The 56,205-nt window shown below is 68.8% G+C and carries 51 protein-coding genes; 32 read left to right on the top strand and 19 right to left on the bottom strand.

Annotated elements, in window-relative coordinates:
- The 6 genes from nosZ to WMK75_RS05590 form a co-directional block, all read left to right on the top strand.
- Window positions 1-1,807 (top strand): TAT-dependent nitrous-oxide reductase (gene nosZ / locus WMK75_RS05565; RefSeq protein WP_347266671.1); only part of this gene is annotated, 1,807 nt, incomplete at its 5' end.
- Between the two features lie 2 nt (window positions 1,808-1,809).
- A complete protein-coding gene (locus tag WMK75_RS05570) occupies window positions 1,810-3,138 on the top strand; it encodes a nitrous oxide reductase family maturation protein NosD (RefSeq protein ID WP_347266672.1) in 1,329 nt (442 codons plus the stop codon).
- Entirely contained in the window at window positions 3,104-4,003 is a 900-nt protein-coding gene (locus WMK75_RS05575; protein WP_347266673.1) for an ABC transporter ATP-binding protein, read from the top strand. The genes WMK75_RS05570 and WMK75_RS05575 overlap by 35 nt, the downstream gene beginning before the upstream one ends.
- The gene (locus WMK75_RS05580) at window positions 4,000-4,821 is read left to right on the top strand and encodes an ABC transporter permease subunit (protein WP_347266674.1); all 822 of its coding nucleotides are present in this window, start codon (window positions 4,000-4,002) and stop codon (window positions 4,819-4,821) included. The genes WMK75_RS05575 and WMK75_RS05580 overlap by 4 nt, the downstream gene beginning before the upstream one ends.
- The gene (locus WMK75_RS05585) at window positions 4,818-5,405 is read left to right on the top strand and encodes a nitrous oxide reductase accessory protein NosL (protein WP_347266675.1); all 588 of its coding nucleotides are present in this window, start codon (window positions 4,818-4,820) and stop codon (window positions 5,403-5,405) included. Before WMK75_RS05580 ends, WMK75_RS05585 begins: the two co-directional genes overlap by 4 nt.
- A gap of 3 nt (window positions 5,406-5,408) precedes the next feature.
- Window positions 5,409-6,326 carry an FAD:protein FMN transferase gene (locus WMK75_RS05590; RefSeq protein ID WP_347266676.1) on the top strand — a complete coding sequence of 306 codons (918 nt, stop codon included), beginning with the start codon at window positions 5,409-5,411 and terminating at the stop codon, window positions 6,324-6,326.
- 7 nt (window positions 6,327-6,333) lie between these two features.
- On the opposite strand, the gene WMK75_RS05595 is transcribed toward WMK75_RS05590, so the two are convergent.
- Entirely contained in the window at window positions 6,334-7,026 is a 693-nt protein-coding gene (locus WMK75_RS05595; RefSeq protein ID WP_347266677.1) for a Crp/Fnr family transcriptional regulator, read from the bottom strand.
- Window positions 7,027-7,306: 280 nt separating this feature from the next.
- On the opposite strand from WMK75_RS05595, the gene pnp reads away from it, so the two are divergent.
- Entirely contained in the window at window positions 7,307-9,454 is a 2,148-nt protein-coding gene (pnp, locus tag WMK75_RS05600) for a polyribonucleotide nucleotidyltransferase (RefSeq protein WP_347266678.1), read from the top strand.
- 106 nt (window positions 9,455-9,560) lie between these two features.
- Here the strand turns inward: pnp and WMK75_RS05605 are convergent, their stop codons facing one another.
- Window positions 9,561-10,223 (bottom strand): peroxiredoxin, encoded by a 663-nt coding sequence (locus WMK75_RS05605; RefSeq protein ID WP_347266679.1) that lies wholly within the window; start codon window positions 10,221-10,223, stop codon window positions 9,561-9,563.
- A 150-nt stretch (window positions 10,224-10,373) separates the two neighbouring features.
- On the opposite strand from WMK75_RS05605, the gene WMK75_RS05610 reads away from it, so the two are divergent.
- Complete coding sequence (locus tag WMK75_RS05610; RefSeq protein ID WP_347266741.1) at window positions 10,374-11,816, top strand: aldehyde dehydrogenase family protein; 1,443 nt, start codon at window positions 10,374-10,376, stop codon at window positions 11,814-11,816.
- Window positions 11,816-12,550, top strand: a complete 735-nt coding sequence (locus tag WMK75_RS05615; RefSeq protein WP_347266680.1) for an SDR family oxidoreductase — start codon at window positions 11,816-11,818, stop codon at window positions 12,548-12,550. The genes WMK75_RS05610 and WMK75_RS05615 overlap by 1 nt, the downstream gene beginning before the upstream one ends.
- 10 nt (window positions 12,551-12,560) lie before the next feature.
- Here the strand turns inward: WMK75_RS05615 and WMK75_RS05620 are convergent, their stop codons facing one another.
- Together WMK75_RS05620 and efp are read right to left on the bottom strand one after the other, a co-directional pair.
- Entirely contained in the window at window positions 12,561-12,866 is a 306-nt protein-coding gene (locus tag WMK75_RS05620) for a GNAT family N-acetyltransferase (protein ID WP_347266681.1), read from the bottom strand.
- Window positions 12,867-12,972: 106 nt separating this feature from the next.
- A complete protein-coding gene (gene efp, locus WMK75_RS05625) occupies window positions 12,973-13,536 on the bottom strand; it encodes an elongation factor P (RefSeq protein ID WP_347266682.1) in 564 nt (187 codons plus the stop codon).
- A gap of 353 nt (window positions 13,537-13,889) precedes the next feature.
- Here efp and WMK75_RS05630 point away from each other — a divergent pair, with 353 nt between their 5' ends.
- On the top strand, window positions 13,890-14,210 hold the full coding sequence (locus WMK75_RS05630) for a DUF6280 family protein (protein ID WP_347266683.1): 321 nt from the start codon (window positions 13,890-13,892) through the stop codon (window positions 14,208-14,210).
- Window positions 14,211-14,262: 52 nt separating this feature from the next.
- On the opposite strand, the gene WMK75_RS05635 is transcribed toward WMK75_RS05630, so the two are convergent.
- Together WMK75_RS05635 and WMK75_RS05640 are read right to left on the bottom strand one after the other, a co-directional pair.
- The gene (locus tag WMK75_RS05635; RefSeq protein WP_347266684.1) at window positions 14,263-14,979 is read right to left on the bottom strand and encodes an LrgB family protein; all 717 of its coding nucleotides are present in this window, start codon (window positions 14,977-14,979) and stop codon (window positions 14,263-14,265) included.
- Window positions 14,976-15,329, bottom strand: a complete 354-nt coding sequence (locus tag WMK75_RS05640; RefSeq protein ID WP_347266685.1) for a CidA/LrgA family protein — start codon at window positions 15,327-15,329, stop codon at window positions 14,976-14,978. Before WMK75_RS05640 ends, WMK75_RS05635 begins: the two co-directional genes overlap by 4 nt.
- Before the next feature lie 154 nt (window positions 15,330-15,483).
- Between WMK75_RS05640 and WMK75_RS05645 the strand changes: the two genes are divergently transcribed.
- The 6 genes from WMK75_RS05645 (at window position 15,484) to WMK75_RS05670 (ending at window position 23,022) form a co-directional block, all read left to right on the top strand.
- A complete protein-coding gene (locus WMK75_RS05645) occupies window positions 15,484-18,933 on the top strand; it encodes an AAA family ATPase (protein ID WP_347266686.1) in 3,450 nt (1,149 codons plus the stop codon).
- 42 nt (window positions 18,934-18,975) lie between these two features.
- A complete protein-coding gene (locus WMK75_RS05650; protein WP_347266687.1) occupies window positions 18,976-19,428 on the top strand; it encodes a YbjN domain-containing protein in 453 nt (150 codons plus the stop codon).
- Window positions 19,429-19,438: 10 nt separating this feature from the next.
- Window positions 19,439-19,879: a RidA family protein gene (locus WMK75_RS05655; RefSeq protein ID WP_347266688.1), complete on the top strand. Its 441-nt coding sequence runs from the start codon at window positions 19,439-19,441 to the stop codon at window positions 19,877-19,879.
- Window positions 19,876-20,634 carry a glycerophosphodiester phosphodiesterase family protein gene (locus tag WMK75_RS05660; RefSeq protein WP_347266689.1) on the top strand — a complete coding sequence of 253 codons (759 nt, stop codon included), beginning with the start codon at window positions 19,876-19,878 and terminating at the stop codon, window positions 20,632-20,634. Before WMK75_RS05655 ends, WMK75_RS05660 begins: the two co-directional genes overlap by 4 nt.
- A gap of 51 nt (window positions 20,635-20,685) precedes the next feature.
- The gene (locus WMK75_RS05665) at window positions 20,686-21,816 is read left to right on the top strand and encodes a GNAT family N-acetyltransferase (protein WP_347266690.1); all 1,131 of its coding nucleotides are present in this window, start codon (window positions 20,686-20,688) and stop codon (window positions 21,814-21,816) included.
- A 93-nt stretch (window positions 21,817-21,909) separates the two neighbouring features.
- Window positions 21,910-23,022 (top strand): hypothetical protein, encoded by a 1,113-nt coding sequence (locus WMK75_RS05670; RefSeq protein WP_347266691.1) that lies wholly within the window; start codon window positions 21,910-21,912, stop codon window positions 23,020-23,022.
- Between the two features lie 22 nt (window positions 23,023-23,044).
- Here WMK75_RS05670 and WMK75_RS05675 read toward each other — a convergent pair whose 3' ends face one another.
- From WMK75_RS05675 to gpmI, 4 genes are read right to left on the bottom strand one after another with little or no spacing between them, the layout of a single operon-like run.
- A complete protein-coding gene (locus WMK75_RS05675; protein WP_347266692.1) occupies window positions 23,045-23,536 on the bottom strand; it encodes an RNA pyrophosphohydrolase in 492 nt (163 codons plus the stop codon).
- The gene (locus tag WMK75_RS05680) at window positions 23,533-24,924 is read right to left on the bottom strand and encodes a S41 family peptidase (RefSeq protein WP_347266693.1); all 1,392 of its coding nucleotides are present in this window, start codon (window positions 24,922-24,924) and stop codon (window positions 23,533-23,535) included. The genes WMK75_RS05675 and WMK75_RS05680 overlap by 4 nt, the downstream gene beginning before the upstream one ends.
- 20 nt (window positions 24,925-24,944) lie before the next feature.
- On the bottom strand, window positions 24,945-26,174 hold the full coding sequence (locus tag WMK75_RS05685; protein ID WP_347266694.1) for a peptidase M23: 1,230 nt from the start codon (window positions 26,172-26,174) through the stop codon (window positions 24,945-24,947).
- Window positions 26,171-27,694: a 2,3-bisphosphoglycerate-independent phosphoglycerate mutase gene (gene gpmI, locus WMK75_RS05690; protein WP_347266695.1), complete on the bottom strand. Its 1,524-nt coding sequence runs from the start codon at window positions 27,692-27,694 to the stop codon at window positions 26,171-26,173. Before gpmI ends, WMK75_RS05685 begins: the two co-directional genes overlap by 4 nt.
- Before the next feature lie 207 nt (window positions 27,695-27,901).
- Between gpmI and WMK75_RS05695 the strand changes: the two genes are divergently transcribed.
- The 7 genes from WMK75_RS05695 to WMK75_RS05725 all read left to right on the top strand — a co-directional run bounded on the left by WMK75_RS05695 (window position 27,902) and on the right by WMK75_RS05725 (window position 37,248).
- On the top strand, window positions 27,902-28,324 hold the full coding sequence (locus WMK75_RS05695) for a hypothetical protein (RefSeq protein ID WP_347266696.1): 423 nt from the start codon (window positions 27,902-27,904) through the stop codon (window positions 28,322-28,324).
- A gap of 2 nt (window positions 28,325-28,326) precedes the next feature.
- A complete protein-coding gene (locus WMK75_RS05700; RefSeq protein ID WP_347266697.1) occupies window positions 28,327-29,238 on the top strand; it encodes a TerB family tellurite resistance protein in 912 nt (303 codons plus the stop codon).
- Window positions 29,239-29,543: 305 nt separating this feature from the next.
- On the top strand, window positions 29,544-31,229 hold the full coding sequence (gene kdpA / locus WMK75_RS05705) for a potassium-transporting ATPase subunit KdpA (RefSeq protein WP_347266698.1): 1,686 nt from the start codon (window positions 29,544-29,546) through the stop codon (window positions 31,227-31,229).
- A gap of 7 nt (window positions 31,230-31,236) precedes the next feature.
- On the top strand, window positions 31,237-33,273 hold the full coding sequence (kdpB, locus tag WMK75_RS05710) for a potassium-transporting ATPase subunit KdpB (protein ID WP_347266699.1): 2,037 nt from the start codon (window positions 31,237-31,239) through the stop codon (window positions 33,271-33,273).
- An 8-nt stretch (window positions 33,274-33,281) separates the two neighbouring features.
- Entirely contained in the window at window positions 33,282-33,836 is a 555-nt protein-coding gene (kdpC, locus tag WMK75_RS05715) for a potassium-transporting ATPase subunit KdpC (protein WP_347266700.1), read from the top strand.
- 9 nt (window positions 33,837-33,845) lie between these two features.
- Complete coding sequence (locus WMK75_RS05720) at window positions 33,846-36,557, top strand: sensor histidine kinase KdpD (RefSeq protein ID WP_347266701.1); 2,712 nt, start codon at window positions 33,846-33,848, stop codon at window positions 36,555-36,557.
- A complete protein-coding gene (locus tag WMK75_RS05725; RefSeq protein ID WP_347266702.1) occupies window positions 36,550-37,248 on the top strand; it encodes a response regulator transcription factor in 699 nt (232 codons plus the stop codon). Before WMK75_RS05720 ends, WMK75_RS05725 begins: the two co-directional genes overlap by 8 nt.
- Window positions 37,249-37,348: 100 nt before the next feature.
- Here the strand turns inward: WMK75_RS05725 and WMK75_RS05730 are convergent, their stop codons facing one another.
- Window positions 37,349-38,923: a trimethylamine methyltransferase family protein gene (locus tag WMK75_RS05730; RefSeq protein WP_347266703.1), complete on the bottom strand. Its 1,575-nt coding sequence runs from the start codon at window positions 38,921-38,923 to the stop codon at window positions 37,349-37,351.
- A 255-nt stretch (window positions 38,924-39,178) separates the two neighbouring features.
- Here WMK75_RS05730 and WMK75_RS05735 point away from each other — a divergent pair, with 255 nt between their 5' ends.
- The 8 genes from WMK75_RS05735 (at window position 39,179) to WMK75_RS05770 (ending at window position 46,545) form a co-directional block, all read left to right on the top strand.
- Window positions 39,179-39,877, top strand: a complete 699-nt coding sequence (locus WMK75_RS05735) for a B12-binding domain-containing protein (protein WP_347266704.1) — start codon at window positions 39,179-39,181, stop codon at window positions 39,875-39,877.
- 30 nt (window positions 39,878-39,907) lie between these two features.
- On the top strand, window positions 39,908-40,543 hold the full coding sequence (locus tag WMK75_RS05740; protein ID WP_347266705.1) for a DUF1638 domain-containing protein: 636 nt from the start codon (window positions 39,908-39,910) through the stop codon (window positions 40,541-40,543).
- Window positions 40,544-40,657: 114 nt separating this feature from the next.
- Window positions 40,658-40,963 (top strand): virulence factor, encoded by a 306-nt coding sequence (locus WMK75_RS05745; protein ID WP_347266706.1) that lies wholly within the window; start codon window positions 40,658-40,660, stop codon window positions 40,961-40,963.
- A complete protein-coding gene (locus WMK75_RS05750) occupies window positions 40,953-41,624 on the top strand; it encodes a methylenetetrahydrofolate reductase C-terminal domain-containing protein (RefSeq protein ID WP_347266707.1) in 672 nt (223 codons plus the stop codon). Before WMK75_RS05745 ends, WMK75_RS05750 begins: the two co-directional genes overlap by 11 nt.
- On the top strand, window positions 41,621-42,733 hold the full coding sequence (locus WMK75_RS05755) for a methylenetetrahydrofolate reductase (protein ID WP_347266708.1): 1,113 nt from the start codon (window positions 41,621-41,623) through the stop codon (window positions 42,731-42,733). The genes WMK75_RS05750 and WMK75_RS05755 overlap by 4 nt, the downstream gene beginning before the upstream one ends.
- Window positions 42,734-42,799: 66 nt before the next feature.
- The gene (locus WMK75_RS05760; protein ID WP_347266709.1) at window positions 42,800-43,759 is read left to right on the top strand and encodes a methyltetrahydrofolate cobalamin methyltransferase; all 960 of its coding nucleotides are present in this window, start codon (window positions 42,800-42,802) and stop codon (window positions 43,757-43,759) included.
- Between the two features lie 31 nt (window positions 43,760-43,790).
- Window positions 43,791-45,842, top strand: coding sequence for an ASKHA domain-containing protein (locus tag WMK75_RS05765; RefSeq protein ID WP_347266710.1), 2,052 nt, complete (start codon window positions 43,791-43,793; stop codon window positions 45,840-45,842).
- A 49-nt stretch (window positions 45,843-45,891) separates the two neighbouring features.
- On the top strand, window positions 45,892-46,545 hold the full coding sequence (locus WMK75_RS05770; protein WP_347266742.1) for a ferredoxin: 654 nt from the start codon (window positions 45,892-45,894) through the stop codon (window positions 46,543-46,545).
- A 15-nt stretch (window positions 46,546-46,560) separates the two neighbouring features.
- Here WMK75_RS05770 and WMK75_RS05775 read toward each other — a convergent pair whose 3' ends face one another.
- The 6 genes from WMK75_RS05775 to WMK75_RS05800 are packed head-to-tail and all read right to left on the bottom strand — an operon-like array spanning window position 46,561 to window position 53,386.
- Window positions 46,561-46,917: a RidA family protein gene (locus tag WMK75_RS05775; protein WP_347266711.1), complete on the bottom strand. Its 357-nt coding sequence runs from the start codon at window positions 46,915-46,917 to the stop codon at window positions 46,561-46,563.
- A gap of 16 nt (window positions 46,918-46,933) precedes the next feature.
- Window positions 46,934-47,602, bottom strand: a complete 669-nt coding sequence (locus tag WMK75_RS05780) for a DUF3726 domain-containing protein (RefSeq protein WP_347266712.1) — start codon at window positions 47,600-47,602, stop codon at window positions 46,934-46,936.
- Window positions 47,599-49,278, bottom strand: coding sequence for a hypothetical protein (locus tag WMK75_RS05785; RefSeq protein ID WP_347266713.1), 1,680 nt, complete (start codon window positions 49,276-49,278; stop codon window positions 47,599-47,601). The genes WMK75_RS05780 and WMK75_RS05785 overlap by 4 nt, the downstream gene beginning before the upstream one ends.
- A gap of 53 nt (window positions 49,279-49,331) precedes the next feature.
- Window positions 49,332-50,885: a BCCT family transporter gene (locus WMK75_RS05790; protein WP_347266714.1), complete on the bottom strand. Its 1,554-nt coding sequence runs from the start codon at window positions 50,883-50,885 to the stop codon at window positions 49,332-49,334.
- Window positions 50,886-50,924: 39 nt separating this feature from the next.
- Window positions 50,925-51,941, bottom strand: coding sequence for a membrane dipeptidase (locus WMK75_RS05795; protein WP_347266715.1), 1,017 nt, complete (start codon window positions 51,939-51,941; stop codon window positions 50,925-50,927).
- Window positions 51,938-53,386: an aldehyde dehydrogenase family protein gene (locus tag WMK75_RS05800; protein ID WP_347266716.1), complete on the bottom strand. Its 1,449-nt coding sequence runs from the start codon at window positions 53,384-53,386 to the stop codon at window positions 51,938-51,940. Before WMK75_RS05800 ends, WMK75_RS05795 begins: the two co-directional genes overlap by 4 nt.
- A gap of 95 nt (window positions 53,387-53,481) precedes the next feature.
- Here WMK75_RS05800 and WMK75_RS05805 point away from each other — a divergent pair, with 95 nt between their 5' ends.
- Complete coding sequence (locus WMK75_RS05805) at window positions 53,482-54,372, top strand: LysR family transcriptional regulator (protein ID WP_347266717.1); 891 nt, start codon at window positions 53,482-53,484, stop codon at window positions 54,370-54,372.
- Here the strand turns inward: WMK75_RS05805 and WMK75_RS05810 are convergent.
- Together WMK75_RS05810 and WMK75_RS05815 are read right to left on the bottom strand one after the other, a co-directional pair.
- Entirely contained in the window at window positions 54,360-54,860 is a 501-nt protein-coding gene (locus tag WMK75_RS05810) for a hypothetical protein (RefSeq protein WP_347266718.1), read from the bottom strand. The two genes, WMK75_RS05805 and WMK75_RS05810, sit on opposite strands and share 13 nt — an antisense overlap.
- Window positions 54,857-55,576, bottom strand: a complete 720-nt coding sequence (locus tag WMK75_RS05815; protein ID WP_347266719.1) for a response regulator transcription factor — start codon at window positions 55,574-55,576, stop codon at window positions 54,857-54,859. The genes WMK75_RS05810 and WMK75_RS05815 overlap by 4 nt, the downstream gene beginning before the upstream one ends.
- Between the last annotated feature and the right edge of the window lie 629 nt (window positions 55,577-56,205).

Consider the following 56,205-nt stretch of genomic DNA (forward strand, 5'->3'; position numbering starts at 1 on the left):
GGCGGGTGCGCTGGGCGCGGTGGCGCCGGGCCAGCTTGACGACTATTACGGCTTCTGGTCCTCGGGCCAGGCGGGCGAGCTGCGCATTCTGGGCATCCCCTCGATGCGCGAACTGATGCGCGTGCCGGTGTTCAACCGCTGCTCGGCTACCGGCTGGGGCCAGACCAACGAATCGCTGCGCATCCATGAGCGCACGATGACCGAGAAGACGAAAAAGCACCTCGCCGCCAACGGCAAGCGCATCCATGACCAGGGCGACCTGCACCATGTGCACATGTCCTTCACCGACGGCAAATACGACGGCCGCTTCCTGTTCATGAACGACAAGGCCAACACGCGGGTGGCCCGTGTGCGCTGCGACGTGATGAAATGCGATTCCATCCTCGAGGTGCCGAACGCCAAGGCCATCCACGGGCTGCGGCCGCAGAAATTCCCGAAATCGACCTATGTGTTCTGCAACGGCGAGGACGAGGCGCCGCTGATCAACGACGGCACCACGATGCAGGACACCTCGACCTATGTGAACGTGTTCTCGGCCATCGACGCCGAGAAATGGGAGGTGGCCTGGCAGGTGCTGGTCTCGGGCAACCTTGACAACTGCGATGCCGACTATGAGGGCAAATGGGCCTTCTCGACCTCCTACAACTCGGAAATGGGCATGACGCTGGCCGACATGACTGCGGCCGAGATGGACCATGTCGTGGTCTTCAACATCGCCGAGATCGAGAAGGCGATCGCCGAGGGCAAATACGAGGAGCATAACGGCGTCAAGGTCGTCGACGGGCGCAAGGACGCCAAGTCGCAGTTCACCCGCTATATCCCGATCGCCAACAACCCGCATGGCTGCAACATGGCGCCGGACAAGAAGCACCTGTGCATCGCCGGCAAGCTGTCGCCCACGGTGACGGTGATCGATGTCACCAAGTTCGACGCGCTCTTCAACGACGATGCCGATCCGCGCAGCGCCGTGGTGGCCGAGCCGGAACTGGGCCTGGGCCCGCTGCACACCGCCTTTGACGGGCGCGGCAACGCCTATACCTCGCTCTTCCTCGACAGCCAGGTGGTGAAGTGGAACATCGAGGACGCGATCAAGGCCTATGCCGGCGAAAAGATCGACCCGATCAAGGACAAGCTGGACGTGCATTACCAGCCCGGCCACCTGAAGACGATCATGGGCGAGACGCTGGACGCCAAGAACGACTGGCTGGTCTGCCTGTGCAAGTTCTCGAAGGACCGCTTCCTGAACGTCGGGCCGCTGAAGGCGGAAAACGACCAGCTGATCGACATCTCGGGCGACAGGATGGTGCTGGTCCATGACGGCCCGGCCTTTGCCGAGCCCCATGACGCCATCGGCGTCGATCCGGCGATCATGACCGGCATCAAGTCGGTGTGGGACCGCAACGACCCGATGTGGGCCGAGACCCGCAAGCAGGCCGAGGCCGACGGCATGAACATCGACGAATGGATCGACCAGGAAGGCGCCGTCATCCGCGACAAGGACGACCCGAAGAAGGTGCGCGTCTACATGTCCTCGATGGCGCCCAACTTCAGCGTCGAAAGCTTCACGGTGAACGAGGGCGACGAGGTCACGGTGATCATCACCAACCTCGACGAGGTGGACGACCTGACGCATGGCTTCACCATGGGCAACCACGGCGCCGCCATGGAAATCTCGCCGCAGATGACCGCCTCGATCACCTTCGTCGCCGCCAACCCGGGCGTCTACTGGTATTACTGCCAGTGGTTCTGCCACGCGCTGCACATGGAGATGCGCGGCCGCATGTTCGTCGAGCCGAAGGCGGCATGAGCATGCGCGCGCTGCCCCTGATCCTGGCGCTGCTCATGATCTCGCCCGCGCTTGCGGCCGAGCATGTGGTGGCGCCGGGCGCGGGCAGCCTGGCCAAGGCCGTCGCCGGGGCGCTTCCCGGCGACGTGCTGCACCTGCAGCCCGGCATCCATGCCGGCGCTGTGACCATCGATCGGCCCCTGACCGTCACCGGCCCGGTCGAGGCGGTGGTCGATGGCGGCGGCAAGGGCACGGTCATCACCATCACCGTGCCCGATGTCACGCTGCAGGGCTTTTCCGTCACCGGTTCGGGCATGATGAACAAGGACCTCGACGCCGGGGTGAAGATCCTCAAGGGTGCGGACCGGGCGCAGGTGCTGGGGCTTGAACTGCACGGCAACATGCACGGCATCGACGTGCATGGCGGCCATGACGCACGCGTGGTCGGCAACCGCATCACCGGCACGCGCAACCCGCACATGAACGAGCGCGGCAACGGCATCTATGTCTGGAACAGCCCCGGCACCCTGCTTGAGGGCAATTCGATCCGCTTTGGCCGCGACGGCATCTTTTCCAACACCAGCGCCGACAGCATCTATCGCGACAACCTGTTTCGCGACCTGCGCTTTGCCGTGCATTTCATGTATACGCGCAATACCGAGGTCTCGGGCAATGTCTCGATCGGCAATCACTTGGGCTTTGCCATCATGTTCTCGGACCGGGCGAAGATCCTCGACAACCAGAGCCTTGGCGACCGCGAACACGGCCTGATGCTGAACTATGCCAACAATGCCGATGTGCGCGGCAACCTGATCCGCGGCGGCACCAGGAAATGCCTGTTCATCTATAACGCCCACAAGAACCTGATCTGGGAAAACCGCTTCCAGGATTGCGGCATCGGCATCCATTTCACCGCCGGTTCAGAAAAGAACGTGCTGACCGACAACGCCTTCATCAACAATCGCGAGCAGGTGAAATACGTCGGCACCCGCCACATGGAATGGAGCCATGACGGGCGCGGCAATTTCTGGTCCGACCATCCGGGCTTCGACCTGAACGGCGACGGCATCGCCGATGGCGTCTATCGCCCCAACGACCTGATGGACCATATCCTGTGGTCGCAGCCGGCGGCGGCGCTTCTGACCGGGGCGCCGGCGGTGCAGCTGATCCGCTGGAGCCAGCAGAGCTTTCCCGCCACCCTGCCCGGCGGGGTGCGCGATTCCGCGCCGCTGATGCGGCCGTTGACGATTCCGGTGAAGGCCGAATACCTGCCCTTCGAGGCCGAGGCGGCCGGACGCTGGACCCAAGGAAGTTACGATGACCTCGACCCTGACGATCTCACGTCTCACTAAGCGCTTCGACACGGTCGAGGCGCTCAGCGACGTGTCGCTGGACCTGAGGCCCGGAATGCGCGCGGCGCTGCTGGGCCATAACGGCGCCGGCAAATCCACGATGATGAAGATCATCCTGGGCCTGATCCCCTTCGATTCCGGCAGCGTGTCGGTCTGCGGCGCCGCCACCGGCTCGGCCGCGGCGCGCGCCCAGGTCGCCTATCTGCCGGAAAACGCCGCCTTCCACCCGGCCCTGACCGGCGAGGAGCAGATCCGCCAATACCTGTCCCTGCGCGGCGAAAGCCCGTCGCGGGCCATGGATCTGCTGGCGCGGGTGGGTCTGGCCAAGGCCGCCAAGCGCCGCATCGGCACCTATTCCAAGGGCATGCGCCAGCGCGTGGGCCTGGCGCAGACGCTGATCGGCAAGCCGCGGCTGCTGGTCCTGGACGAGCCGACCTCGGGGCTGGACCCGGTGTCGCGCCGCGATTTCTATGAGCTGCTCGACGGGCTGGCGGCCGAGGGTGCGGCGATCCTTCTGTCCTCGCATGCGCTGACCGAGGTCGAGGCGCGCACCGACGCCATCCTGATCCTCTCTGGCGGCCGGCTGGTCGCCGAGGGCACGCTGCCCGAGCTGCGTGGCCGCGCCGCGCTGCCGGTGGCGCTGCAGGTCCATCCCGCCGCCGGCGCCGCGGATGCGCTGGCCCGCGCCCTGCCCGAGGCCGCCGCGGGCGCCGACGGCATCCTGCGGCTGGAATGCGCCCAGGAGCAGAAGCTGCCGCTGCTGGCGCGCATCACCGCGCTGGGGGCGCAGGTGGCCGATCTCGAGGTGATCCCGCCCAGCCTCGAGGCGATCTATACCCATTTCAGCCGGAGGGACGGGCAATGAGCCGCAGCCTAGCCATTGCCGGGGGTGAATTCCGCATCGCGCTGCGCAACCGCTGGGTGGTGATCGCCACGTTGATGATGGTGCTGTTCGCGCTGGTGCTGGCCGCGGCCGGTGCCGCGCCCACCGGCGACATCGGCGCCGACCGGCTGTCGGTCACCGTGGCCTCGCTGACCTCGCTTTCGGTCTATCTGGTGCCGCTGCTGGCGCTCTTGATGAGCTTTGACGCCATTGCCGGCGAGGTCGAGCGCGGCACCCTGCCCTTGCTGCTGACCTATCCGGTGTCGCGGTTGCAGATCCTTTTGGGCAAGCTTCTGGCGCAGCTGGCCATTCTGGCCCTGGCGGTGGGGCTGGGCTATGGCAGCGCGGCGCTGGCGGTGATCTGGACCGATCCCGCGGCGGTCAGCGGGTTGCCGGCGCTGTGGCGGCTGGTCTGGAGCTCGGTGCTGCTGGGGGCGACCTTCCTTGGTGCCGGCTATGCGCTGTCGGCCTTCTCGCGGCGGCCCTCGGGCGCGGCGGGGCTGGCGATCGGGCTGTGGCTGCTGCTGGTGGTGCTTTACGACCTGGGCCTGCTGGCGCTGATCGTCTCGGACGACGGCGGCACCTTCACCACCCGCATCCTGCCGCTGGCGCTGCTGGCCAATCCGGCGGACGCATTCCGCATGTTCAACCTGGCAGCCGCCGAGGCGGTGGCGGCGGCCGGCGGTGTCGGCGGTGCGGCAGCGGCGATCCCGCTCTGGCAATCGGCGGCCTCGATGCTCATATGGCCGGGAGTGACCGTTTTCCTGGCCTGGGCCGCTTTCCGCAAGGTGACGCCATGACAAGACCGTTCCGCCGCGCCCTGATCATCGCCGCCCTGCTGGCGCTGGCCGCCTGCCGGCAGGAGGTGGCGCAGGACATCGCCCCGCGCGAGATGAATGCCCAGACCCTGGGCCATTACTGCCAGATGAACCTGCTGGAACATCCGGGCCCCAAGGGTCAGGTGCATCTTGACGGCATGGAGGGCGCGCCGCTGTTTTTCAGCCAGGTGCGCGACGCCATCGCCTATGCCCGCGCCCCCGAACAGATGGCGCCGATCCTGGCCATCTATGTCAACGACATGGGCGCCGCCGGCGCCAGCTGGGACGAGCCGGGGCAGGGCAACTGGATCCCGGCCGACACGGCCTTCTATGTGATCGGCTCGGCGCGCGAGGGCGGCATGGGCGCCCCCGAGACCGTGCCCTTTTCCAGCCGCGACGCCGCCGAGGCCTTTGCCGGGCGCGAGGGCGGCGAGGTGCTGACCCTGGCCGAGATCCGTGACGACATGGTGCTGGCCCCGGTCGAGACCGGCGGCGCCGGCGCCGTCGAGGATGACAACGAATATCTGGGCCGGCTGCGTGCCCTGTCCCGCCCTGTCGGAGGTTGAAAGATGATTACCCGTCGCCGCCTGATCGCGATCGCCGCCGCCATGGCCACGCTGCCCGCCGCCGCCCGCGCAGATGCGCGCATGCCGGCGCGACTGTGGACCGGCCAGGCCATGGGCGCGCGCGCCTCGATCCGCATCGCCCATCCCGAGGCCGAGGTCATCGCCGGCCGGGTGCTGGCCGAGATCGACCGGCTCGAGAACATCCTCAGCCTTTACCGCGCCGACAGCGCGCTGGTGCGGCTGAACCGCGCCGGCCATCTGGAGGCGCCGCCTTTCGAGCTGCTGGAATGCCTGTCGCTGGCCGATGCCGCGCATCGCGCCAGCGCCGGGCGCTTTGACGCCACGGTGCAGCCGCTCTGGGCGCTCTGGGCAGAAAGCGCCGCAGCCGGCCGCCAGCCCACGACGGCCGAGATCGACCGCGCCCGCGCCCGCACCGGCTGGGACCGCGTGCGCCTGGACGCCACCCGCATCGAGATGGTGCCCGGCACGGCGCTGACGCTGAACGGCATCGGCCAGGGCTATGTCGCCGACCGCGTGGCGGCGCTGCTGGCGGCCGAGGGGCTGGGCGACATCCTGATCGACACCGGCGAGTTCCGCGCCCTTGGCGGCCAGCCGGACGGCCGCGCCTGGCAGGTGACGCTTTCGGCGGGCGGCTCGGTCGGGCTGAAAGGCCGGGCGCTGGCCACCTCGGCGCCGCTGGGCACGACCTTTGACCCGGCGGGGCAGGACGGCCATATCCTTGATCCGCGCACCGGCCGGCCCGCGGCCCGGCACTGGCGCGAGATCTCGGTCTCGGCGCCGACCGCGGCCGAGGCCGATGCACTCAGCACCGCCGCCTGCCTGACCGACGGGCCGCAGGCGCTGCGCCAGCTGATGGCCGCCTTTGCCGGCGCCACGCTCGAGGCCGCGACCGCGGCCTGAGCCGGGTTCAGCCCTCGGGATTGGCGATGCGTTCCAGCGCCGGGATGTCCAGCACCGTCAGGCGCTGACGGCCGCCGCGCACGAATCCCCGCCCCTCCCAGGCCGAAAGGATGCGCGAGACGGTGTGCAGCGTCGTGCCGGTCATCTCGGCGATGTCCTGGCGCGAGATCGGAAAGTCGATGCGGATGCCGTCATCCTCGGGCCGGCCGGCCTGCTGGATCATGCGCAGCACGGCATGGGCGACGCGCTGCTCGACATCCTGGGTGGACATCTCGCGCAGGCGGGTATGGGCCTCGTCGAGGCGCTGGCCGATCGACTGGATGGCGTTGACGGCAAGGCGCGGGTTGCCCTGCACCACCACGTCCCATTCGGCCATCGGCCAGGCGATCACCTCGCTTTCCACCGCCGCGCGCGAGGTACCGGGATAGTCCGGCCGCGACAGCACCCGGGCAAAGCCGAACAGATCGCCCGGATAGACCACGCGCACCATCAGCTGCTGACCGTCCTCGGTGACCTGGGTGACCTTCAGCCGGCCCTCGACCAGCAGAAAGAAGCTGTGCGCGCTCTCGCCCTGCTGGAACACCGTCTCGCCGGCGGCCAGGCGACGCAGCGCCGCCCGCGCCATCAGCCGCGCCAGGGCGGTTTCCTCGAGTTCGTCGAACAGCGGAAACTGCCGCAGGATGTCGATGTCGATGCCCATGAGCTGGTCCGGGGGGCCCCTTGCACGCTGCCTTGCACCGGCAATGCCAGAGTTTTGCTGCAGGCGAAAGGTGCCATGGCCCGATTCCGGCCCGGTGTCCCAAACCGCGCCCGCATGCCAAAAAGCTTTCCTTTTGCCTTGTTTTCCTGTATGGGCCGCGCATCTGCGACGTGACGCCATGCCCCGTGGCACATGCAAAGGATCAGGGGCGGGCGGTAATGGGGCCGCCATATGACACGGGACGCGACCGGAGGGCCGGCGCGCCGCCAGAGGAAACCAGATGTTTGATGAAGTGAAGAAATCCATCCAGTGGGGCCAGGAAACGCTCACGCTGGAGACGGGCAGGGTTGCCCGTCAGGCCGATGGCTCGGTGATCGCCACCCTGGGCGAGACCAGCGTCATGGCCAACGTCACTTTCGCCAAGGAACCGAAGCCGGGGCAGGACTTCTTCCCGCTGACGGTCCACTACCAGGAAAAATACTATGCCGCCGGCAAGGTGCCGGGCGGTTTCTTCAAGCGCGAGGCGCGCCCGACCGAAAAGGAGACGCTGACCGCGCGCCTGATCGACCGGCCCTGCCGCCCGCTGTTCGCTCCGGGCTTCAAGCATGAAGTGCTGGTGATGTGCACCGTGCTGTCGCATGATCTGGTCAACGATCCCGACATCGTCGCCATGATCGCGGCCTCGGCGGCGCTGACCCTGTCGGGCGTGCCCTTCATGGGTCCGATCGGCGCGGCGCGCGTCGGCTTTGCCAATGGCGAATATGTCCTGAACCCGGAAGTCGCGGACATGGACAACCTGCGCGGCAACCCCGAACAGCGTCTGGATCTGGTCGTCGCCGGCACCAAGGACGCGGTGATGATGGTCGAATCGGAAGCCTATGAGCTGTCCGAGGACGAGATGCTGGGCGCGGTGAAATTCGGCCATGAGGCGATGCAGCCGGTGATCGACCTGATCATCGATCTGGCCGAGGCCGCGGCGAAAGAGCCCTTCGATTTCCGCTCGCCCGACTATTCCGCGCTTTACTTCCGCGTGAAGGATCTGGGCGAGGCGCAGATGCGCGCCGCTTACGCGATCAAGGACAAGGCCGAGCGTCAGGACGCCGTGGCCGCCGCCAAGGCCGCGATCAAGCAGGGCCTGAACGACGAGGAACTGGCCGACGCCAATCTGGGCTCGGCGCTGAAGAAGCTGGAATCGGGCATCCTGCGCGGTGACATCATCAACGGCGGCGCCCGCATCGACGGCCGCGACACCAAGACCGTGCGCGCCATCGACAGCGAAGTGGGCTTCCTGCCGCGCACGCATGGCTCGTCGCTGTTCACCCGCGGCGAGACGCAGGCGCTGGTCGTGACCACGCTGGGCACTGGCGATGACGAACAGATCATCGACGCGCTGCACGGCAATTTCCGCAGCAATTTCCTGCTGCATTACAACTTCCCGCCCTATTCCGTGGGCGAGGTCGGCCGCGTCGGTTCCCCCGGCCGGCGTGAAATCGGCCATGGCAAGCTGGCCTGGCGCGCGCTGCAGGCGGTGCTGCCGGCGCCGACCGATTTTCCCTATACCATCCGCGTCGTCTCCGAGATCACCGAATCGAACGGCTCCTCGTCCATGGCTTCGGTCTGCGGCGGGTCGCTGTCGATGATGGATGCGGGCGTGCCGCTGAAGGCGCCGGTCGCCGGCGTCGCCATGGGCCTGATCCTGGAGGATGACGGCCGCTATGCGGTGCTGACCGACATCCTCGGCGACGAGGATCACCTCGGCGACATGGACTTCAAGGTGGCCGGGACCGAAAACGGCATCACCTCGCTGCAGATGGACATCAAGGTTGCGGGCATCACGCCGGCGATCATGGAGCAGGCGCTGTCGCAGGCAAAAGACGGCCGCATGCACATCCTGGGCGAGATGGCCAAGGCCCTGACCGAAGGCCGGCGCGAGTTCTCGGCCCACGCGCCCCGCATCGAGACCATGACCATCCCCACCGACAAGATCCGCGAAGTGATCGGCTCGGGCGGCAAGGTCATCCGAGAGATCGTGGAAACCTCGGGCGCCAAGGTCGACATCAACGACGACGGCACCATCAAGATCGCCTCGGCCAATGCCGATTCGATCAGGAAGGCCCATGACATGATCTATTCGATCGTGGCAGAGCCCGAAGAGGGCAAGATCTATACCGGCAAGGTGGTGAAGCTGGTCGATTTCGGCGCCTTCGTGAACTTCTTCGGCAAGCGCGACGGTCTGGTGCATGTGTCCCAGATTTCGGGCAAGCGCCTGAACCACCCCAATGAGGTGCTGAAGGAGGGCCAGGAGGTGAAGGTCAAGCTGCTGGGCTTTGACGATCGCGGCAAGGTGCGCCTTGGCATGAAGATGGTCGACCAGGAGACCGGCGCGGAGATCGCCCCCGAAAGGAAAGAGGACGCGCAGGCCGAATGATCGGCCACGCGACCCGAAACAGCGAAAGCCCCGGCAGTGCCGGGGCTTTTTTCTGGCCGGTCCCATCCTGGCCGGCCCCATATCGGCCGGCGGTCCGGCCCGGGGCCTAGCCGCGGCCGGGGGCGCGGGCGTAGCGCAGATAGGGCAGCTGCTTGTCAAGCGCGCCAAAGCGGGCCTCGGCCGCGGCATCGTCCAGCGCGGTCGAGACGATCACATCCTCGCCCGGTTCCCAGTTCGCCGGGGTGGCCAGCGGCACGCCGTCGGTCGCCTGCACTGCGTCCAGCGCCCGCAGGATCTCGGCGAAATTGCGGCCGACCGACATCGGATAGGTCATGGTCAGGCGCACCTTCTTGTCCGGCCCGATGATGAAGACCGTGCGCACGGTGGCGGAATGCGCCGGGGTGCGGCCCTCGGCCGGCAGGTAGAACTCGGCCGGCAGCATGTCATAGGCCTTGGCGACGGTCAGCGAGGTATCGTCGATGATGGCGAAATTCGCCGGCACACCCGCCACCTGCTCGATGTCGCGTTTCCATTTCGTGTGGTCGTCCACCGAATCGACCGACACGCCCATGACCTTGGTGCCGCGCTGCTCGAACTCGGGGGCAAGGCGGGCGACGGCGCCGAACTCGGTGGTGCAGACCGGGGTAAAGTCGCGCGGATGCGAAAACAGCACGGCATAGCTGTCCCCGACCCAATCGTGAAAGCTGATCTGGCCGTCCGTCGAATCGGCGGTGAAATCCGGGGCGGTGTCGTTGATGCGCAAGGCCATCCTGGGTCCTTTCCTTCTGGCGTTCGGGCTCAACATAGTCACGCCGGCCGGCTTGTCCAACCCGACCCGGCCCGGCCCGCGCTTGCGGCGCGGCGCCCGGGGTGCCAGTCTGACGCCAGATGCAGCAGGAGAGGGGCGAAGATGACCGGTCTGGTGGACAAGCGGAATTTCTACATCGGCGGCGCCTGGGTCAGCCCGCGTGCGCCGCGCGATCTCGAGGTGATCGACCCCTCGACCGAAGAGCCGGTGGCGGTGATCTCGCTCGGGGACCAGGCCGATACCGATGCCGCGGTGGCGGCGGCGCGGGCGGCCTTTCCCGCCTGGTCGCAGACCGATCCCGAGACGCGCCTGGGCCATGTCGAGCGCATCCTCGACATCTATCGCCGCCGCGCCACGGCCATGGCCGGGGCGATCAGCGCCGAGATGGGCGCGCCGCAGGACATGGCGCTGAACGACCAGACCGAGGCCGGCAGCTATCACATCGAGACTTTCATCGAGGTGTTTCGCGATTTCCGCTTCCTGCGCCCGCTTGGCCCGCATGCGCCGACCAGCATGGTGGCCTGGGAGCCGGTGGGCGTCGTCGGCCTGATCACCCCCTGGAACTGGCCGATGAACCAGGTGACGCTGAAGGTGATCCCGGCGCTGCTGGCCGGCAATACCGTGGTGCTGAAACCCAGCGAGATCGCGCCGCTGTCCTCGATGGTCTTTGCCGGCATCGTCGACGAGGCCGGGCTGCCGCCGGGGGTGTTCAACCTGGTGAACGGCGACGGGCCGGGGGTCGGCACGCAGCTTTCCACCCATCCCGACGTGGAGATGATCAGCTTTACCGGCTCGACCCGGGCCGGCATCGCCATCACCCGGGCGGCGGCGGCAAGCCTCAAGAAGGTGGCGTTGGAACTGGGCGGCAAGGGCGCGAACCTGATCTTTGCCGATGCCGACGAAAAGGCGGTGGCGCGCGGGGCGCGGCATTGCTTCTACAACAGCGGCCAGTCCTGCAACGCGCCCACGCGCATGCTGGTCGAGCGGTCCTTCTATGAAACCGCGGTCGAGCAGGCCCGCCAGGTGGCCGAGGCGACCGAGGTGGCCAGCGCCCACCAGCCCGGCCGCCACATCGGCCCGGTGGTCAGCAAGCAGCAATGGGACCGCATCCAGGACCTGATCCAGCAGGGCATCGACGAGGGTGCGCGCCTGGTCGCCGGCGGCCCCGGCCTGCCCGAAGGGGTGAACCGCGGCTATTTCGTGCGCCCGACGGTCTTTGCCGATGTCAGCAACGACATGGCCATCGCCCGGCAGGAGATCTTTGGCCCGGTCCTGTCGATCATCCCCTTCGACAGCGAGGCCGAGGCCGTCGCCATTGCCAATGACACCATCTACGGGCTGACGAATTATGTGCAGACCGGCGATCCCGCGCGCGCGCGGCGGCTGGCGCGGCAGCTGCGCGCCGGCATGGTCGAGATGAACGGCATCGGCCGCGGCCGCGGCTCGGCCTTTGGCGGCATCAAGGCCTCGGGCCGGGCGCGCGAGGGCGGCGTCATGGGGCTCGAGGAGTTCATGGACAGCAAGCAGATCAGCGGCTGGCAGGACGAATCCTGATGCCTGCCATCCTGATCACCGGCGCCGGCAGCGGCATCGGCCGCCTCACCGCCCGGCGCTTTCTGGGCGCCGGCTGGCAGGTCGGGCTGATCGGCCGGCGCGAGGCGATGCTGGCCGAGACCGCCGCCGGCCATGGCGCAGCCCTGGTCCTGCCCTGCGATGTCACCGACGAGGCGGCGGTCGATGCCGCCTTCCAGCGCGCCGTGGCCGCCTGGGACCGGCTGGACGTGCTGTTCAACAATGCCGGCGCGCTGCTGATCTCGCGCCTGATCGACGAGATCTCGTGGCAGGAATGGCGCGGCCTGGCCGCGGTGAACATCGACGGCATGTTCCTGTGCGCCCGCGCCGCCTTTCGCCAGATGCGCCGCCAGGACCCGCAGGGCGGGCGGATCATCAACAACGGCTCGATCTCGGCCATGGCGCCGCGGCCGGGATCGGTGGCCTATACGGTGTCCAAACACGCGGTCACCGGGCTGACGCGCTCGCTGGCGCTGGACGGGCGGCCCTTCGACATCGCCTGCGGCCAGATCGACATCGGCAATGCCGCCACCGAGATGGCCGAAGCCATGGCGAAAGGCGTGCCGCAGGCCGATGGCTCGGTCCGGGCCGAGCCGGTGATGGACGCGGCGCAGGTCGCGGATGCGGTGCTGCACATGGCCAGCCTGCCCAGAGGCGCCAATATCCTGCAGATGACGGTGATGGCGACCAACATGCCCTTTGTCGGCCGCGGCTGAGCCGCGCCGCTCAGCCGTCGGCGCGCAGGTCCGCCCAGTCGCGGTGGCGGTCGAACTGCGCCCGCACATAGCTGCAGGCCGGCACGATCAGCACCCCGCGGCGGCGGGCATCGGCGACCAGCCGGTTCACCAGCGCTGCGGCCACACCCTTGCCACGCATGGAATCCGGCACATAGGTATGGTCGGCGATGATGATGCCCGGCCCGCCGGTGCGCCAGGTCAGTTCGGCATCGCCCGAAATGCCGGGCAGGCTGACGACATAGCGCCCGGTATTGCCATAGTCCTCGTGGGAAACCTGGGGAATGGTCTGGATCATTGCGTCCTCATGCTGGCTTGCAAGGCCAACGCATGGAACCGGCCCGGGGGTTCAGCCCGGACCGGGGGCGACGCTGCGGCGCAGGCACTTGGCCGGGTGCCGCGGATCAGGCGCGTTCGGAATATTCGAACAGTTCGGTATTGACCACGATCGCCTCCTCGGCGCCGACGAAGGGCGGGATCATGATGCGCAGCCCGTTGTCGAGGATCGCCGGCTTGAAGCTTTTCGCCGCGGTCTGGCCGTTCAGCACCGGCTCGGTCTCGACCACGGTGCAGACCACCTTCTGCGGGATGCGCACCGACAGCGCCTCGTCGCCGTGATATTCGACCGCGGCCTTCATGCCGTCTTGCAGGAAGGGGCGGCGCTCGCCCAGCAGGTCGGCGTCCAGTTCCGTCTGCTCGAAGGTCTGGCTGTCCATGAACACCAGCTTGCCATCGGTCTCGTAAAGGAATTGCTGGTCGCGGGTTTCCAGCTGCACCTGCTCGACCTTGTCCTCGGAGCGGAAGCGCTCGTTCAGCTTGCGGCCGTCGCGCAGGTTTTTCATCTCGACCTGGGCGAATGCGCCGCCCTTGCCGGGCTTGACATGGTTGACCTTGACCGCCGCCCACAGGCCGCCGTCATGTTCCAGCACATGGCCGGGCTTGATTTCATTGCCATTGATCTTGGCCATTCGCGTCTGCCTTGAATGATCTGGAAAGGGGATCCCTGGCGGTTCGCACGGGTTGAACCGGGGTGATGCGCCCCTATATCCAGTGCTGGTCCCCGAAGCAACAGAAAGCCGGCCCGCGCATTGTCAAGGGGATGTGACGTTATGCGCGTTCGATGATTTTCTTGGCTTTATCGGGGGATTTGTGTATTTGCCGGGGTTTGCAGCCAGTGCATGGCGGTCATGCGTCAGGTGGCATACCGAATCGGGCCACGGATCGGCTATCCGGGGACGTGCAGCCAATATGGGCAGGCATGAGGTGGCGGACCGGCTTGTGCAAAGGTGGTCGGCGGCTCAGGACAGACAGGATACTCAGGATGCGCGATTTCGTGGATGGCTCGGCTTTCAATTTCGAACAGGGACAGCGGGCGCGCAAGCTTTTTGCCGCCGTGGTTCTGGCTGCGCTGGATGACGCGATCGCCGATGACAAGAAATACGGCAACGGCCCTGACCAGATCGCGCGCTGGGCGCGTTCGCGCGACGGGCGCGAGGTGCTGTCCTGCGCCGGCATCGACCCCAATGAGCGGGTGGTGAAGGGGCTGATGGAATTCGTCTCGAAGGGCGTGCGCACCTCGGTGGCACTGTCGCGCGAGGAAAGCGAACGCCGCCAGGCCGCCGAAGAGGCCGAGGCGGCCTGACCCCGGCGCCGCATGGCAGCTGACGGGCCGCCCCGCGGGGCGGCCTTTTGCATTACTGGAACAGATGCATGGCCAGGGGTGCGATGATGGCGGTCAGCACCGCGTTCAGCCCCATGCCGATGCCGGCAAAGGCGCCGGCGGTCTCGTTGACCTGAAAGGCGCGGGCGGTGCCGATGCCATGCGCGGCCACACCCAGCGAAAAGCCGCGTGCCCGCCAGTCGCGGATCTTCAGCGCGTTCAGCAGCGGCGTGGCGATCATCGCGCCGAAAATGCCGGTCAGCAGCACCAGTACCGCGGTGATCGTCGGCGCGCCGCCCATGCGCTCGGATATGCCGATGGCCACCGGCGCGGTGGTGGATTTCGGCGCGAGGCTGGCCATCATCAGATCCGACAGGCCGAAGGCCCTCGCGATGGCCAGCGCCGAGACCACCGCCGTCACCGATCCCGCCAGCAGCGCCGCAAGCAGCGGCAGCGCCGCCTGCCGCACCCGGCGCAGATTGTCGTAAAGCGGCATCCCCAGCGCCACCGTCGCCGGGCCCAGCATGAAATGCACGAATTGCGCGCCCTGGAAATAGGTGCGGTAATCCGTGCCCGTCGCCCAGAGCAGCAGCGCCAGCAGGATCACCGCGCTCAGCACCGGATTGGCCCAGCTCTGCCGGTCCATGCGCAAAAAAAAGCCCAGGCCCAGCTGATAGGCGATCAGCGTCGCGGTCAGCCACAGCAGCGGGCCCTCGGCCAGATAGCTCCAGATCAGCGCGGCACTGTTCACTTTTCCTCCTTGCCAGTCCATTTCGCCACGAGGACGAAGGCGATGGCGCCGGCGGCGATGGCCAGCGCAGTCGAGACGGTCAGCGCCAGCGCGATGGCCAGGCCGTTGTCGCGAAACTGCGCCATATGCGCCACCACGCCCACGCCAGCCGGCACGAAGAACAGCGACAGATTGGCCAGAAGTCCGGTCACCACCGGCCGCAGCAGCTCCGACAGCCGCGGGACCAGGCTGCAGCTGGCGACCAGCAGCAGCATGCCCAGCACCGGGCCGGGCAGCGGCAGGTCCAGACCGCGGGTGGCGATCTCGCCCGCAAGCTGAAAGGACAGAAGGATGGCAAGGGCGGGTATCATGGTGCGCAGCTTAGCATCACATATCCTTGGTGTGTAAACCTCAAATATGGGGGTTTATGGCCAAATCACGGCCAGATATGGGGGCGCGATTGACTTGCGGGCGCGAATGCCGAAAGATCGCCGCTGACGACCGACCCCGAGGGATTAACCCGCATTGCGCTTTGACCGGCTGCGCCTCAATGGATTCAAGAGCTTCGTGGACCCGACCGATCTGGTCATCCATGAGGGGCTGACCGGCGTCGTCGGCCCGAACGGCTGCGGCAAGTCCAACCTGCTCGAGGCGCTGCGCTGGGTCATGGGCGAAAACCGCCCCACCGCCATGCGCGGCGAGGGGATGGAGGACGTGATCTTTGCCGGCACGGCGCGTCGCTCGGCCCGCGCCCATGCCGAGGTCACGCTGAGCATCGACAACAGCGCCCGGCTGGCGCCTGCCGGGCTGAACGATGCCGACAGGCTGGACATCACCCGTCGCATCACCCGCGACGCCGGCTCGGCCTATCGCATCAACGGGCGCGAGGTCAGGGCGCGCGATGTGCAGATGCTGTTCGCCGATGCCTCGACCGGGGCGCATTCGCCGGCGCTGGTGCGCCAGGGGCAGATATCCGAGCTGATCAACGCCAGGCCCAAGGCGCGCCGCCGCATCCTTGAGGAGGCTGCGGGGATCTCGGGGCTTTACCAGCGCCGGCACGAGGCCGAGCTGAAGCTGAACGCCGCCGAGGCGAACCTGACCCGGGTGGATGACACGCTGGACCAGCTCTCGGCCCAGGCGGCCAGCCTGGCGCGCCAGGCCCGCGCCGCCGCCCGCTATCGCGAGATCGGCGCCGCCCTGCGCCGCGCCGAGGGGGTGCTGCTGTATCGCCGCTGGTCCGACGCCGATGCCGGCCGGGCGCAGGCCGCCGCCGCGCTGCAAGCGGCGATCCGCGCCGCCGCCGAGGCCGAGGCCGCCGCCCGCCGCGCCAGCGCGGCGCGCGAGGCCGCCGAGGCGCAGTTGCCGCCCCTGCGCGAGGAGGAACAGGTCGCCGCCGCCATCCTGTCGCGCGCCACGCTCGAGCGCGAGGCGCTGGCCGAGGCCGAGGCGCAGGCCCTGCAGGCGATCCGGACGCTTGCCGCCCGCATCGCCCAGCTTGAGCGCGACATCGAGCGCGAGGCGGCACTGAACCGCGACGCCGGCGAGGTGATCGCGCGGCTGGACCGGGAACGGCGGGAACTGGACAGGGCCGGGCAGGGCCGTGACGCACGGCTGGATGCGGCGGCCGAGATCGCCGAGGAGGCCGCCGAGGCGCTGCGCGAGGTCGAGGCGAAGCTGGCCGATCTGACCGGCGAATCCGCCCGGCTTGCTGCCCGCCACCAGTCGGCGGAACGGCTGGCCCATGACCTGCGCCAGATGCGCGACCGCGCCGGCGCCGCCGCCGCCCAGGCCGAACGGACGCTGGCCGAGGCCAGTGCCGCCGGCTTCGGCGCCGAGGCCGCGCGCCTTGCCGCCGAGACCGCGCTGGAAGCTGCCCGCGACCGCGCCGCCCAGGCCGAGGACATGCTGGCCGCCGCCGAGGAATGCCGCGCCGGGCTGGAGGTCGAGGAATCCGCCGCCCGCGCCCAGCGCGCCGAGGCCGAGGGCGAGCTGTCGGCGCTGAACGCGGAAATGGCGGCGCTGACGCGGCTGGTGGAACGCGGCGACAGCGGCGGAAGGGCGCTGCTGGATCTGGTGCGCGTGGCGCCGGGGCTTGAGGCGGCGCTGGGCGCGGCGCTGGGCGATGATCTGGCGCTGGGTCTGGCCGAGGGTGCGGCCTCGGGCTGGCATCTGCTGCCCGATTGCGCCGCCGCCCAACCGTTGCCGGCCGGGACCGAGCCGCTGGCGCCGCATGTCGCGGCACCCGCGCCGCTGGCGCGGCGGCTGGCGCAGCTGGGGCTGGTCGCCGACGCCGCCACGGGCGCGGCGCGGCAGGCGGCGCTTGCCCCCGGCCAGCGGCTGGTGACCCGGGCGGGCGACCTGTTTCGCTGGGACGGCATGCGGGTCATGGCGGGCGAGGCCGGGTCCTCGGCGGCGCTGCATCTGCAGAAGGTAAACCAGCTGGCCGAACTGGCCGCCCAGGCCGGCGCCGCCAGCGCCAGGACCGAGGCGGCGCGCGCCGCGCATCAGCTGCTGCGCGAGCGCCATGCCGCGGCGGGCGAGGCGGAAAAGCGCGCCCGCGATGCAAGGCGCGAGGCCGAGCGCGGACTCTCCGAGGCCGCCCGCGCCGCGACCAGTGCGGAATCGGCACTGTCCATGGCGCAAAGCCGGGCCGAATCGGCGCGTGCCGAACTGGCGCGCCACCGCGAGGATGCGCTGGACGCCGGCCGCCGCCTGGCCGAGGCCGAGGCGCAGATGGCGGCGCTGCCCGACCAGGCGGCGGCAGCGGCGGCGCTGGAACATGCGCGCACCGCGCTCGAGGCGGCGCGCATCGCCACCATGACCCGGCGCGGCGCGCTGGAAGAACTGCGCCGCGAGGCCGCCGCCCGCAGCCGCCGCCTGCAGGAGATCGCCCGCGAGGAATCCGGCTGGCGGCTGCGGCTGGACCAGGCCGGCCAGCGCGCTGAGGAACTGGCGGCGCGCCGCGAGGATGCCGCCGCCGATCTGGACGCGGCCGAGGCCCGGCCCGGGGAACTGGCGGCGCGCCGCGCCACGCTTGACGAGGACGCGGCGCGGGCCGGGGCCCGGCTTGCCCGCGCCCGCGAGGCGCTGGCCCTGGCCGAGGCGGCGCAGCAGCTTGCCGCCGCGACCGAGCGCGAGGCCGAGCGCGGCGCCTCGGAGGCGCGCGAGGCCCGCGCCGCCCGCGAGGCCCGCCGCGAGGCTGCGGCCGAGGCCGAGACCGCCGCCCGCGCCCGCATCCATGAGGAAACCGGCGCCACGCCGCAGGCGCTGCATGCGGCGCTGGGCGAGACCGGCACCACCCCACCCGAGGCGCTGGAGGATGAGATCGCCCGCCTGCGCCAAAGCCGCGAGGCGCTGGGCGCGGTGAACCTGCGCGCCGAGGAGGACAAGCGCGAGATGGAATCCGAACGCGACCGGCTGGCGGCAGAACGCGACGACCTGACCGAGGCGATCCGCAAGCTGCGCCAGGGCATCGCCGGGCTGAACCGTGAGGGGCGCGAGCGGCTGCTGGCGGCCTTCGACACGGTGAACCGCAATTTCACCGCGCTGTTCACCCATCTTTTCGGCGGCGGCGAGGCGCGTCTGGTGCTGGTCGAATCCGACGATCCGCTGGACGCCGGGCTGGAAATCATGTGCCAGCCGCCCGGCAAGAAACTGTCCACGCTCAGCCTTCTGTCCGGGGGCGAGCAGACGCTGACCGCGCTGGCGCTGATCTTTGCCGTCTTCCTGGCCAATCCGGCGCCGATCTGCGTCCTCGACGAGGTGGACGCGCCGCTGGACGATGCCAATGTCACCCGCTTTTGCGATCTGATGGACGAGATGACCCGGCGCACCGACACGCGCTTTCTGGTCATCACCCACCATGGGGTGACCATGGCGCGCATGGACCGGCTGTTTGGTGTTACCATGGTCGAACAGGGCGTGAGCCAGCTGGTCAGCGTCGACCTGAAGCGGGCCGAGGCACTGGTAGCCTGAAGCGCAAGGCGCTATCAGCGCCGCGTGTTTGCGGAGTGTGCGATGCGGATCCTGTCTTTTCTTGCCCTGGCGGTGCTGCTGCAGGCGCCGGCCGCGCATGCGCAGGTGCGGGGCGATGCGGCGGTGATCGTCGAGCTGATGCAGGACTTCGGCCTGCCGGCCACGCTCGAGACCGATACCGAGGGCGATCCGATGATCGACAGCCGCATCGACGGCACGCATTTCTCGGTGTATTTCTATCAATGCGACCCGATCTGCGCCTCGGTGCAGCTCTCGGCCGGCTTCGACCTCGCTCGGCCGCTGCCGCTGGAACGCGTCAACGAGTGGAACCGCGACCGCCGCTTTGGCAAGGTGTTCGTGGACAGTTCCGGCGATCCCTTCATCGAGATGGACATCGGCCTTGCCGATGACGGGGTCGGACGCAAGAATTTCGACGACGCGCTGGAGACCTGGCGCGTCCTCTTGAGCGAATTTCGCGATTTCATCGACTGGTAAGGAGAAAGACATGACCATCGAGACGAGACTGGCCGAACTGGGCATCACCCTGCCGGACGCGCCCGCGCCGGCGGCGAACTATGTTCCCTATGTGATTTCGGGCAACCTGCTGTTCGTCTCGGGCCAGATCAGCGCGCTGAAGGGCCGGCTTGGCGCCGATCTCGGCGTCGATCAGGGCGCCGAGGCGGCGCGTGGCTGCGGTCTGGCGCTGATGGCGCAGGCGCGGGCGGCGCTGGGTTCGCTCGACCGGGTGACGCGCGTGGTCAAGCTGGGCGGATTCGTCAATTCGACCGGCGATTTCACCGACCAGCCCGAGGTGATCAACGGCTGCTCGAACCTGATGGTCGAGGTCTTTGGCGACAAGGGTCGCCACGCCCGCGCCGCGGTTTCCGTCCCGGCGCTGCCGCGCGGCGTCGCGGTCGAGATCGAAGCGGTCTTCGAGTTCACATGATGCGCCTGCACCCGGATTTCCTGCGCCTGCCGGTTGCGCATCGCGGGTTGCACGGCGGCCATGTGCCGGAAAACAGCCTTGCGGCGTTTCGCGCCGCCATCGCCGCGGGATATGGCATCGAATGCGACATCCAGCGCACGGCGGATCTGACGCCGATGGTGTTTCACGACTATGACCTGCGGCGCCTGACCGGCACCGAGGGCCTGGTCGCGGCGCTGAGCCCGGCGCAGCTGGCCGAGCGCCGTCTGCAGGACACGGATGAGCCGATCCCGACGCTGCGCCAGATGCTGGACGAGGTGGCGGGCCGCGTGCCGCTGCTGATCGAGCTCAAGGACACGACGCCGGATTCGGGTGCGGATGTGGGCGATCTGCCCGGGCGCGTGGCCGCGGTGCTGGCCGGCTATGCCGGCCCGGTCGCGGTCATGTCCTTCAACCCGCATGTTGCGGCGGCCTTCGGCCGTGCGGCGCCGCAGATCCCGGTCGGGCTGGTGACCTGCGGCTATGACGCCGTGGACTGGCCCGGGCTGGGTGCCGCGGCGCGGGCGCATCTGCGCGCCATAGCCGATTTCGACGCCGCGGGCGCCTGCTTTGTCTCGCATGACCGCAAGGATCTGGACAATCCGGCGGTGGCGGCGCTGAAGGCCAGGGGCGTGCCGGTGCTGTGCTGGACGGTGCGCTCGCCCGCGCATGAGGCGGCAGCGCGGCGGGTGGCCGACAACATCACCTTCGAGCACTACCTGCCGTCGAAGCCCTGAACCCGCACGCCGCCCGCTGACATTGCCGGGCGGCGCGCCTATCCTGCCCGCATGAGCGAGCTGAGTATTTCCGTCCTGCCGGCGATCGCGGATCTGGCTGCGGCCGAGTGGGACGCCACCGGGGCCGATGCCAACCCCTTTACCACGCACCGCTTTCTGGCGGCGCTCGAGGCTTCCGGCTCTGTCGGCGAGGGCACGGGCTGGCATCCCTGCCATCTGGTCGCGCGGCAGGCCGGCCGGGTCGCGGGGGTGGCGCCCTGCTATCTGAAGACGCACAGCCAGGGCGAATACATCTTTGATCACGGCTGGGCCGAGGCCTATGCCCGCGCCGGCGGCGACTATTACCCCAAGCTGCAATGCGCCGTGCCCTTCACTCCGGTCACCGGGCCGCGGCTGATCGCGGCCGAACCGGGGGTGCAGCTGGCGCTGCTCAGCGCCATGGTGCAATTCGCCCGGCAATCGGGGCTGTCGGGGGTGCATGTGACCTTCTGCAGCGCGGCCGAGGCGGCGCTGGCCGGTCCGGCCGGTTTCCTTGCCCGCAGCAGCGAGCAGTTCCACTGGCTGAACCGCGGCTATGGCAGTTTCGACGATTTCCTCGCGCAGCTGTCCTCGCGCAAGCGCAAGGCGATCCGGCGCGAACGCGAACGCGGGCAGGAATTCGGCGGCAGCATAAGCAGCCTGACCGGGGCGCAGATCCTGCCCGGGCATTGGGACGCATTCTGGCGCTTTTACCAGGACACCGGCGGGCGCAAATGGGGCCGGCCCTATCTGACGCGGGAATTCGTCGAGCTGCTGCACCGCGACATGCGCGACGACTGCCTGCTGGTGCTGGCCGAACGCGACGGCAGGCCGGTGGCCGGGGCGCTGAACCTGATCGGCCGGGACGCGCTTTACGGTCGCTACTGGGGCTGCCTCGAAGACCACCCCTTCCTGCATTTCGAACTGTGCTATCACCGCGCCATCGACTGGGCCATCGCCCATGGCCTGGCGCGGGTCGAGGCCGGGGCGCAGGGCGAACACAAGCTGGCGCGCGGCTATCTGCCGCATCGCACGCATTCGCTGCACTGGCTGGCCGATGCCGGGCTGCATCGCGCCGTCGCCGACTATCTGCGGCGCGAGGAGAGGGCGCTGGACCAGGACATGGCGCTGCTCTCGGGGCTGGGGCCCTTCCGCCGCGGCTAGGCCGGTCATTTCCCGCCGGTTGCAGCCCCTGGGACTGTTGCCATCGGACCGGGCATGCCGGATAGTCCTATGGCTTCTTTCAGGGTATTTCGCATGCAGGTTCTTGTCTTTGGCACCTCGAATTCGGTGATGCAGCGGGGCTGGGTGAATTCGGTGCTGGACCAGGCGGCCGGGCAGGGCATCTGCATGGCCAATCACTCGATCGGCGGGGCGTCCTCGCGGCTGGGCGCCTGGCTGACCGCCAGCCATGAGGGCGTGGCCAGCGCCGATGTCATCGTCTATGACTTTGCCGTGCCGGACAGGATGTTCCTGCAGGCCGGCTGGCTGACGCTGGACGACATCCTCGGGCAGTATCTGTCGATCCTGCGCGACCTCATGCGACGCGACGCGCTGCACAAGGCGCTGTTCTTGCTGTTCCCGCAATCGGACGACATGGCGCAATCGCCGATGCTCGACCGCATCGCGGCGCTGCTGCACGACTTCGGCGCCGGTTTCGTGGATTTCCGCCCGGTGCTGGCGGCGCTGATCTCCGCAAAGGGCCTGGCGCCGGAACAGGTGTTTCTGGACCCGCGCCATTACACGCCCGAGGTGCAGCACCATATCGGTCGGCATGTGCTGGCCCTGTTGCCCGGTCTGGGCCGGCGGCAGCCGCCGAGTGCCGCCGCGGCCCGGCTGGCGGCGCTGCCGGCCGCCGGCTATCGGAGGCTGCAGCTGGCGCCGCAGCCCGCCACGCGCGACAAGGGCACGCGCCTGGCGCGTTTTCCGACCGTCGAGCTGCACGAGGGGGACGAGCTGCGCCTGTCGGGGGCGAAATACCTGACCGGGGTGCTGTTCTGGGCACATGCGAATTCCGGCAGCCTGACCTGCCACGGCGGGCAGGGCGCGATCCGCATGCATCTGCGCCGCAGCTTCAGGGACATGTTCCTGTTCGACAGCCTCAGCGCCTCGCTGCCCATCGGCCCGGGGGCCAGGCTGCGGGTCGGTGACGACGCCGCGGCCGCGAACCAGCGCGGGCTGGGGCTGGTGGACACGCATTACGACCAGAGCGGCGCGACCTGCGATCTGGTGCTGCTGCTCGGCTGCGACATTCCTCCGGCCGACTATCTGGCCCTGTTCGAGCATGGCGCCGCGGCACCGGTCCCGCGCCGGCAGCCGGCACCGTGGCTTTCGGCGCTCAGGCGGCCATGGCGGCTATTTTGGGCCTGAGGGCGCCCCCGGGACGGCGGGCTCAGGCCAGAAAGGCGCGAAAGCCGCCCAGAACCTTGGCATAGACCGCGCGCTTGAAGGGTACGATCGCCGCGACCAGATCGGCGGCGCGCATCCATTGCCAGCGGGCGAATTCCGGATGGGCGGTGGCGATCGAGACCGCCGCATCCTCGCCCAGAAAGCGCATGGCGAACCATTTCTGCGTCTGGCCGCCATAGCGGCCGTTCCAGACCTTGCCCATCAGCTCGGGCGGCAGGTCATAGGTCATCCAGTCCGGGATCTCGGCCAGGACCTCGACCAGATCCGGGGCGACGCCGGTTTCCTCGCCCAGTTCGCGCAGCGCCGCCTGGCGCGGGGTCTCGCCGGCGTCGATGCCGCCCTGCGGCATCTGCCAGGCCGGGCTGGGGTCGTCGATGCGCTGGCCGGCAAAGACCAGCCCGTGGCGGTTGACCAGCACCACCCCGGCGCCGGGCCGGTAGGGCAGGCCCGAGGGCCCGATCAGCGCCGCGCTCATGGCTTGGCCGCGCCGTCGTCGGCCTGGGCGGATTTCACCCCCGGCGCCGTGCCGTTCTGGGCGACAGTGGCCAGGCCCTTGAGGATGTCCACCGCATAGGCCAGCTGGTAATCCTCCTCGCGCAGCTTGGCGGTGGCCTCGACCTCCTGCGCCTCGATCTCGATCTGCTTGCGCACCTCGTCGCTGATCGAATCGTTGTTCAGCGCCCCGCGCAGATCGGCCTCGGAGCTGAGGAATTTCGATTCCGTGCGCGGCTTTTCCTCGGTCTCGCCGGGCTTGGCGGCGGGCTGTTCCACGATGATGTCGGGCTGGATCCCCAGCGCCTGGATCGAGCGCCCCGAGGGCGTGTAATAGCGCGCCGTGGTCAGGCGGATGGCGCTGTCGGCGGTGACCGGCATCACCGTCTGCACCGAGCCCTTGCCGAAGCTTTTCGTGCCGACGACGATGGCGCGGTGGTGGTCCTGCAGCGCGCCGGTGACGATTTCGGATGCGCTGGCCGAACCGCCGTTGATCAGCACCACCATGGGCTTGCCCTGGGCCAGATCGCCCAGCTTGGCGTTCCAGCGCTCGGATTCCTCGGGCTTGCGGCCGCGGGTCGAGACGATCTCGCCCTTGTCGAGGAAGGCGTCCGAGACCTCGATCGCCTGGTTCAGCAGCCCGCCGGGGTTGTTTCTGAGGTCCAGAACAAAGCCCGTGACCTTGTCGATGCCGCCGGCCTCCTCGATCGCCTTGGCCATCTCGGTCTTCAGCGTGTCCATGGTCTCGTCGTTGAAGGTGGTGACGCGCAGCACCACGGCATGGCCCTCGATGCGGGTCTTGACCACCGTCAGCTTGATGGTGTCGCGCACGATGGTCAGATCGAAGGGCTCCTTCTCGCCCTCGCGCAGGATGGTGATCTTGATCTCGGAGCCGACCGGGCCGCGCATCTTCTCGACCGCCTCGTCCAGCGTCAGCCCCATCAGCGATTCGCCGTTCACATGGGTTATGTAGTCCCCGGCCTTGACGCCGGCCTCGGCCGCCGGGGTGTCGTCGATGGGCGAGATCACCTTCACGAGCCCGTCCTCCTGCCCGACCTCGATCCCCAGGCCGCCAAAGCTGCCGCGGGTCTGGGTCTGCATGTCCTCGTAGTCATTGGCCGACAGGAAGGAACTGTGCGGATCCAGCGAGGTCAGCATGCCGTTGATCGCCGCCTCGATCAGCTTCTTGTCGTCGGCCTGCTCGACATAATCCGAGCGCACGCGCTCGAAGACATTGCCGAACAGGTCGAGCTGCTCATAGACCGAGGCGTTCTTGCCCGATTCCTGCGCCACCAGCGGGCCGGCGAACTGCGTCGCGACCGTGATGCCGGCCAGCGTGCCGATGGTTCCTGCCAGAAGATAGTGTTTCATCCTGCTCTGTCCTGCCCGGTTCAGTTGCCGTCTGCTGCGCTTTGGCCGGCTTCGCGCGCGATGGCCTCGCCCATGATGGGATTCATCACGAACCACTCGGCCGGGTCCAGCGTTTCCTTGCCCTTGCGCAGTTCAACATACAGTGTTTCGCCCTGTGATGCGCCATTGCCGGCGGCGGCATTGGCGACGAATTCGGCGCCGAATTCCTGCGCCGGCGGTTCCTGCCCGCCCATCAGGCCCAGGGGCTCGCCGGCATCCAGCACGTCGCCGGTCTCGCCAAAGACCTGCGCCAGCCCGGCCAGCACGATCAGATAGTCGCGCGCCGGCTCGATGATCATCACATTGCCATAGTCCAGTAGCGGCCCGCGATAGCGGATGGTGGCGGGCCAGGGCGCGGTGACCAGCGCCGCCGGGCCGGTGGCGATCACCAGGCCGGGGCGGCGCACGCCGGCGGCGTCGGGCTCGTCATAGCGGCGCAGCACGCTGCCGACCACCGGCAGCGGCAGGCTGCCCTGCGCGCCCTCGAAATCGGCCATGGGGGCGCCCACGTCCTGCTCCATGCCGGAAATGCCGGCGGCGAAGGCGTCCAGCGTGTCGGCCGAGGCCAGCAGCGCCGTCAGTTCCTGCGGGTTCTGGGCAAAGCGCAGCGGCATGGCCGAGCGGTCGCCCGCCGCCGAGACCAGCAGCCGGCGCGCCTCCTGCACCTCGCCCAGGCCCTGGGCCAGGGTATTGGCGGCGTTCAGCTGGATGGTGCGCACGCTGCGGATGTCGGCCAGTTTCTGCTGCATCTCGCGCGCCTCGCTGTCCAGCCCGGGTGCCACGGCGCCCAGCACCATGCCGGCGCGGGCCGAGGCCTCGGGCCCGGCGGGATGCAGCAGCAGCATGGTTTCGGGCGAGCGCTGCATCGCCGTCATCACCCCCAGCACGCTGCCCAGCCGCTCGCGGCGGGCGTCGAATTCGTCGCGGATCTCCTGCTCGCGCAGGCCGGCGCGGCGCAGCGCCGTGCGCAGCGCGCCCAGGCCCTGTTCATAGCCGCGGATCATGCCGGTCAGCGCCACCACCTGGTCGTCCTTGGACAACGCCGCGTCAAGCTGCCCGACCGCGTCGCGCAGCATGGTCGCGGCCTCGGTCGCCTCGGCGGCGGCGCGTTCAAGCTGCGGGTCGGGCTGGGCGGGTATCGCAGGCCCGGCCGGCGCCATCGAGCCGAGGCCGCAGGCCAGCAGCAGCGACAGGAACAGCCGGACCCTCATGCGCGCACGATCAGCGAATGGCCGGTCATTTCCGGCGGCAGCCCAAGGCCCATCAGATCCAGCACCGTCGGCGCCACATCGGCCAGCCGGCCGTTCCTGACGCCGGCCCCATCCGGTCCGCCAAAGACGATGACCGGCACCGGGTTCACCGTATGGGCGGTATGGGGGCCGCCGGTCTCGGGGTCGATCATCGTCTCGCAATTGCCGTGATCGGCGATGACCACCGCCGCCCCCCCGGCGGCCGCCAGCGCCGCCAGCATCAGGCCCAGGCCCTTGTCCACCGCCTCGCAGGCGCGGATGGCGGCGGGCAGGCTGCCGGTATGGCCGACCATGTCGGGATTGGCGTAATTCACCACGATCAGGTCATAGCCCGCCTCGATCGCCGTGACCAGTTTCGCGCTGACCTCGGGCGCGGCCATTTCGGGCGCCAGGTCATAGGTCGCGACCTTGGGGCTTTGCGGCATGAAACGGTCCTCGCCCGGCTCGGGCGCCTCCTTGCCGCCATTCAGAAAGAAGGTGACATGCGGGTATTTCTCGGTCTCGGCCAGACGGAACTGGCGCAGCCCCCTGGCCGCGACCCAGGCGCCCAGCGTATTGACCACCTGCCGCTTGGGATAGGCGGCCTGCATGTATTCGTCATGGCTTGCCGAGTAATCGACCATGCCCAAGAGCGCCGCCCATGCCGGGCGCGGGCCGGTGTCGAAGGCCGCGAAATCCGGCTGGCCGATGGCGGCAAGGATCTCGCGCGCGCGGTCGGCGCGGAAATTCAGGCAAAAGAAACCGTCGCCGTCCTTTGCCCCTGTGTAACCCGCGATCGCCGTGGGCTGGATGAATTCGTCGGTCTCCTCGCGCGCATAGGCGTCCAGAACGGCATGGGCGGCGTCCGGTGCCGCCAGCCCCTCGGCCCGGATCATGGCGGCAAAGGCGCGGTTGACCCGCTCCCAGCGGTTGTCGCGGTCCATGGCGAAATAGCGCCCGATCACCGTGCCGATACGCGCGCCTTTGGGCAGGTTGCCGGCAAGTTCGGTGACAAAGCCCATGGCCGATTTCGGCGGCACGTCGCGCCCGTCGGTGATCGCATGGATGACCACCGGCACGCCTTGCTCGGCCACGGCGCGCGCGGCGGCGATGACATGCATGATATGGCCGTGCACGCCGCCGTCGGATACGACGCCCATCAGATGCGCAGTGCCGCCGCTGGCCTTCAGCCGGGCGGTGAAATCCTCAAGCCCGGCATTGTCAAAGAAACTGCCGTCCTCGATCGCCAGGTCGATCTGCCCCAGATCCATGGCGACGACGCGGCCGGCGCCGATATTCGTGTGCCCGACCTCGGAATTGCCCATCTGGCCTTTCGGCAGGCCGACATCGGGACCGAAGGTCACCAGCGTCCCATGCGGGTTCTCGCGCATCAGCCGGTCGAAATTCGGAGTCCTGGCTTGATCCGGCGCGCTTTGCTCGGGGCGCGAGGAAATGCCCCAGCCATCGAGGATGCAAAGGACGACGGGTTTGCGCTTGGTCATGGGGGCCTCGTTCAGGGTCGTGACGCTTCTAAGGCCCGCGCGCGCGCAGGGCAAGTTCGGCGCAGGATTCGCCGGCATTCGTGAAGCGCGGACCGGCCCTGGCTTTTTCGTCAGGGTGCGGTTTCCGAACGCCGCGGGGTTATTGTGTTTTTTCTTGCCTCTTAGCCTTGCCGAGATGTTTTCGTGATCGGTCCCGGAGGTTTTTTCATGACAGACGCATTTGACGCGCTCATGCGCGAGGTGAACGCCAGCCCGCCCGAACGCAAGCTGGTCGAGATGATCGAGCGCACCAATCTTTCCGCCGACCTCAAGGCGATCCTCGTGGATCTGGCGCGCATCACCGTCCGCGTGGGCGGCAAGGTCATCGCCATCGGCCGCCGCATCCTGGCCTTTGCGCTGGACCTGATCCGGGCATTCCCGGCCATGGCCATGGGGGCGGTGGTGGCGCTGATCGTCTCCAGCCTGATTCAGGAAATTCCGATGATCGGCAAGGCGCTTGGTGCGATCATTGGCCCGCTGCTGCTGGCCATCGGCGTCGGCATGGGCGCCTTGCAGGACATGACCAGCCCCGGTTTCAGCGCCCGCGTGGACGTGCTGGTCGATTCCTTCCGGGTTCTGGTGGCGGTGTGAACATGACCGATGCAACGGAAAAACTGATCGAAGATCTGGGCGCGGCGGAACTGGTCGTCGCCGACACCACCAGGTTCAAGATCAAGCTGGGCATCGGTGAGGACGCCTATGCCAGCCTGAAGCTGAAAAACGTGCTGCAGCAGATGTGGGACGTGAAAGAGGCCGGGGCGGCGGGTGCGGCCGTGGCCTCATCCTCGGCCGTCGCCACGACATTCTTTGGCGGCGGCGGGTTCCTGTCGGTGCTGGGGTTCGGCGCTGCGGCTGCAACCCCGGTCGGCTGGGTTATCGCCGCCGCCGTCGCCTCGGGCGGGGCCTATTACGGTGCCACGCGGCTGATGTCGGGCTATTCGGAATCGCGGGTCGAGACGATCCCGAAATTCATCAACACCCCCATCGACCTCTTGGGTGCGACGATCTTCGACCTGATGGCGGGGCTGGCGGTGAAGGTGGCCGAATTCTCGGCGCCGCTGGACGATGCCGAGCGCGCGGCGATCATCGGCTATTTCGAGGAGGTCTGGGGCATTTCCCCGGATTATGCCCGCCGTGCCCTGCCGCTGATCGAACAGCAGGTCCGCGGTCTTGCGCTGAAGGACATGGTGCGCACCCTGGCCGAGCAGCAGATGGACAACCCCGACTGCAACCCGGAGGCCATGAAAAAGGGGCTGCGCGCGTTCCTTGAAGAGATCGCCCATGCCGATGGCGAGATGGACGAACGCGAGGAACTGGCGCTCGAGGTGATCGAGCGTGAGCTGGCGGCGCATCTGTCCACCACGGCGCAGCTGGGCCGCAGCGCCGGCCAATATGCCGCGCGCGCCGCCGATCTGGCGCAGGACGGCGGCGCGGCGATCGCGAAAGGCGCGCGATCGGCCTTCGGCGGCCTGCTGGGTGCGCTGCGCCGGGGAAGGTCGGACTAGGCGCCGTCGCCGCCCCCGGCCGGCTTTACGCCGATTTTACGCCGCCTGCGCGCTTTGCTATCGCGGCTTTACGGGCCGCGTCGGCATGCTCCTGCCCATGAAGGGCAAATGGAGTGATACATGCTTTCCGACATCCTGTTCCTCGGCGGCGGTCTGCTGGCCTTCGGGCTGGCGGCGGCGGCCGTGGCGGCCGTGGCCCGGCTGTGAGGGCGCCATGACGGTCGAATATGTCCTTGGCGGCGGTCTTGCCGCAGTCCTTTTCGTCTATTTCCTGATCGCGCTGCTGGCGCCCGACAGGTTCTGACATGGCCCAGGACCTGACATTCTTTGCCCTGTTCCTGGCCGGGCTGACGGCGGGCGGGCTGGCGCTTGGCCCCTATATGGCGGCGGTCTTTACCGGGCGCGTGACGTTCCTTGCGCCGGTTGAGCGCGCGCTGATGCGTCTTGCGGGCGTCAGCGGCGCCGGTCAGCGCTGGACGGGCTATGCCATGGCGGCCATCGCCTTCAACGCCGCGGGATTCGCGCTGCTTTATCTGGTGCTGCGGCTGCAAGGGTATCTGCCCCTCAACCCGCAGGGCTTTGGCGCCATGGCCGCCGATCAGGCCTTCAACACCGCCATGAGCTTCATGTCCAACACCAACTGGCAAAGCTATGGCGGCGAGACCACGGTCAGCCATTTCAGCCAGATGTTCGGGCTGACGGTGCAGAATTTCGTCTCGGCCGCGACCGGAATTGCGGTTGCGGTCGCGGTGGTGCGTGGGCTTGCGGCGCGGTCCCTGGGCGCGATCGGCAATTTCTGGGTCGATCTGACGCGCGCCACGCTTTACCTGCTGCTGCCGGGCGCCATCATCATCACCCTGGTGCTGGTCTGGCAGGGCATGCCGCAGACGCTGGCCGCATCGGTCAGCGCGACCACGCTGCAAGGGCCTGCGCAGGTCATCGCCCAGGGGCCGGTCGCCAGCCAGGCGGCGATCAAGATGCTGGGCACCAATGGCGGCGGTTTCTTCAACGCAAATGCCGCGCATCCCTATGAGAACGCCACCGCGCTGACCAATCTGGTGCAGATCTACGCCATCCTGATCATCCCGGCGGCATTTCCGTTCTTTTTCGGCCGCATGGTCGGCGACCGCCGCCAGGGCCGGGCGATCTTTGCCGCCATGTCGGCGCTGTTCGTGGGCGTGCTGCTGGCCGCCTATTTCGCCGAGGCCGCCGGCAATCCGCTGCTGGCCGACCTGACCGGGCCCGGCGTGTCGATGGAGGGCAAGGAGACCCGCTTTGGTCTGGCGCAGACGGTGCTGTTCGTCGTCGCCACCACGGTGGCCTCCTGCGGCGCGGTCAATGCCATGCATGACAGCCTGATGGCCTTGGGGGGGATGATTCCGCTGTTCAACATGCTGCTGGGCGAGATCATCTATGGCGGCGTCGGCGCCGGCTTCTATGGCATGGTGCTGTATGTCGTGCTGACGGTGTTCCTGGCCGGGCTGATGGTCGGGCGCACCCCGGAATGGCTGGGCAAGAAGATCGAGGCGCGTGAGATGAAGCTCGCCGCGCTGACGCTGATGGTCATGCCGATCGGCGTGCTGGTGCTGTCGGCGGCCGCGATTCTGGTGGGGGCGGCGCAGGGCTCGGTGCAGGACGGCGGCCCGCACGGGCTGACCGAGCTGATCTATGCCTATACCTCGGGCACCGCCAACAACGGCTCGGCCTTTGCCGGTTTCGGGGCCAATACCCCCTGGCACAACACCATGATCGGGCTGGCGATGATGTTCGGCCGCTGGGCCTATATCATCCCGGTGCTGGCCATTGCCGGCTCGCTGGCGGGCAAGACCCGCGCGGCGGCCACGGCGGGAACCTTCCCGACGCATGGCCCGACCTTCACCGTGCTCTTGGTGGTGACGATCCTCATCATCGGTGCGCTGACCTTCCTTCCCGTCCTTGCCCTTGGCCCGATCGCCGAACATGTCGCGATCGCGGCCGGGCAGAGCTTCTGAGGCAGACATGTCCCGCCATCCCAGACCCGCATTCGGCCTGCTTTCGCCCGAGATTCTGCGGCCCGCCGCCCTGGCCGCCTTTCGCAAGCTGGATCCGCGCCATCTGGCGCGCAACCCGGTGATCTTTGCCACCGCGCTGGTGGCGGTGGTGACCTCCGTCCTTGTCATCGTGCAATGGGGCGGGCCGGACAGCCTGACGGCGCTGCAGATCGCGCTGTGGCTTTGGGCCACGGTGCTGTTTGCGAATTTCGCCGAGGCCGTGGCCGAAGGCCGCGGCAAGGCGCGCGCCGACGCCTTCCGCGCCACGCGGGCGACGACGCTGGCCAAGGCGCTGCTCAACCCTGCCGATCGCGGGCTTTACGAGCCGACGGATGTGGCGTTTCTGGAACCCGGACAGCTGATCCTGGTCGAGGCCGGCGACATTGTGCCCACCGACGGCGAGGTGATCGAGGGCGTGGCCTCGGTCGATGAAAGCGCGATCACCGGCGAATCGGCGCCGGTGATCCGCGAGGCCGGCGGCGACCGCTCGTCGCTGACCGGCGGCACCCGGCTGATCAGCGACTGGCTGGTGGTGCGCGTCACCGCCAAACCGGGCGAGACCTTCCTTGACCGCATGATCGCGCTGGTCGAGGGCGCGCGCCGCGCCAAGACCCCCAACGAGATCGCGCTCGACATCCTGCTGGCGGGGCTGAGCCTGGTGTTTTTGCTGGTGGTGGTGACGCTGCCGGTGTTTGCCGGCTGGGCGGGGCTGGCCATTCCCGTGGTCTGGCTGGCGGCGCTGTTCGTGACGCTGATCCCCACCACCATCGGCGGGCTTCTGTCGGCCATCGGCATCGCCGGCATGGACCGGCTGGTAAAGGCCAATGTCATCGCGAAATCCGGCCGCGCCGTCGAGGCGGCGGGCGACATCGACGTGCTGCTCCTGGACAAGACCGGCACCATCACCTTCGGCAACCGCATGGCCGACGCCTTCCTGCCGGTGCCCGGCGTGGCCGAGCGCGACCTGGCCGAGGCCGCCTGCCTTGCCAGCCTGGCGGACGAGACCCCCGAGGGCAAATCCACCGTCGATCTGGCCGCAAGGCTGCACGGCTTCGGCACCGCCCGGCCCGAGGGCGCGGCGATCATACCCTTCACCGCGCAAAGCCGCATGTCGGGCATCGACCTGACTGATGGCAGCCAGATCCGCAAGGGCGCCTCGGACGCCATGGCCCGCGCCTTTGGGTCCGAGGGCGCGGCGCTGGCCGAGCCGATCGTGCGCCGCATCGCCATGTCCGGCGGCACGCCGCTGGTCGTGGCCCGTGATGGCCGCGTGCTGGGGGTCATCCACCTCAAGGATGTGGTCAAGCCCGGCATCCGCGCGCGGTTTGCCGAATTGCGCCGCATGGGCATCCGCACGGTGATGATCACCGGCGACAACCCGTTGACCGCCGCCGCCATCGCTGCCGAGGCCGGGGTGGACGATTTCCTTGCCGAGGCGACGCCCGAGCGCAAGCTGGAACTGATCCGCGCCGAACAGGCGGTTGGCCGGCTGGTCGCCATGTGCGGCGACGGCAGCAATGACGCGCCGGCCCTGGCGCAGGCCGATGTCGGCGTCGCGATGAACTCGGGCACCGCGGCGGCCAAGGAGGCCGGCAACCTGGTGGATCTGGACAGCGACCCGACCAAGCTGATCGAGATCGTCATGGTCGGCAAGCAATTGCTGATCTCGAGGGGGGCGCTGACCACGTTCAGTATCGCCAATGATGTGGCCAAGTATTTCGCCATCCTGCCGGCGCTGTTCGTCGCCGCCTATCCGGGGCTGGCAGTCCTTGACGTGATGGGTCTGGGCACGGCGCAATCGGCGATCCTGTCGGCGATCATCTTCAACGCGCTGGTGATCGTGGCGCTGATCCCGCTGGCGCTGAAGGGGGTCAGCTATCGCCCGGCCTCGGCCGGGGCGCTGCTGGGGCGCAACCTGCTGATCTACGGCCTGGGCGGGCTTGTCGCGCCCTTCATCGGCATCAAGCTGATCGACATGCTCGTCGATCTGGCACAACTGGCCTGAGGTTCGCCATGCTGTCCCATATCCGCCCCGCCGTCACCCTGGTGCTGGCCTTTTCCGCCATCCTCGGCCTTGCCTATCCGCTGGCGATGACCGTGCTCGTGCAGCGGCTGATGCCGGCGCAGGCCAATGGCCTGCTGGTCGAGCGCGACGGCCGCATCCTCGGCTCGCTGCTGATCGGTCAGGCGTTCACCGAGGCCCGTTACCTGCAGGGCCGGCCCTCGGCCACGGACCCCGCCTATAACGCCGGCAGTTCCACCGGCTCGAACCTCGGCCCGTCCTCGGCGGTGCTGCTTGAACAGGTGCGCGAACGCGCCGCGGCCTGGGGCGAGGCGCCGATCCCGGCCGAGATGGCGACCGCATCCGCCTCGGGGCTGGATCCGCATGTCAGCCTGGGCGCGGCGCTGGCGCAGGTGCCGCGCATCGCCAGCGCGCGCGGGCAGGACCCAGCCACGGTCGAGGCGGCGATCCGCGCCGCCGCCAGCGGCCCCGCATTCGGCTTTGTCGGCGGCAGGATCGTCAATGTGCTTGCGGCCAATCTCGCGCTGGACGCCGGGCCGCGATAGGCTGGCGCGATGCCCGAGGAACCCCGCCCCGACCCCGAACGCTTTCTGGCCGAGGCCCTGGCCGAATCCGGCCCGGGCGACGGCCCGCGCCGCGGCCGGCTGAAGATCTTTCTCGGTGCCTCGCCGGGGGTGGGCAAGACCTATGCCATGCTCGAGGAGGCGGCGCAGCGGGCGGCGGGCGGCACCGGGGTGCTGGTGGCGCTGGCCGAGACGCATGGCCGCAAGGAAACCGCGGCGCTGCTGGCGGGGCTGGAACAGTTGCCGCGCCGCGTCATCGCCTATCGCGACCGGCAGCTGACCGAGATGGACCTCGACGGGCTGCTGGCGCGCCGGCCGGAACTGGCGCTGATCGACGAACTGGCGCACAGCAACGTGCCGGGATCGCGCCACCCCAAGCGCTGGCAGGATGTCGAGGAGGTGCTGGCCGCCGGCATCGATGTCTATTCCACGCTGAACATCCAGCATCTGGAAAGCCTCAACGACGTGGTGGCGCGCATCACCGGCGTGCATGTGCAGGAAACCGTGCCCGACGCCGTGCTGCAGATGGCCGATGAGATCCGGGTCATCGACCTGCCGCCCGAGGAACTGATCCAGCGCATGCGCGAGGGCAAGGTCTATATGCCGGCGCAGGCCGGGCGGGCGCTGACGAATTTCTTTTCGCGCCCGAATCTGACGGCGCTGCGCGAACTGGCGCTGCGCACCGCCGCCAGCCGCGTCGATGCCGATGTGCTGGCGCTGACCCGCGGCGCCGGCCGGGCGGCGACGCAGGATCGGCTGATGGTCTGCCTGCAGGATCCGGCGCGCGCCAAGGGGCTGGTGCGGGCGGGGCGGCGGATGACCGATCGCGCCCGCATCCCCTGGATCGTGGCGAATGTCGTCACCCCCGCGGTCGAGGCCGGCGGTCTGGCCGCCGCCGCGCCGATGACCGAGGCGCTGCAGCTGGCCGAACGCCTGGGCGCCGAGACCCGCACCCTGCGATCCGAGGGCGACATCGCCGGCGCCTTTCTGGACGCCGCGCGGCAGTTGAACGTCACGCGGCTGGTGCTGGCGCGGCCTGAGCCGCGCCACTGGTGGCAAAGGCTGGCCGCGCCCCTGCGCGGCAGCGTGACCGACCGGCTGGTGACCGGGGCCGAGGGGCTGGAGGTCACCATCCTCAGCCCGGTCAGCGACCGTGCCCCGCCCGCCGCTGCCATCTCGCCACCCCGGCGCGGCCGGGCCTGGGCGCGCATCGGCGTCGAATCCGCCCTTGCCGCGCTGGCCGGCACGGTGCTGGCCTGGCCGTTCTGGCATGTGCTGCCGGTGGCCTCGCTGGCGGTGATCTATCTGATCGGGGTGCTGGTGGTCGGCATGCGGCTGGGCGCCGCCGCTGCGGTCGTGGCCAGCGTGCTCAGCTTTCTGGCCTATAATTTCTTCTTCACGGTGCCTTATTATTCCTTCGCGGTGGCGGCCGAGCAGTCGGTGGTGGCGCTGCTGGTGTTCACCGTCTCGGCGCTGTTCACCGGCACGCTGGCCGGGCGGCTGAAGCGCCAGGTCGAGTTCATGCGCGCCACCCAGGCCCGCACCGAGACGCTTTACGGCTTTGCCCGCAAGATCGCCTCGGCCACGACCACCGATGACGTGCTCTGGGCGGCGGCGGCGCATATCGGGCGCACGCTGGAATGCCATTCGCTGATCCTGATGCCCGGGCCGGAGGGGACGTTGCGCCAGGTGCAGGGCTTTCCGGCCATCGAGGAGGATCTCGATGCGGTCTCGCAGGCGGCGGCGCAATGGGCGCATGACCGCAACCAGCCCGCCGGGCGCGACACCGACACCCTGCCGGCGGCGGAATGGATGTTCATCCCGCTGGCCACGCAGGGCGCGCCGATGGGTGCGGTGGGGCTGCGCTTTACCGATTCCGCGCGCCGCATGGACCCCGAGACCCGCCGGCTGCTGGTCGCGGTCGAGGATCAGGTCGCTGTCGCCGTCGACCGCATCATGGTCGAGGGCGATCTGGAACGCGCCCGGCTGGCTTCCGAGACGGAAAAGCTGCGCGCGGCGCTTTTGAACAGCGTCAGCCACGACCTGCGCACGCCGCTGGTCACGGTGATCGGGGCGCTGTCGGCGGTGGCGGATGGCAGCCTCGGCCCGGCGCAGGAGCGCCTGCTGGTCGGCGAGGCACTGGACGAGGCGCGCCGGCTGGATCGATTCGTCGGCAACCTGCTGGGCATGACCCGGCTGGGCCATGGCGCGCTGGTGCCGCGCCGCGAGGTCGTGCCCGTGGCCGAGCTGATCGGCCGGGCGCGCGGCGATCTGGCGCGGATTCTGGCGCGGTTCCACATCGAGACGCAGATCCAGCCCGGCACGCCGCATGCGCATGTCGATCCGGCGCTGGTCGGGCAGGCGCTGGCCAATCTGCTGGAAAACGCCACGAAATTCGCCCCCGAAGGCAGCGAGATCCGCATCGAGACCGCCCCCCTCTCGGGGGCGCTGGCGCTGACCGTCTGCGATCAGGGGCCGGGCATCCCGCCCGCCGACCGGCCGCGCATCTTCGATCTGTTCTACCGGGTGTTGCAGGGCGACGGCCAGCCCGCCGGCACCGGCGTCGGGCTTGCCATCGTCAAGGGAATGGTCGAAGCCAATGGCGGCACGGTCGAGGTGATCGACCCGCCCTCGGGGGCGGGGGCGGCGATCCGCATGATCCTGCCCGCCGCCGCGACCCCGCCCGAGGAGCCAGATGCCTGAACCCGAACAGCCCATCCGCCTGCTGGTGATCGAGGACGAGGCCCCGATCCGCCGCTTTCTGCGCGTCATCCTGGAGAGCGCGGGCTATCAGATGGACGAGGCTGGGCGCGGCCGCGAGGGGATCGAACGTGCCGCGACCGGGGCGCCGGCAGTGGTGCTGCTGGATCTCGGCCTGCCCGACATGGACGGCAAGGCGGTGATCGCGGCGATCCGCGCCTGGTCGCAGGTGCCGATCCTGGTGGTCTCGGTGCGGGCGGCGGAAGCCGAGATCGTCGCGGCGCTGGATGCCGGGGCCGACGATTATGTGACCAAGCCCTTCGCCAGCGCCGAACTGCTGGCGCGGCTGCGCGCCCTGACCCGGCGCCGCCCCGGCGAGGCGCCCGCCGCGGTGATCGAGACCGGCGGGCTGCGCATCGACCTGGCCGAGCGCCTGGCCAGCCGCGACGGCGCGCCCCTGCGCCTGACGCGCAAGGAATTCGACGTGCTGGCGCTCATGGCGCGCCATGCCGGGCGGCTGGTGACGCATGAGCAGCTTTTGCGCACCGTCTGGGGGCCGGCGCATCTGGCCGACACGCATTACCTGCGCATCGCCATCGGCCATCTGCGCGAGAAGATCGGCGATGACGCCGCCGCCCCCGGGCTGATCTTTACCGAGCCGGGTATCGGCTATCGGCTGGCGGCCGGGGGCTGATCGCGCCCGGCCCGGCCCGTCACGGGTCCGACAGGCCACTCCGCCAGACATCCCTGTGGATGAGGTCGGCCACTTTCGACCGGGCGGAGTCGAGGTGCTTTCATGTGAAGGCGTCCGGCATCGAGGCCTTTCTGCGGGCGATGAAATCCTTCAGCGCCTCGTCGATGCCGGCGTCCAGCGCCGGCGCCTGATAGGCCTCCAGCCAGCTGCGCGCCAGCTGGTTGGCGCGCTGGGGCGCGGATTTGCTGCCCTCGGCCGCCCATTGCTCGTAGGAATTGTTGTCGGCGATGCTGGAGCGGTAGAAGGCGGTCTGGAAATTCGCCTGGGTATGGTCGCAGCCCAGGAAGTGATGCCCCGGCCCGACCGCGCGGATCGCGTCCATGGCCTGGCCGTTCTCGGACAGGTCCACCCCCTCGCAGAATTTCTGCTGCATGCCGAGCTGGTCGATGTCCATCATGAATTTCTCATAGCTCGAGACCAGCCCGCCCTCGAGCCAGCCCGCTGCATGCAGGACGAAATTCGTCCCCGCCAGCACGGTCGAATTCAGCGTGTTCGCGCTTTCATAGGCGGCCTGGGCATCGGGCAGCTTGGCGGCGCAGAGCGAGCCGCCGGTACGGAACGGCAGGCCAAGGCGCCGCGCGAGCTGCGCCGCGCCGTAGGAGACCAGCGAGGGCTCGGGCGTGCCGAAGGTCGGCGCGCCCGACTGCATCGAGATCGAGGAGGCGAAGGTGCCAAACAGCACCGGCGCGCCCGGGCGCACCAGCTGGGTGAAGGCCGCGCCCGCCAGCACCTCGGCCAGCACCTGGGTCAGCGTGCCGGCCACGGTCACCGGGCTCATGGCGCCGGCCAGGATGAAGGGGGTGACGATGCAGGCCTGGTTGGCGCGGGCATAGACCTTGGCCGCGCCCAGCATGGTCTCGTCAAAGACCATGGGCGAATTGGCGTTGATCAGGCTGGTCAGCACGGTGTTTTGTGCCACGAACTCCTCGCCGAACAGGATCCTCGCCATGGAAACCGTGTCCTCGGCGCGCTCGGGCGCGGTGACCGAACCCATGAAGGGTTTGTCCGAATAGCGGATATGGGCATAGATCATGTCCAGATGGCGCTTGTTCACCGGCACGTCCACCGGCTCGCAGACCGTGCCGCCGGAATGGTGGATCGCCGGCGCCATATAGGCGAGCTTCACGAAATTGCGGAAATCCTCGATGGTGGCATAGCGGCGGTTGCCGTCCAGGTCCTGCACGAAGGGCGGGCCATAGACCGGGGCGAAGACCATGGCATTGCCGCCGATCTCGACCGAGCGTTCGGGGTTGCGCGCATGCTGGACAAAGCTTGCCGGTGCGGTCGCCAGCAGCTGGCGGCACAGGCCCTTGGGGAAATGCACATGTTCGCCGCGGATCTCGGCGCCGGCCTCTTTCCACATGGCAAGCGCCTCGGCATCGTCGCGAAAGATGATGCCGACCTCCTCGAGCACGGTGTCGGCATTGCGCTCGATCAGCGCCAGCCCCTCTTCGTCCAGCACCTCGAAGACCGCGGTGCGGCGCCGGACATGCGGCATCTGCACCCCGGGCCCGCCCCCCGAACGCGCCGCGCGCCGCGCCGCCGCCCCGCCCGAGGCGCCGCGGCCCCGGCGTCCGCCGCCGGCCTGCTGGTCGCTTGCAGTCTCGTCGTTCATGCTTGCCATCCCTGATCCTGTGTCGGGCGCCCGCGCCCCGCCAAGGCCGATGGTAATGCAATCCGTGCCGCCCGATCGCCCCGAAACGCCGCGGCATGCGGCAAAAGCGACAGCGCCCGGCGGCGGCCGCGTCGGATTCCCCCTTTCGCAAGTCGCAAATCGACGATGCGGTGGGCGCCTTGCGGCCTAGAATTGCCGCATGGGGCATGGCCGCAGCCCGGCGCCGCAATCTGCCGCAATCTCTGGAGTGGGAACATGGCCGACGACGAGATCATCCTGTCCGAACTGTCCGACGAGGACCTGCTCGCCCAGATGCATGACGACCTTTACGACGGTCTGAAAGAAGAGATCGAGGAGGGCACCAACATCCTGCTGGCCCGCGGCTGGGCGCCCTACCGTGTGCTGACCGAGGCGCTGGTCGAGGGCATGCGCATCGTCGGCGAGGATTTCCGCGACGGCATCCTGTTCGTGCCCGAGGTGCTGCTGTCGGCCAATGCCATGAAGGCCGGCATGGCGATCCTGCGCCCGCTGCTGGCGGCGACCAACGCGCCCAAGCAGGGCAAGCTGCTGATCGGCACCGTCAAGGGCGACATCCACGACATCGGCAAGAATCTGGTGGCGATGATGATGGAGGGGGCGGGGTTCGATGTCGTCGACATCGGCATCAACAACCCGGTCGAGAAATATCTCGCGGCGATCGAGGAGCACAAGCCCGACATCGTCGGCCTTTCGGCGCTGCTGACCACCACCATGCCCTATATGAAGGTCGTGGTCGACACGATGAAGGAAAAGGGCATCCGCGACGACTATGTGGTGCTGGTCGGCGGCGCGCCGCTGAACGAGGAATTCGGCAAGGCGGTGGGGGCGGACGCCTATTGCCGCGATGCCGCCGTCGCGGTCGAGACTGCCAAGGACTACATGGCGCGCCGCCACAACCTGCGCCCTGCCGTCTGAGCGCGGGCGCCAAAGCGGGCGAATCGGCACATGGCGCAGCCGGACAGCACAGGCAAGGGCCCCGAAGACCGGCTTCTGGTCATCGCCTGCGGCATGCTGGCGCGCGAGATCCTCGAGGTCAGGCAAAGGCTTGGCCTTGACTACATGGATCTGGCCTGCCTGCCGGCGGAATATCATTTCCGCCCCGACCGCATCGCGCCGGAGATGGACCGCGCGATCACCGAAGCCAGGGCCAGGGGCTATCGCCACATCTTCGTGGGTTACGGCGATTGCGGCACCGGCGGGCTGCTGGACCGAGTCTGCGAAAGGCACGGCGTCCAGCGCATGGCCGGGCCGCATTGCTTTGCCTTCTACCAGGGGCTCGGCGCCTATCATCAGCACGAGGAGGCCGACACCATGGCCTTCTACATGACCGATTTCCTCTGCCGCCAGTTCGAGGCCTTCTTCATCCGGCCGCTGGGGCTGGACCGGCACCCGGAACTGGCCGCGGATTATTTCGGCAATTATGAAAGGCTGGTCTATCTGGCGCAGACCGACGATCCCGCGCTGGCCCGCGTGGCCGAGGGGGCCGCGCGCATGCTGGGCCTGGCCTATGAATTGCGCCCGACCGGCTATGGCGATCTGGTGCCGGGGCTGGCGCGGGCCGCGCGCGCCGTGCGGCCATGACCCGGGCCGGCCCTGCGCCCGATGTCGCAGGTCGCTTTTGCCGCGCGGCAGGTCGCGAATCGCCCGGCGCGGGCGCCGGACTTGGCGCAATGCTCGAACCCGAAGGGGGAAACCATGGCCGAGCTCGTCGTCGTCTACTGGCGCGATATTCCCGCGCAGATCATCGTCCGCAAGGGCCGGCAGAACGCCCGGCGCGAATTGTCCGGGCGCTTTGCCGAGGCGATCGACCTGGCTGCGATGCGCGCCGGCGCCGCGGGAACCGACGACTATCTGGCCCAGTGGCGCAAGGCCGCGCCGCTGCCGGTCGGCGACGATCTTGACGCCGAGGCCGAGCGCGCCGCGGCGGCGATCGAGGCCGAATTCGACGGCGCCCGCCTTGCCGCCCTGGCCCGGGCCGGAGGCTGGAAGGATGGGCGCTGAGACCCAAGCCGGCCCGGTCTCGACCACGGCGACCGGCCCGGCCAGCGCCGCGGTTCCCGCCCTGCCGCCCGCCGCCACCGGCGCGGTGACCCAGGCGGCGCTGGTCAAGCAGGCGGCGCCGCGCAGCGATTATGCCCCGGCCGGGGTTTCGCCGCAGCGGCGCCAGCAGCGCGCCCGCTCCATGCGGCTGTGGTCGGTGCGCCATGCGCGGCAGCTGGAATGGTTCTATGCGCGGTTCGCCCGCGCCTTCCTGTGGCTGCATCCGCTGTGGCGGGCGCTGGGCTATGGCCGGGTCGAGGCGCCGGTGAAATTCGTCGAGCGCCGCGTCAAGGGGCTGATGTTCGACTGCCGCATGTGTGGCCAGTGCATCCTGTCCGCCACCGGCATGTCCTGCCCGATGAACTGCCCCAAGCAGCTGCGCAACGGCCCCTGCGGCGGCGTGCGCGCCGATGGCCATTGCGAGGTCGAGCCGGACATGCCCTGCGTCTGGGTCAAGGCCTGGGAGGGCTCGCGCCGCATGGTCCGGGGCGACGCGATCCTTGACGTGCAGCGCCCGGTCGACCAGTCGCTGCGCGAGACCTCGGCCTGGCTGCGCGTCACCGCCCAGGCCGCGGCGGCGCGCGCGCCTGCCCGCGACCCCGACCGCGGAGCCACGCCATGAGCGAGGCCGGCCCGCACCACCCTGACGAGAACCCCGATGAAAACCCCGGTGGCCGCCACCTGCCGCTTGCGCCGCTGCCCGGCCATTCCTCGCTGGGCCGGCTTGAGCGCGTGCTGCGCCGGGGCGAATTTGCCGTCACCGCCGAACTGAACCCGCCCGACAGCGCCGATCCCGCCGAGGTCTATCGCCGTGCCAGGGTCTTTGACGGCTGGGTGGACGGGATCAATGCCGTGGACGCCTCGGGGGCCAATTGCCACATGTCCTCGGTCGGGATCTGCGCGCTGCTGACGCGCATGGGCTATGCGCCGATCATGCAGATCGCTTGCCGCGACCGCAACCGCATCGCCATCCAGGGCGACGTGCTGGGCGCCGCCGCCATGGGGGTGCAGAACATCCTGTGCCTGACCGGCGACGGCGTGCAGGCGGGCGACCAGCCCGGCGCCAAGCCGGTGTTCGACCTCGATTCCTCGTCGCTGCTGGAAACGATCCGCATCATGCGCGACGAGGGCCGCTTTCTGTCCGGGCGCCGCCTGACCACGCCGCCGCGGGTGTTTCTGGGCGCGGCGGTCAATCCCTTTGCACCGCCCCATGAATTTCGCGCCCTTCATATGGGCAAGAAGATCGCCGCCGGGGCGCAGTTCCTGCAGTCGCAATACTGTTTCGACGTGCCGATGTTTCGCCAGTTCATGCAGCTTGCGCATGACCAGGGCCTGACCGGCCGCGCCTTCGTGCTGTGCGGCGTCGGGCCGCTGGCCTCGGCGCGGACCGCCAGCTGGATCCGCCGCAACGTGCCCGGCGTGCATATCCCCGATGCCGTCATCCGCCGGCTCGAGGGGGCGCGCGACCAGAAGGCCGAGGGCAAGCGGCTGTGCATCGACATCATCAACGAGGTCAAGGAAATCCCCGGCGTCTCGGGCATCCATGTCATGGCCTATCGCCAGGAGGAATATGTCGCCGAGATCGTGGACGAATCGGGGGTGCTGCGCGGCCGCCGCCCCTGGAAGCACGAGGCCCGCGCCGATGACGCGCTGGTGGCCGAGCGGCTGGGGCAGCTGCTGGCCGAGGAGGTCACCGAAACCCAGGCCGAGATGGTCAGGAATGCCCATTGAACCGATCGGGCGCGCCGCGGCGCGCCGCCAGACCCATGCCATCCCCATGCCCAACGGAGCAACCGCATGACCCGGACCATCGTCGCCTCGGCCACACGCGAGATCGCCATCGGCTTTGACCAGCCCTTTTGCGTCATCGGCGAGCGCATCAACCCGACCGGGCGCAAGAAGCTGGCCGCCGAGATGCTGGCCGGCAATTTCGACACGGTGCGCAAGGACGCGCTGGAACAGGCCGCCGCCGGCGCCAGCATGCTGGACATAAATGCCGGCGTCACCACCGTCGATCCCCATGCGACCGAGCCGGGTCTTCTGGTGCAGACGCTGGGCATCGTGCAGGATCTGGTGGATCTGCCGCTTTGCATCGATTCCTCGGTCACCGGCGCCATCGAGGCGGCGCTGAAGGTGGCGCGCGGCCGGCCGCTGGTCAATTCCGTCACCGGCGAGGAGGAAAAACTGGAGGCGATCCTGCCTCTGGTGCGCAAATACGACGTGCCGGTGGTGGCGATCTCGAATGACGAGACCGGGATCTCGATGGATCCGGACGTGCGTTTCGAGGTGGCGCGGCGCATCGTGCAGCGCGCCGCCGACCACGGCATTCCCGCCCATGATGTCGTCGTCGATCCGCTGGTCATGCCGATCGGGGCGCTGGGCGATGCCGGGCGGCAGGTGTTTGCGCTGCTGCGCCGCCTGCGCGAAGAGTTGCAGGTCAACACCACCTGCGGCCTGTCCAATATCTCGTTCGGGCTGCCGCATCGCCATGGCATCAACGCCGCCTTCATCCCGATGGTGATCGGCGCCGGCATGACCTCGGCAATCATGAACCCCTGCCGGCCGCAGGAAATGGAGGCGGTGCGCGGCGCCAATGTGCTGGCGGGCACGGACCGCGACTGCATGACCTGGATCTCGACCTACAAGGACCACCGCCCGGGCGAGGCGGTGGCCGCGCCCGCCGCCCCGGCGGATGGCGGTGCGGCGGGCGGGCGGCGGCGCGGCGGGCGCGAGGCGCGCCGCCAGACGCAGGGCTAGGGGCCGGCTGGGAGCTGGCAGGGGGGACAAGATGGCTTCACCGGACAGGACCGATCCGCTTGTGCTGTTCATGCCCTCGGGCAAGCGCGGGCGCTTTCCGGTCGGCACCAGCCTGCTGGACGCGGCGCGCCGGCTTGGCGTCCATGTCGAAAGCGTCTGCGGCGGGCGCGCCACCTGCGGCCGCTGCCAGGTCGAGCTGCAGCAGGGCAGCTTTGCCAAGCACCACATCACCTCGGCGGCCGAGCATGTCTCGGCCTGGGGGCCGAAGGAGGAGCGCTATCGCCAGTTGCGCGGCCTGGCCGAGGGCCGGCGCCTGTCCTGTTCCTGCACCATCCAGGGCGATCTGGTGGTGGATGTGCCGCAGGACACGGTGATCAATGCCCAGCTGGTACGCAAGGCGGCCAGCGACCGGGTGATCGCGCGCAACCCGGCGCTGCAGCTGTGCTATGTCGAGGTCGAGCCGCCGGACATGCACCGGCCGCTGGGCGATCTGGACCGGCTCATGCAGGTGCTGGAGCGCGACTGGGGCTATCGCGACCCGCAGCTGGCGCCGCATCTTCTGGCGCAGGTCCAGCCGGTGCTGCGCCAGGGCGACTGGGCGGTGACCGTGGCCGTGCACCTTGACCGCGACGACACGCGGCCCTGGATCACCGGCATCTGGCCCGGGCTGCACAACGAGGCTTACGGCATTGCCTGCGACATCGGCTCGACCACCATCGCGCTGCATCTGCTGTCGCTGCTCTCGGGCCGTGTGGTGGCCTCGAGCGGGGCGCCGAACCCGCAGATCCGCTTTGGCGAGGACCTGATGAGCCGGGTTTCATATGTGATGATGAACCCCGACGGGCGCGAGGCGATGACGGCCGCGGTGCGCGATGCGGTCAACGCGCTGATCGGCCGCGCCTGCGCCGAGGGCGGCGTCGATCGCCGCGACATCCTCGATTCGGTCTTTGTCGGCAATCCGATCATGCATCACCTGTTTCTCGGCATCGATCCGACGGAACTGGGGCAGGCGCCATTCGCCCTGGCGGTCTCCGAGGCGCTTGGCCTCTGGGCGCATGACATCGGCATCGGGATCAACCCCGGCGGGCGGCTTTACACCTTGCCCTGCATCGCCGGCCATGTCGGCGCCGATGCCGCGGGCGTCGCCCTGTCCGAGGGGCCGCATCGCCAAGACCGGATGATGCTGGTCGTCGATGTCGGCACCAATGCCGAGATATTCCTGGGCAACCGCCAGCGGCTGGTCGCGGCCTCATCGCCGACCGGCCCGGCGCTGGAGGGGGCCGAGATCTCGGCCGGCCAGCGCGCCGCCCCCGGCGCCATCGAGCGCGTGCGCATCGACCGCACCACGCTCGAGCCGCGCTTCCGGGTCATCGGCGTCGAGCCCTGGTCCGACGAGCCGGGCTTTGCCGAGGCCGCCGGCGCGGTCGGCGTCACCGGCATCTGCGGCTCGGCCATCGTCGAGATCGTGGCCGAGATGTATCTGGCCGGCGTCATCTCGGAGGACGGGGTGATCGACGGCGGCCTGGCGGCGCGCTCGGGGCGCATCTTCGCGAACGGGCGCACCTATTCCTATCTGTTGCATGAGGGCACGCCGCGGATCGCGGTCACCCAGAACGACATCCGCGCCGTGCAGCTGGCCAAGGCGGCACTTTACGCCGGCACGCGGCTGCTGATGCAAAAACAGGGCGTGAGCAAGGTCGATGCGATCCGCCTGGCCGGGGCCTTCGGCTCGTTCATCGATCCGAAATATGCCATGGTGCTGGGGCTGATCCCCGACTGCGACCTGACCGAGGTCAGCGCGGTCGGCAATGCCGCCGGAACCGGCGCGATGATGGCGCTGCTGAACCGCGACTACCGCCGCGAGATCGAGCAGGAGGTGACGCGGGTGGAAAAGATCGAGACGGCGCTCGAGACGGATTTCCAGCAGCTGTTCATCGACGCCATGGCCCTGCCCAACAAGGTCGATGCCTTCCCCTGCCTTTCCCAGGCGGTGGAGCTGCCGCCCAGGACCGCGGCGCCGGCGGGGGCCGAGGGGCCGCGCCGTCGCGCCCGCGCCGAACGCGCGGCGCGGCGCCGGGAATGACCCGCCGGCGGCTCCGGGCGGCGCCGGGAGGTTGACAGCCATGGCGACGCTGCTGGCCCGTATCGAATCGCGGCTTGCCCGGGATCGGCTGGCGCTGCTGGGCGGCTTTCGACCCGCAGCCGATGAGCCGGACCTGCCGGCGGGCTGCAGCACGCTGCTGTTGCTTGGCCCGGATGAGCCGGGCTTTTGGGAGCATCTGCGTCGCCAGCCGGAATGGGACGGGGCGCCCGATCCGCTGGACCGCTGGTCGCGCCGCGTCATCGCCGGCATCGCCGGCGAATTCGCCGCCGAGGCGCTGTTTCCCTTTGGCGGTCCGCCGTTCCGGCCGTTCTTTCGTTGGGCGCTGCGTAGCGGCCGCCTCTGGCAAAGTCCGGTCCGGCTGCTGGTCCACGACCGCCAGGGGCTGATGGTCAGCTTTCGCGGCGCGCTGGCGCTGACCGAGCCGATCGATCTGCCGGCCGGGCGCAACCCCTGCACGGGCTGCGCCGCCCCCTGCCTGCGGGCCTGTCCGGCCGCGGCGCTGGGTGGGCAGGGCTATGAGGTGGCGACCTGTCACGACTGGCTGGACCGGGCGCAGGGCGCGCCCTGCCTGGATGCGGGCTGCCTGGTGCGTCGCGCCTGCCCGGTGTCGCGCGCCTATGGCCGGCGCGCCGAACAATCGGCCTATCACATGCGCCAGTTCCACCGCCCGTCCGCGGGCTGAGACCGGGGCGCCGGCTCAGGCGCCGGGACGGCGCGCAATGGCGATCATTTCCACCCGCATGCCGGGACGGGCCAGCGCCACGGCGCAGGTGGCGCGCGCCGGCGGGCCGGCCGGATCGACCCAGGCATCCCAGACCGCGTTCATCCCCTGGAAATCCGCCATGTCGCTCAGCCAGACCTGCACAGAGGCGATGTCGGCCTTGCTGCCGCCAAGCCGGGCCATCACATCGTCGATCCTGGCCAGAACCTCGCGTGTCTGGGTGGCGATGTCGCCGTCCAGCGTCGCGGGAACCTGTCCGGCCAGGAACACGATGTCGCCGATGGTGACGGCCTCGCTCATTCTGGGGCCGGGGTTGAGGCGGGTCAGGGTCATGGGTCGTCCTTTCGGGTCAGTCATTGTCGTCGCCCATTGCGCCGGCGCCGCTGCGCGAGGCCTCGGTGGCGGGAACGGTGGTGCGCAGGGCATAGGCGGCCAGCGCCTCGATGCTGGCGGTAGCGACCGCAGCGCGGCGCTGAACCGGCGCCGGCAGGCTGGCGTCCGGTTGTGCGGCCTGCAGGGCGACGGCGGCGGTGGCGACAGCGGCCAGCCGGGCCAGCGCCGCGGGATCCGCCCGGCCGCCGGCGATCATCAGGGCGATGCCGTCGCAAGACAGCGTCACCGCGCTGTCAAGGCGCCGCGTTGCCTCGACGAGAAAGGGCACCAGCAGCGCCGGCCAGCTGACCGTCCCGGCGAAGGTCAAAGCCTTGGCGCCGGCATGATCGAGCAACGCCACGCCCAGCCGGATCGGGCAGAGCGGAGCCTCGCCTGCTGCCGGCTCATCGCCGGCCTCATCGCCCGCTTCGAGGAGGCGCAGCAGCAGCCCCGCGCCATCGACACCCTGCGCCGCCAGCCAGGCGGCGGCAAAGCCCGCCTCCTCGGCCAGGCCCCAGCTCATGCCCTGGCCGCAGGCGGCCTTGAAGCACAGCGCCTCGGTTTCATTGCGCGACAGCTGGACAGTGGCGGGCAGCCGGGTCGTCCCGGCGCTGGCGACATCGCGCATGGCATCATGCATGGTCATCTCTGGCCTCCCTGGTTCAGATCGAAGGGTGAGGGCTGGTCCTGGAACAGGCTGATGCGCACCCATTTGTCCGAGCGCGGGTCGAAACGGCTGGCGCCAAAGAAGGCCAGCTTGCAGCGCATCATGTCGATGGGCAGAACATCGGCGGCGATCAGGTTGTCGCGGATCTCGGCATAGGGGGCCGCGCGGGTCATCTGCACGCGCCGGGCCATGAAGCGCTGCTCGGGGCGGCGCAGCAGAAACTCGGCCAGGGTCAAGTCGGCGGGCTGGTCGCGCAGGGCTTGGTCCAACTCGCTCGCCAGCCGCGCGATGCACAGGGGCTGTTCCAGTTCCGCGCCGGCGTCGGTCAGCCGTTCGCCGATGCGGGGTTCCAGCTTGTCCTCGGACACATACCAGAAGCGCGCCTGACTGGCCGGGTCGGCAAAGTCGATGGCCAGGGCCCAGTCATAGTTCTGTGCCAGAAGCGCGCGCATCTCGCCCAGCCGCATTCCGCCGTCGATGCGGGCAATGGCGGCGTTGTCATCGCTCATGCCGGCGACCAGATCATCGACCAGCGCGCCATGGGGTTCCAGCAGCAGCGCCAGAAGCGCCTCCTGCCCCTCAAGCGACAGTTGATCCGCGCCGCGCCGCCACAGCCGGTCCCAAGGCTGGTCGCCGGCACCGGGCCAGTCCTGCAGCCAGCCCGCGATGCGATCCAGATCCGCACGCAGATCGGCGAGCCTGGCCAGTTGCAGTTCATGTGCGGAATGCCAGGCGGCGGCATTGTCGCGGGCCTGTACGAGGGCGGATTTCAGTGCCACTACCGCCTCGGGCCTGGCCTCGGGCAGGGCGCGTACCCGCGCCAGGGCGATCTCGCGCGCGGTGACCCAGTTGTTCAGCAGCAATGGATGGCGCACCAGAAAGGGCGCCATGCCGAGGCCGGTGGAATTGCCGACCCCCAGACGGCGGCGCAGCGCCGGGTCTAGCCGTGCGGCGCGCGCGCCCGCGCGGGCCCGGGCCAGATGCTCGACCATGTCGAAGGTGAATTCGCGCGTCAGCCAGACGCTCAGCATCTCGGCCTGGAAGGGGGCGGCCAGTTCGGGGCGGTCGGCGATAATTTCGCGGTCGGCGGCGCCGAACTTGCCCGAGCCATAGACGGCGGTGGTGCGCATCAGATAGCCCACGGCGTCGATTTCATCCGCGTCGGGCTGGCGGCCCTCGGCCAGGCGTTCGACCACATGCCGAAACAGCCGCACCGAACGGTTGGCGCGGCTCAGCGACAACTCGCTTTCGCCGATGCGCCCGGCCTCTTGCAGGGGCACATTGGCGGCCAGCCGGTCAAGATCGGCGGCGGTGGGTTCGCCGTCGAACAGGGTGAAGGTCGCGTCCCAGGCGGTGGCGATCACCCGGTCCGAGCGCATCTCGTCGGGAAGGTCATGGGCAAAGGCCACCAGGCAATAGGTCCGCTGCGGGCCGCGGGCGCGGTAGATCGCGCGCCCGACGCCGCGGGCGTCGATCTGCCACAGCGGCCGGTCGAAATGCCAGCCCTCGGCGCGGACCCGGCGCAGCAGGGCGCGCAGGAAGGACAGGCGCATCGGATGCGCGCTGCCCATGCGCGCCAGCCGCATGACCTCGGCCGGCGGGCGCATCAGCGCGGTGATGGCCTCGGGCATGGGCTGATGGATCGTGGTCTGCATGTTTCCCCCCTTCCTTGGTGGTGGCGGGCGGCGGCGGCCGCCCGTCTGGCCTGTCACTTGCGGTTGCGGCCCAGCAGCAGCGTGATCCGCACCGAGTCCCAAAGCGAGGGCAGCAGGATCAGCGACACCGGCACCGCGGTGATGACGATGAAGCTTTGCAGCTTGTCGATGCCGCCGGTGCTGGTGGCGATCAGGATCAGCGCCATCACCCCCATGGCCACCCCCCAGAAGGCGCGCAGCGGTGTCGAGGGCTCTCCGTCCGACATCGAGGTCGAGATCACATAGCTCATGGAATCGCTGGTGGTGGCGACAAAGAACATGGTCAGGACCAGGAACAGCAGCGACACGAGGAAACCGGCCGGCAGGTTCGAGGTGATCGCCAGCAGCGCGGCGGGCAGGTTGAAGCCCTCGAACGGGCCGGTGATCACGCCGGGCGTCGCCTGTTCCAGCGCGATGCCGGTGCCGCCGATGATGGTGAACCAGAAGTTGGTGATCAGCGGCGCGATGATCGACAGCAGCAGGATGATCTGGCGATTGCTGCGGCCGCGGCTGACCCGGGCGACAAAGATCGCCATCATCGGGCCATAGCCGATGAACCAGCCCCAGAAGAACACAGTCCACCAGCCCAGCCAGCCCGGCTCTCCGAACATGCCGGCATCGCCGCGATAGAAGGCCATGCCGATGAAATTCTCGAAATACACGCCAAGCCCGCCGAAGAAGCTGGAGAGGATCGCCGCGGTCGGGCCGAACAGCAGGATGAAGACCAGCAGGCCAAAGGCCAGGATCAGGTTCCAGCGCGACATGAACTGGATGCCGCGCTCGAGTCCGGTGATCGCCGAGATGGTATAGATCGCCACCAGAGCCAGGATCAGCGCCGCCTGCGTGGCAAAGCCGTCGGGAATGCCAAAGAGCGCGTTCAACCCGTAAGACAGCTGCAACCCCAGGAACCCGATCGGGCCGACGGTGCCGGCGACGACGGCGATGACGCAGCAGGCGTCCGCCAGCGTGCCGATCCAGCCATGGATCGCCCGGTCGCCGAACACCGGGTAAAGCAGGGTGCGCGGCGCCAGCGGCAGGCCCTTGTCATAGTGGTAATGCATCAGCATCACCGTGGTCAGCGAGCCGAGGATCGCCCAGGCCAGAAAGCCCCAGTGCAGATAGGCCTGCGCGAAAGCCACCAGCGCGCGCGACTGCGGGTCCTCGGCCAGGCCCGCGAAATGCGGCGGCGTCGCGGTGAAATGCGCGATCGGCTCTCCGGCGGCCCAGAACACGCCGCCACCTGCGAGCAGCGTGGTCATGATCATCGCCGCCCATTGGAAGGTGGTGAACTCGGGCTTGTCTAGTCCCCCCAGCTTGACGCCGCTGCCCGGCAGGACCAGCAGCACCAGGCTGATGATCAGGGTCACGAACAACAGCACCTGCCAGTAAAGCCCGAAATAGCGCGCCGAGCCGGCAAAGGCCCAGTCGATCATGGCGCTGAGCTGGGCAAGATCGGTGATCGCCAGCAGGCAAAACAGCAGGATGAAGCCCGCGGTGATGCCCAGAAGCGGCAGGTTGATCCGGCGCCAGACGCTGCCGGCAGTTCGTGGAATCTCGAGATTGCTCATGTCCTTCCTCCCTCGGACAAAGATTTCGTGGCGCTGCGGCTATTCCGCCGCCCGCCGGGCCGGCAGTCCGGCCGCCGCGGGCCCAAAGCTGTCGGCGTAAAAGCGTGCCCAGTTGCCGCCCATGACGCCGGCGATCTCGGCCGCGTTCAGGCCGGCTGCCGAAAGGCCCGCGGCGATGCCGGCAAAGTCGCGGTTGTCGCGGTGCCAGGCGGCCGGTTGCGGGAACCCCGGCGCTGCGGCGCTGCCCTCGCCATAGTCGATGCCCTTGGTCCAGCGCCCGACGCGCATCCATTCGACCACCGCATCCGGCTGGTCCTGGCACAGGTCGGTGCCGATGCCGATGTTTTCCGGCCCGGTGATCGCGGCGGTTCGCGCGATCATGTCGCAGAAATCCTGCAGGCTGCAGGCGCTGCCGCCCTTCAGGTGATGGGGATAGGTCGAGACCCCCAGCATGCCGCCCGAACGCCCCAGTGCCGCCAGCACCTCATCGGTCTTGTTGCGCAGGGCCGGGTGCCAGGTCTTGGCATTGGCATGGGTGATGGCGATGGGGCGGGTCGAATGTTCGATCGCCTCAAGCGTCGAGCGGTCGCCCGAATGGCTCATGTCGACGACCATGCCGACGCGGTTCATCTCGGCCACCACCTCGCGGCCCATGCGGGTCAGGCCGGTGTCGCCCGCTTCGTAGCAGCCCGAGGCCAGCAGCGACTGGTTGTTGTAGCTGAGCTGCATGAAGCGCAGGCCCAGAGTGTGCAGGATCTCGACCAGGCCGATGTCGTCCTCGATGCAGGACGGGTTCTGCGAGCCGAAGAAGATCGCGCTGCGCCCGCTCTGCTGCGCAAGGCCGATGTCATCGGCGCTGCGCCCATGCAGGATCAGGTCCGGGTGCTGCTCGAACCAGCGGTTCCAGCGCTCGATGTTCAGCACCGTCTCGCGGAAGGTCTCGTGATAGGTGATGGTGACGTGGACGGCGTCCAGCCCGCCGGCGCGCATCTGGCGAAAGATCTTTTCCGACCAGTTGGCATATTGCAGCCCGTCGATCAGCGGTGCGCGGGTCATGCCGGCACCCCCGCCGCGACATAGGCGGTCTTCACCGTGGTGTAGAACTCGGCGGCATAGCGGCCCTGTTCGCGCGGACCAAAGCTCGAGGCGCCGCGCCCGCCGAAGGGCACATGATAGTCGGTGCCGGCGGTGGGCAGGTTCACCATCACGCAGCCGGCGCGCATATGGGCGCGGAAATGGCTGGCGCGGGCGAGGCTTTGGGTCATGATGCCGGCGGTCAGGCCGAATTCGCTGTCATTGGCGATGGCCAGCGCCTCGGCGTAGCTGCCGGCGCGGATGATGCTGGTAATCGGCGCGAACATCTCCTCGCGGTTGATGCGCATATCGTTTCGGGTCCCGGCAAAGACGGCGGGGGCCATGAAATAGCCCTCGGTTGGCCGTTCCAACCGCGTGCCGCCGCACAGAAGCTCGGCCCCCTCGGTCTTGCCGATGGCGATATAGTCGAGGTTCTGCGCCAGTTGGCCCTCGCTGACCACCGGACCGATCTGCGTGCCGTCCGCAAGCGCGTGACCGACGCGCAGCGCCTGAGCCGCCGCCACCAGCTTTTCGGCGAATGCGTCGTGGATCTTTTCGTGCACGATCAGCCGCGAGGCAGCGGTGCATTTCTGCCCGGTGCCGCCAAAGGCCGCGTTCGCCGCATGCGCCACGGCCAGATCCAGATCGGCGTCGTCCATGATCAGCATGGGGTTCTTGGAGCCCATCTCCATCTGCACCTTGGTCATGTTGGCAACCGCCGCCGCCGCAATGCCGCGCCCGACCGGGACCGAGCCGGTAAAGCTGATCGCATCGACCAGCGGGCTTTCGACCAGACGCTGCCCGACCTCGCGCCCCGGTCCGGCGACCAGGTTGAACAGGCCGGCCGGGATGTCCTGGCGCGCGATGATTTCGGCCAGCATGATGGCGCTGGCCGGCGTGACATTCGCCGGTTTCCAGACCACGGCATTGCCGAAGGCCAGCGCCGGCGCGATCTTCCAGGCGGGGGTCGCCACCGGGAAGTTCCAGGGCGAGACGATCGCCACCACGCCCACCGGCTCGCGGCGCACGTCGATATCGATGCCGGGGCGCACGCTTTCCGCGAGGTCGCCCTGATTGCGCAGCGCCTCGGCGGCGTAATAGGTAAAGAATTGCCCGGCGCGATAGACCTCGCCCTTGCCCTCGGCCAACGGCTTGCCTTCCTCGCGCGCCACCATGCGGCCAATTTCCTCGGCCCGCGCCATCAGCTCGGTGCCGATGGCCATCAGCACGTCATGGCGCTTCTGGATGCCGGCGGCCCACCAGAGCGGCCATGCCTTGCGGGCGGCGGCCAGCGCCTGGTCCAGCTGCGCGGCGCTGGCCTGGGCGAAATGCCCGATGACATCCGAGATGTCCGAGGGGTTGCGGTTCTCGACCGTGCCCGCGCCCGCCTGCCATTGGCCGTCGATGTAGATTCTGGTCTCGGTCATGGTCCTGCCTCCGGTCTGAAACTCGGAGGCAAGATAGGTCTTGCAGTAATGTTCAATCAATCTTAAAATATTGAATGTTATTTCAGGAAAACTGAATGTCTATCCGGCTCGAGATGTTGCGGGTGTTTCAGGTCGTCGCCGAACAGGGCTCGCTGGCGCGCGCCTCGGCGGTGCTGGGGCGCACTCCTTCGGCGGTGTCGATGATGCTGTCGCAGCTGCAGGAAAGCCTTGACGCGGCCTTGTTCGAGACCGACCGCAAGAACCGCCTGACCCCTTTTGGCGCGCTGGTGCTGGAGGAGGCGAACCGGGCGCTGGATGCCTTCGACCGCAGCGCCGCGGCGATCCGGCGCCATGCGAAATCCACTGCCGGGCTGGTGCGCATCGCCGCCGTGCCCTCGGCCACCATCGACCTGCTGCCCGGCGTCATCGCCCGCTTCCGGCAGTTGCGCCCCGATGTGCGGCTGGAGATCAGCGATGTCGACACCGCCAGCGTGCGCCGGCGCATCCGCCTGGACGAGGCCGACATCGGCATCCTCTCGACCTCGGCCGGGGACCGGCAGTCGGGCGAGGTGATCCAGCGCCACGCGCTGGGCATCGTCTGCCGCGCCGGCGGGCCGATCTCGGCCGCCATCGCCGTCGGCCAGCCGCCTGCATGGCAGATGCTGCGGCTTGAGCCGCTGATCGAGAACCCGCTGTGCCATCTGGTCGATTCGCCGGTGCTGGCGGATCTGCTGCTGCACGGCAATCTCGAGGCGCGCAATACCACCGCGCTGCTGGCCTTCGTGCGCAGCGGCCTTGGCGCCACGGTGCTGCCGGAAAGCGCCATCTATCACAGCCCCGAGCAACTGGATTTCGTCATCCCCGCCGACCCCGCCAGCTGGCGCGAACTGCGCAAGGTGCAAAGCACCGATCGCCAGCTCAGCCCGGCGGCGCGGGTGTTCTGGGACCTGATCGGGGGACAGGCGACCGGGATTCAGGCCGGATAGCCGAAGTCACGCACCAGGGTCCAGATCTCGCGGTTGAGCGTGGCAAGATCCTGGATCACCGCCCGGATCTCGTCGAGGGCGGCGGCGTCCAGATCGCTGCTCTGGCCCATGCGGATCTCGTCCTTGCGGTCGGCGATGCGCATCAGGATGGTGCGGACATTGCCGCTGTCCGGATCGAAGGCATAGATCGAGTGGTTGTAGCGGTTGCGCGGCCCCGAAAGCTGCACCAGCCTGCGGGTCGCGGCCAGGATGCGCTGGCGCTGCGGCGCCGGGGTGCGCGCCATCTTGGCCAGGCGCTCGACCAGGTCGACGCGGGCGCGCATGGTGTTCAGGGTCAGGAACAGGATCACCGCCGTGTCCTTGTCCGTCCGCGCCAGCCCGGCGATGATGTGGACCAGCAGGCTTTCGGTATTCGTCCAGGTATAGTTCAGCCGGCCGATCAGCAGCAGCGCCTCGTCAAAGGCGCCGCCGGGGTCCGGCGGGGTCACGGCAGCGACCGCCGCACCCGGGTCCCGTGCCCCTGCGCCAGATACCAGTTCGCCGCCGCGGTGCGGTTGCTGACCCCGATCTTCGAGATGATGTTGTGGATATGCAGCTTGATCGTGTGTTCCGACAGGCCAAGCGCGTCGGCGATGATCCTGTTTGTGTGCCCTTGCGCCACCTGTTTCAGGACCTCGATCTCGCGCTGGGTCAGGCTGGCGTCGGCGGTTGCGGGCTGCGGCAGCGCGGTGACGACGGCATCGGGCTGCGGGCTGACCAGCTCTCCCGGCAGCACGAATTCTCCGGCCAGCAGCAGGCGCAGCATCGACACCCATCCGGCGATCGGCGCGTTCAGCGGCAGGAAGCGCAGCCCGCGCAGCCGGCCCTCGGCCTGCTGCAATGCCAGCAGTCGCCGCGCCGTCGACGGATCGCCATAGGCCAGCGCGACCGGCGCCCCGCCCAGGCTGTCGCGCAGCCTGTCGTGGTGTTCGGCCAGGGCATCGGCCTGCCGGTCCTCGACCACGATCAGCCTGGGCGTCACCCCCTCGGGCAGCGCGATGCCGGGGTCGAGCCGGTCGATGCGCGCCGCGCCGAGACCTGCAAACTCGATCCTGACCAGGCGCAGCGTCACTTCGGGAAAGGCCAAGGCGCTGCCGATGAACAGGATCAGCTCGGTTTCGTCCCGCTGCGGACGCGTCAGATCAAGGAGATGCAGGGAAACCATGGAACCACCTCTTGCGAACACTGTCCCCGGCCCGGGCCGCGGGTCTGACCATGGCCAGCATAGGCCGGATTCCGCCGATGCATGAACCTATTTATCTGGACAGGAATCCACGGAATCTGTCGGGCATGTGGTGCAGTTCCGGACTGAATCCGCGCAATAAATTGAAATAACTGTCTATTACCGGGAGCCTGAGCCGCAGTGTCCGGAACCGCCCCGTCCCATCCTGCCCAAAAGGACAGTAGCCTTTCGAGCAGGTCCGCGGTCGCTTCCGGGCACCGGGGATCGTTATCCCGGCTTTCAATTCCGCGAGGTCGGTTTTTATTTCCAGCCGAATCAGCGCGGTCTGCGATTTCAACGCCCCTGATCGCGCTTTCATCAATTTTTAGCCATTCGGCCAGCTAGGCGGATTTTCGCCGCGGTGAGATGCTTCCTCATGGGGCGCAAACCGCGTCCCGTGCCGAAACAGGGCCCGCGTGCCAGAGCCGGAACCAACCGGACGGCAGGGTGCCGGCGGCGGGCTTGTCCCGCCACGGCGGCAGCGGGCCCGGGCCACAGGGAAGGGAAGGAGGCCACCAACACCGGAGACGACCGCCGCGGCCGGCGGTCGGGATTGCGCAGCGATCCGTACT

Origin of the sequence: Paracoccus sp. (in: a-proteobacteria), from assembly GCF_039808215.1 — a bacterium.
Classification (GTDB): domain Bacteria; phylum Pseudomonadota; class Alphaproteobacteria; order Rhodobacterales; family Rhodobacteraceae; genus Paracoccus.

Excerpts from the sequence above, each read along its gene's own strand:
- WMK75_RS05570 (WP_347266672.1), top strand. The coding sequence starts at position 1,810 with ATGCGCGCGCTGCCCCTGATCCTGGCGCTGCTCATGATCTCGCCCGCG.
- WMK75_RS05575 (WP_347266673.1), top strand. The coding sequence starts at position 3,104 with ATGACCTCGACCCTGACGATCTCACGTCTCACTAAGCGCTTCGACACG.
- WMK75_RS05580 (WP_347266674.1), top strand. The coding sequence starts at position 4,000 with ATGAGCCGCAGCCTAGCCATTGCCGGGGGTGAATTCCGCATCGCGCTG.
- WMK75_RS05585 (WP_347266675.1), top strand. The coding sequence starts at position 4,818 with ATGACAAGACCGTTCCGCCGCGCCCTGATCATCGCCGCCCTGCTGGCG.
- WMK75_RS05590 (WP_347266676.1), top strand. The coding sequence starts at position 5,409 with ATGATTACCCGTCGCCGCCTGATCGCGATCGCCGCCGCCATGGCCACG.
- WMK75_RS05595 (WP_347266677.1), bottom strand. The coding sequence starts at position 7,026 with ATGGGCATCGACATCGACATCCTGCGGCAGTTTCCGCTGTTCGACGAA.
- pnp (WP_347266678.1), top strand. The coding sequence starts at position 7,307 with ATGTTTGATGAAGTGAAGAAATCCATCCAGTGGGGCCAGGAAACGCTC.
- WMK75_RS05605 (WP_347266679.1), bottom strand. The coding sequence starts at position 10,223 with ATGGCCTTGCGCATCAACGACACCGCCCCGGATTTCACCGCCGATTCG.
- WMK75_RS05615 (WP_347266680.1), top strand. The coding sequence starts at position 11,816 with ATGCCTGCCATCCTGATCACCGGCGCCGGCAGCGGCATCGGCCGCCTC.
- WMK75_RS05620 (WP_347266681.1), bottom strand. The coding sequence starts at position 12,866 with ATGATCCAGACCATTCCCCAGGTTTCCCACGAGGACTATGGCAATACC.
- efp (WP_347266682.1), bottom strand. The coding sequence starts at position 13,536 with ATGGCCAAGATCAATGGCAATGAAATCAAGCCCGGCCATGTGCTGGAA.
- WMK75_RS05630 (WP_347266683.1), top strand. The coding sequence starts at position 13,890 with ATGCGCGATTTCGTGGATGGCTCGGCTTTCAATTTCGAACAGGGACAG.
- WMK75_RS05640 (WP_347266685.1), bottom strand. The coding sequence starts at position 15,329 with ATGATACCCGCCCTTGCCATCCTTCTGTCCTTTCAGCTTGCGGGCGAG.
- WMK75_RS05650 (WP_347266687.1), top strand. The coding sequence starts at position 18,976 with ATGCGGATCCTGTCTTTTCTTGCCCTGGCGGTGCTGCTGCAGGCGCCG.
- WMK75_RS05655 (WP_347266688.1), top strand. The coding sequence starts at position 19,439 with ATGACCATCGAGACGAGACTGGCCGAACTGGGCATCACCCTGCCGGAC.
- WMK75_RS05660 (WP_347266689.1), top strand. The coding sequence starts at position 19,876 with ATGATGCGCCTGCACCCGGATTTCCTGCGCCTGCCGGTTGCGCATCGC.
- WMK75_RS05665 (WP_347266690.1), top strand. The coding sequence starts at position 20,686 with ATGAGCGAGCTGAGTATTTCCGTCCTGCCGGCGATCGCGGATCTGGCT.
- WMK75_RS05670 (WP_347266691.1), top strand. The coding sequence starts at position 21,910 with ATGCAGGTTCTTGTCTTTGGCACCTCGAATTCGGTGATGCAGCGGGGC.
- WMK75_RS05675 (WP_347266692.1), bottom strand. The coding sequence starts at position 23,536 with ATGAGCGCGGCGCTGATCGGGCCCTCGGGCCTGCCCTACCGGCCCGGC.
- WMK75_RS05680 (WP_347266693.1), bottom strand. The coding sequence starts at position 24,924 with ATGAAACACTATCTTCTGGCAGGAACCATCGGCACGCTGGCCGGCATC.
- WMK75_RS05685 (WP_347266694.1), bottom strand. The coding sequence starts at position 26,174 with ATGAGGGTCCGGCTGTTCCTGTCGCTGCTGCTGGCCTGCGGCCTCGGC.
- gpmI (WP_347266695.1), bottom strand. The coding sequence starts at position 27,694 with ATGACCAAGCGCAAACCCGTCGTCCTTTGCATCCTCGATGGCTGGGGC.
- WMK75_RS05695 (WP_347266696.1), top strand. The coding sequence starts at position 27,902 with ATGACAGACGCATTTGACGCGCTCATGCGCGAGGTGAACGCCAGCCCG.
- WMK75_RS05700 (WP_347266697.1), top strand. The coding sequence starts at position 28,327 with ATGACCGATGCAACGGAAAAACTGATCGAAGATCTGGGCGCGGCGGAA.
- kdpA (WP_347266698.1), top strand. The coding sequence starts at position 29,544 with ATGGCCCAGGACCTGACATTCTTTGCCCTGTTCCTGGCCGGGCTGACG.
- kdpB (WP_347266699.1), top strand. The coding sequence starts at position 31,237 with ATGTCCCGCCATCCCAGACCCGCATTCGGCCTGCTTTCGCCCGAGATT.
- kdpC (WP_347266700.1), top strand. The coding sequence starts at position 33,282 with ATGCTGTCCCATATCCGCCCCGCCGTCACCCTGGTGCTGGCCTTTTCC.
- WMK75_RS05720 (WP_347266701.1), top strand. The coding sequence starts at position 33,846 with ATGCCCGAGGAACCCCGCCCCGACCCCGAACGCTTTCTGGCCGAGGCC.
- WMK75_RS05725 (WP_347266702.1), top strand. The coding sequence starts at position 36,550 with ATGCCTGAACCCGAACAGCCCATCCGCCTGCTGGTGATCGAGGACGAG.
- WMK75_RS05730 (WP_347266703.1), bottom strand. The coding sequence starts at position 38,923 with ATGAACGACGAGACTGCAAGCGACCAGCAGGCCGGCGGCGGACGCCGG.
- WMK75_RS05735 (WP_347266704.1), top strand. The coding sequence starts at position 39,179 with ATGGCCGACGACGAGATCATCCTGTCCGAACTGTCCGACGAGGACCTG.
- WMK75_RS05740 (WP_347266705.1), top strand. The coding sequence starts at position 39,908 with ATGGCGCAGCCGGACAGCACAGGCAAGGGCCCCGAAGACCGGCTTCTG.
- WMK75_RS05745 (WP_347266706.1), top strand. The coding sequence starts at position 40,658 with ATGGCCGAGCTCGTCGTCGTCTACTGGCGCGATATTCCCGCGCAGATC.
- WMK75_RS05750 (WP_347266707.1), top strand. The coding sequence starts at position 40,953 with ATGGGCGCTGAGACCCAAGCCGGCCCGGTCTCGACCACGGCGACCGGC.
- WMK75_RS05755 (WP_347266708.1), top strand. The coding sequence starts at position 41,621 with ATGAGCGAGGCCGGCCCGCACCACCCTGACGAGAACCCCGATGAAAAC.
- WMK75_RS05760 (WP_347266709.1), top strand. The coding sequence starts at position 42,800 with ATGACCCGGACCATCGTCGCCTCGGCCACACGCGAGATCGCCATCGGC.
- WMK75_RS05765 (WP_347266710.1), top strand. The coding sequence starts at position 43,791 with ATGGCTTCACCGGACAGGACCGATCCGCTTGTGCTGTTCATGCCCTCG.
- WMK75_RS05775 (WP_347266711.1), bottom strand. The coding sequence starts at position 46,917 with ATGACCCTGACCCGCCTCAACCCCGGCCCCAGAATGAGCGAGGCCGTC.
- WMK75_RS05780 (WP_347266712.1), bottom strand. The coding sequence starts at position 47,602 with ATGACCATGCATGATGCCATGCGCGATGTCGCCAGCGCCGGGACGACC.
- WMK75_RS05785 (WP_347266713.1), bottom strand. The coding sequence starts at position 49,278 with ATGCAGACCACGATCCATCAGCCCATGCCCGAGGCCATCACCGCGCTG.
- WMK75_RS05790 (WP_347266714.1), bottom strand. The coding sequence starts at position 50,885 with ATGAGCAATCTCGAGATTCCACGAACTGCCGGCAGCGTCTGGCGCCGG.
- WMK75_RS05795 (WP_347266715.1), bottom strand. The coding sequence starts at position 51,941 with ATGACCCGCGCACCGCTGATCGACGGGCTGCAATATGCCAACTGGTCG.
- WMK75_RS05800 (WP_347266716.1), bottom strand. The coding sequence starts at position 53,386 with ATGACCGAGACCAGAATCTACATCGACGGCCAATGGCAGGCGGGCGCG.
- WMK75_RS05805 (WP_347266717.1), top strand. The coding sequence starts at position 53,482 with ATGTCTATCCGGCTCGAGATGTTGCGGGTGTTTCAGGTCGTCGCCGAA.
- WMK75_RS05815 (WP_347266719.1), bottom strand. The coding sequence starts at position 55,576 with ATGGTTTCCCTGCATCTCCTTGATCTGACGCGTCCGCAGCGGGACGAA.